At 71.1% G+C, this 56044-nt stretch carries 52 protein-coding genes and 2 pseudogenes (2 of these 54 only partly in view); 22 read left to right on the top strand and 32 right to left on the bottom strand.

Going from position 1 to position 56044, the window contains the following annotated elements; genetic code table 11:
• A protein-coding gene (locus ACGFJ7_RS31300; protein WP_392645318.1) for an FAD-dependent oxidoreductase crosses the window boundary here: on the top strand, positions 1 to 1112 show its 3' portion. The gene continues 16 nt to the left of window position 1, outside the view; 1112 of the gene's 1128 nt are visible here — the last part of the coding sequence; its start codon lies beyond the left edge, outside the window; its stop codon occupies positions 1110 to 1112.
• Positions 1113 to 1154: 42 nt separating this feature from the next.
• Positions 1155 to 1757 carry a DUF402 domain-containing protein gene (locus ACGFJ7_RS31295; protein WP_392645316.1) on the top strand — a complete coding sequence of 201 codons (603 nt, stop codon included), beginning with the start codon at positions 1155 to 1157 and terminating at the stop codon, positions 1755 to 1757.
• Positions 1758 to 1785: 28 nt separating this feature from the next.
• Here the strand turns inward: ACGFJ7_RS31295 and ACGFJ7_RS31290 are convergent, their stop codons facing one another.
• The 4 genes from ACGFJ7_RS31290 to ACGFJ7_RS31275 all read right to left on the bottom strand — a co-directional run bounded on the left by ACGFJ7_RS31290 (position 1786) and on the right by ACGFJ7_RS31275 (position 6219).
• Entirely contained in the window at positions 1786 to 2010 is a 225-nt protein-coding gene (locus ACGFJ7_RS31290; RefSeq protein WP_392645314.1) for a hypothetical protein, read from the bottom strand.
• A gap of 18 nt (positions 2011 to 2028) precedes the next feature.
• The gene (locus tag ACGFJ7_RS31285; protein ID WP_392645312.1) at positions 2029 to 4089 is read right to left on the bottom strand and encodes a M1 family aminopeptidase; all 2061 of its coding nucleotides are present in this window, start codon (positions 4087 to 4089) and stop codon (positions 2029 to 2031) included.
• Positions 4090 to 4329: 240 nt separating this feature from the next.
• Positions 4330 to 4983, bottom strand: coding sequence for a PhoU domain-containing protein (locus tag ACGFJ7_RS31280; protein ID WP_360261072.1), 654 nt, complete (start codon positions 4981 to 4983; stop codon positions 4330 to 4332).
• Positions 4984 to 5037: 54 nt separating this feature from the next.
• Entirely contained in the window at positions 5038 to 6219 is a 1182-nt protein-coding gene (locus tag ACGFJ7_RS31275) for a helix-turn-helix domain-containing protein (RefSeq protein ID WP_392645310.1), read from the bottom strand.
• 110 nt (positions 6220 to 6329) lie between these two features.
• On the opposite strand from ACGFJ7_RS31275, the gene ACGFJ7_RS31270 reads away from it, so the two are divergent.
• A complete protein-coding gene (locus tag ACGFJ7_RS31270; RefSeq protein WP_392645308.1) occupies positions 6330 to 7640 on the top strand; it encodes an SGNH/GDSL hydrolase family protein in 1311 nt (436 codons plus the stop codon).
• On the opposite strand, the gene ACGFJ7_RS31265 is transcribed toward ACGFJ7_RS31270, so the two are convergent.
• From ACGFJ7_RS31265 to ACGFJ7_RS31255, 3 genes are all read right to left on the bottom strand, one after another.
• On the bottom strand, positions 7633 to 8184 hold the full coding sequence (locus tag ACGFJ7_RS31265; protein ID WP_360261066.1) for a GNAT family N-acetyltransferase: 552 nt from the start codon (positions 8182 to 8184) through the stop codon (positions 7633 to 7635). The two genes, ACGFJ7_RS31270 and ACGFJ7_RS31265, sit on opposite strands and share 8 nt — an antisense overlap.
• Before the next feature lie 16 nt (positions 8185 to 8200).
• Positions 8201 to 9307: a hypothetical protein gene (locus ACGFJ7_RS31260; RefSeq protein ID WP_392645306.1), complete on the bottom strand. Its 1107-nt coding sequence runs from the start codon at positions 9305 to 9307 to the stop codon at positions 8201 to 8203.
• Positions 9308 to 9865: 558 nt separating this feature from the next.
• The gene (locus ACGFJ7_RS31255) at positions 9866 to 12661 is read right to left on the bottom strand and encodes a glycosyl hydrolase (RefSeq protein ID WP_392645304.1); all 2796 of its coding nucleotides are present in this window, start codon (positions 12659 to 12661) and stop codon (positions 9866 to 9868) included.
• Between the two features lie 149 nt (positions 12662 to 12810).
• Between ACGFJ7_RS31255 and ACGFJ7_RS31250 the strand changes: the two genes are divergently transcribed.
• A complete protein-coding gene (locus ACGFJ7_RS31250) occupies positions 12811 to 14001 on the top strand; it encodes a PP2C family protein-serine/threonine phosphatase (protein WP_392645302.1) in 1191 nt (396 codons plus the stop codon).
• Positions 14002 to 14225: 224 nt separating this feature from the next.
• Here the strand turns inward: ACGFJ7_RS31250 and ACGFJ7_RS31245 are convergent, their stop codons facing one another.
• Complete coding sequence (locus tag ACGFJ7_RS31245) at positions 14226 to 15521, bottom strand: hemolysin family protein (protein WP_392645300.1); 1296 nt, start codon at positions 15519 to 15521, stop codon at positions 14226 to 14228.
• 114 nt (positions 15522 to 15635) lie between these two features.
• On the opposite strand from ACGFJ7_RS31245, the gene ACGFJ7_RS31240 reads away from it, so the two are divergent.
• Complete coding sequence (locus ACGFJ7_RS31240; RefSeq protein ID WP_360261049.1) at positions 15636 to 15899, top strand: GlsB/YeaQ/YmgE family stress response membrane protein; 264 nt, start codon at positions 15636 to 15638, stop codon at positions 15897 to 15899.
• Here the strand turns inward: ACGFJ7_RS31240 and ACGFJ7_RS31235 are convergent.
• Both ACGFJ7_RS31235 and ACGFJ7_RS31230 read right to left on the bottom strand, forming a co-directional pair.
• Complete coding sequence (locus tag ACGFJ7_RS31235; RefSeq protein WP_360261047.1) at positions 15865 to 17199, bottom strand: HAMP domain-containing sensor histidine kinase; 1335 nt, start codon at positions 17197 to 17199, stop codon at positions 15865 to 15867. The genes ACGFJ7_RS31240 and ACGFJ7_RS31235 overlap by 35 nt on opposite strands.
• Positions 17196 to 17858, bottom strand: a complete 663-nt coding sequence (locus ACGFJ7_RS31230) for a response regulator transcription factor (RefSeq protein ID WP_360261044.1) — start codon at positions 17856 to 17858, stop codon at positions 17196 to 17198. Before ACGFJ7_RS31230 ends, ACGFJ7_RS31235 begins: the two co-directional genes overlap by 4 nt.
• A gap of 99 nt (positions 17859 to 17957) precedes the next feature.
• Here ACGFJ7_RS31230 and ACGFJ7_RS31225 point away from each other — a divergent pair, with 99 nt between their 5' ends.
• From ACGFJ7_RS31225 to ACGFJ7_RS31215, 3 genes are read left to right on the top strand one after another with little or no spacing between them, the layout of a single operon-like run.
• A complete protein-coding gene (locus ACGFJ7_RS31225) occupies positions 17958 to 19061 on the top strand; it encodes an LCP family protein (protein WP_392645297.1) in 1104 nt (367 codons plus the stop codon).
• Positions 19062 to 19085: 24 nt separating this feature from the next.
• Entirely contained in the window at positions 19086 to 20423 is a 1338-nt protein-coding gene (locus ACGFJ7_RS31220) for a potassium transporter TrkG (RefSeq protein ID WP_360261039.1), read from the top strand.
• Positions 20416 to 21078, top strand: coding sequence for a TrkA family potassium uptake protein (locus tag ACGFJ7_RS31215; protein ID WP_360261037.1), 663 nt, complete (start codon positions 20416 to 20418; stop codon positions 21076 to 21078). The genes ACGFJ7_RS31220 and ACGFJ7_RS31215 overlap by 8 nt, the downstream gene beginning before the upstream one ends.
• On the opposite strand, the gene ACGFJ7_RS31210 is transcribed toward ACGFJ7_RS31215, so the two are convergent.
• Positions 21075 to 21389, bottom strand: a complete 315-nt coding sequence (locus tag ACGFJ7_RS31210) for a hypothetical protein (RefSeq protein WP_392645295.1) — start codon at positions 21387 to 21389, stop codon at positions 21075 to 21077. The two genes, ACGFJ7_RS31215 and ACGFJ7_RS31210, sit on opposite strands and share 4 nt — an antisense overlap.
• Before the next feature lie 37 nt (positions 21390 to 21426).
• Between ACGFJ7_RS31210 and ACGFJ7_RS31205 the strand changes: the two are divergent.
• Both ACGFJ7_RS31205 and ACGFJ7_RS31200 read left to right on the top strand, forming a co-directional pair.
• Positions 21427 to 21543: pseudogene (locus tag ACGFJ7_RS31205) on the top strand (transcriptional regulator); the annotation flags it as partial.
• Positions 21544 to 21630: 87 nt separating this feature from the next.
• Positions 21631 to 21741: pseudogene (locus ACGFJ7_RS31200) on the top strand (IS630 family transposase); the annotation flags it as partial.
• Positions 21742 to 21840: 99 nt separating this feature from the next.
• Here the strand turns inward: ACGFJ7_RS31200 and menC are convergent.
• The 14 genes from menC to ACGFJ7_RS31130 form a co-directional block, all read right to left on the bottom strand.
• On the bottom strand, positions 21841 to 22947 hold the full coding sequence (gene menC, locus ACGFJ7_RS31195; protein ID WP_392645293.1) for an o-succinylbenzoate synthase: 1107 nt from the start codon (positions 22945 to 22947) through the stop codon (positions 21841 to 21843).
• A complete protein-coding gene (locus ACGFJ7_RS31190) occupies positions 22944 to 23801 on the bottom strand; it encodes a GNAT family N-acetyltransferase (RefSeq protein ID WP_392645291.1) in 858 nt (285 codons plus the stop codon). The genes menC and ACGFJ7_RS31190 overlap by 4 nt, the downstream gene beginning before the upstream one ends.
• Positions 23794 to 24879, bottom strand: a complete 1086-nt coding sequence (locus ACGFJ7_RS31185) for a M20 family metallopeptidase (protein ID WP_392645290.1) — start codon at positions 24877 to 24879, stop codon at positions 23794 to 23796. The genes ACGFJ7_RS31190 and ACGFJ7_RS31185 overlap by 8 nt, the downstream gene beginning before the upstream one ends.
• Positions 24879 to 28109 carry a serine hydrolase gene (locus tag ACGFJ7_RS31180; RefSeq protein WP_392645288.1) on the bottom strand — a complete coding sequence of 1077 codons (3231 nt, stop codon included), beginning with the start codon at positions 28107 to 28109 and terminating at the stop codon, positions 24879 to 24881. Before ACGFJ7_RS31180 ends, ACGFJ7_RS31185 begins: the two co-directional genes overlap by 1 nt.
• Before the next feature lie 144 nt (positions 28110 to 28253).
• Positions 28254 to 29141 (bottom strand): radical SAM protein, encoded by an 888-nt coding sequence (locus ACGFJ7_RS31175; protein WP_392645286.1) that lies wholly within the window; start codon positions 29139 to 29141, stop codon positions 28254 to 28256.
• A gap of 8 nt (positions 29142 to 29149) precedes the next feature.
• Positions 29150 to 29800 (bottom strand): nucleotidyltransferase domain-containing protein, encoded by a 651-nt coding sequence (locus ACGFJ7_RS31170; protein WP_392645284.1) that lies wholly within the window; start codon positions 29798 to 29800, stop codon positions 29150 to 29152.
• Between the two features lie 221 nt (positions 29801 to 30021).
• Positions 30022 to 30498 carry a nucleoside deaminase gene (locus tag ACGFJ7_RS31165; RefSeq protein WP_392645282.1) on the bottom strand — a complete coding sequence of 159 codons (477 nt, stop codon included), beginning with the start codon at positions 30496 to 30498 and terminating at the stop codon, positions 30022 to 30024.
• Between the two features lie 7 nt (positions 30499 to 30505).
• Complete coding sequence (locus ACGFJ7_RS31160) at positions 30506 to 31300, bottom strand: hypothetical protein (RefSeq protein ID WP_392645280.1); 795 nt, start codon at positions 31298 to 31300, stop codon at positions 30506 to 30508.
• Between the two features lie 197 nt (positions 31301 to 31497).
• Positions 31498 to 33090, bottom strand: a complete 1593-nt coding sequence (locus ACGFJ7_RS31155; protein ID WP_360261022.1) for a helix-turn-helix domain-containing protein — start codon at positions 33088 to 33090, stop codon at positions 31498 to 31500.
• 10 nt (positions 33091 to 33100) lie between these two features.
• Positions 33101 to 33796: an ABC transporter ATP-binding protein gene (locus ACGFJ7_RS31150; protein ID WP_392645278.1), complete on the bottom strand. Its 696-nt coding sequence runs from the start codon at positions 33794 to 33796 to the stop codon at positions 33101 to 33103.
• Positions 33784 to 35070 (bottom strand): serine hydrolase domain-containing protein, encoded by a 1287-nt coding sequence (locus tag ACGFJ7_RS31145; RefSeq protein ID WP_360261015.1) that lies wholly within the window; start codon positions 35068 to 35070, stop codon positions 33784 to 33786. The genes ACGFJ7_RS31150 and ACGFJ7_RS31145 overlap by 13 nt, the downstream gene beginning before the upstream one ends.
• A complete protein-coding gene (locus ACGFJ7_RS31140) occupies positions 35067 to 36890 on the bottom strand; it encodes a dipeptide/oligopeptide/nickel ABC transporter permease/ATP-binding protein (protein ID WP_392645276.1) in 1824 nt (607 codons plus the stop codon). The genes ACGFJ7_RS31145 and ACGFJ7_RS31140 overlap by 4 nt, the downstream gene beginning before the upstream one ends.
• The gene (locus ACGFJ7_RS31135; protein ID WP_360261009.1) at positions 36890 to 37834 is read right to left on the bottom strand and encodes an ABC transporter permease; all 945 of its coding nucleotides are present in this window, start codon (positions 37832 to 37834) and stop codon (positions 36890 to 36892) included. The genes ACGFJ7_RS31140 and ACGFJ7_RS31135 overlap by 1 nt, the downstream gene beginning before the upstream one ends.
• Positions 37835 to 37838: 4 nt before the next feature.
• On the bottom strand, positions 37839 to 39350 hold the full coding sequence (locus ACGFJ7_RS31130) for an ABC transporter substrate-binding protein (RefSeq protein WP_360261006.1): 1512 nt from the start codon (positions 39348 to 39350) through the stop codon (positions 37839 to 37841).
• Between the two features lie 153 nt (positions 39351 to 39503).
• Here ACGFJ7_RS31130 and ACGFJ7_RS31125 point away from each other — a divergent pair, with 153 nt between their 5' ends.
• The 5 genes from ACGFJ7_RS31125 (at position 39504) to ACGFJ7_RS31105 (ending at position 44293) form a co-directional block, all read left to right on the top strand.
• The gene (locus ACGFJ7_RS31125; RefSeq protein WP_392645273.1) at positions 39504 to 40694 is read left to right on the top strand and encodes an EAL domain-containing protein; all 1191 of its coding nucleotides are present in this window, start codon (positions 39504 to 39506) and stop codon (positions 40692 to 40694) included.
• Between the two features lie 73 nt (positions 40695 to 40767).
• On the top strand, positions 40768 to 41382 hold the full coding sequence (gene sigK, locus ACGFJ7_RS31120; RefSeq protein WP_360261000.1) for an ECF RNA polymerase sigma factor SigK: 615 nt from the start codon (positions 40768 to 40770) through the stop codon (positions 41380 to 41382).
• The gene (locus tag ACGFJ7_RS31115) at positions 41379 to 42107 is read left to right on the top strand and encodes an anti-sigma factor (RefSeq protein ID WP_360260997.1); all 729 of its coding nucleotides are present in this window, start codon (positions 41379 to 41381) and stop codon (positions 42105 to 42107) included. Before sigK ends, ACGFJ7_RS31115 begins: the two co-directional genes overlap by 4 nt.
• Before the next feature lie 72 nt (positions 42108 to 42179).
• On the top strand, positions 42180 to 42821 hold the full coding sequence (locus ACGFJ7_RS31110; protein ID WP_360260995.1) for a fasciclin domain-containing protein: 642 nt from the start codon (positions 42180 to 42182) through the stop codon (positions 42819 to 42821).
• On the top strand, positions 42821 to 44293 hold the full coding sequence (locus tag ACGFJ7_RS31105; RefSeq protein WP_392645270.1) for a molybdopterin-dependent oxidoreductase: 1473 nt from the start codon (positions 42821 to 42823) through the stop codon (positions 44291 to 44293). Before ACGFJ7_RS31110 ends, ACGFJ7_RS31105 begins: the two co-directional genes overlap by 1 nt.
• Here the strand turns inward: ACGFJ7_RS31105 and ACGFJ7_RS31100 are convergent.
• The 5 genes from ACGFJ7_RS31100 to ACGFJ7_RS31080 form a co-directional block, all read right to left on the bottom strand.
• Positions 44290 to 44748: a hypothetical protein gene (locus ACGFJ7_RS31100; protein ID WP_392645268.1), complete on the bottom strand. Its 459-nt coding sequence runs from the start codon at positions 44746 to 44748 to the stop codon at positions 44290 to 44292. The two genes, ACGFJ7_RS31105 and ACGFJ7_RS31100, sit on opposite strands and share 4 nt — an antisense overlap.
• Positions 44749 to 44798: 50 nt before the next feature.
• Positions 44799 to 45575 carry an amino acid ABC transporter ATP-binding protein gene (locus ACGFJ7_RS31095; protein ID WP_360260989.1) on the bottom strand — a complete coding sequence of 259 codons (777 nt, stop codon included), beginning with the start codon at positions 45573 to 45575 and terminating at the stop codon, positions 44799 to 44801.
• 7 nt (positions 45576 to 45582) lie between these two features.
• The gene (locus ACGFJ7_RS31090) at positions 45583 to 46377 is read right to left on the bottom strand and encodes an amino acid ABC transporter permease (protein ID WP_392645266.1); all 795 of its coding nucleotides are present in this window, start codon (positions 46375 to 46377) and stop codon (positions 45583 to 45585) included.
• Positions 46377 to 47195, bottom strand: a complete 819-nt coding sequence (locus ACGFJ7_RS31085) for a basic amino acid ABC transporter substrate-binding protein (RefSeq protein ID WP_360260984.1) — start codon at positions 47193 to 47195, stop codon at positions 46377 to 46379. Before ACGFJ7_RS31085 ends, ACGFJ7_RS31090 begins: the two co-directional genes overlap by 1 nt.
• Before the next feature lie 566 nt (positions 47196 to 47761).
• Positions 47762 to 48832, bottom strand: coding sequence for a winged helix-turn-helix domain-containing protein (locus ACGFJ7_RS31080; RefSeq protein WP_392645264.1), 1071 nt, complete (start codon positions 48830 to 48832; stop codon positions 47762 to 47764).
• Between the two features lie 134 nt (positions 48833 to 48966).
• On the opposite strand from ACGFJ7_RS31080, the gene ACGFJ7_RS31075 reads away from it, so the two are divergent.
• Genes ACGFJ7_RS31075 through dhaK form a run of 5 tightly spaced genes read left to right on the top strand, consistent with a single transcriptional unit; the run spans position 48967 to position 52955 of the window.
• Positions 48967 to 49692 (top strand): LuxR C-terminal-related transcriptional regulator, encoded by a 726-nt coding sequence (locus tag ACGFJ7_RS31075; RefSeq protein WP_360260979.1) that lies wholly within the window; start codon positions 48967 to 48969, stop codon positions 49690 to 49692.
• Between the two features lie 20 nt (positions 49693 to 49712).
• Positions 49713 to 50573: a class II fructose-bisphosphate aldolase gene (locus ACGFJ7_RS31070; protein WP_360260976.1), complete on the top strand. Its 861-nt coding sequence runs from the start codon at positions 49713 to 49715 to the stop codon at positions 50571 to 50573.
• A complete protein-coding gene (locus ACGFJ7_RS31065; protein ID WP_360260974.1) occupies positions 50570 to 51331 on the top strand; it encodes an HAD-IA family hydrolase in 762 nt (253 codons plus the stop codon). The genes ACGFJ7_RS31070 and ACGFJ7_RS31065 overlap by 4 nt, the downstream gene beginning before the upstream one ends.
• Positions 51328 to 51963, top strand: a complete 636-nt coding sequence (gene dhaL, locus ACGFJ7_RS31060) for a dihydroxyacetone kinase subunit DhaL (protein ID WP_360260972.1) — start codon at positions 51328 to 51330, stop codon at positions 51961 to 51963. The genes ACGFJ7_RS31065 and dhaL overlap by 4 nt, the downstream gene beginning before the upstream one ends.
• Positions 51960 to 52955, top strand: coding sequence for a dihydroxyacetone kinase subunit DhaK (dhaK, locus tag ACGFJ7_RS31055; protein ID WP_360260970.1), 996 nt, complete (start codon positions 51960 to 51962; stop codon positions 52953 to 52955). Before dhaL ends, dhaK begins: the two co-directional genes overlap by 4 nt.
• Before the next feature lie 12 nt (positions 52956 to 52967).
• On the opposite strand, the gene ACGFJ7_RS31050 is transcribed toward dhaK, so the two are convergent.
• Both ACGFJ7_RS31050 and ACGFJ7_RS31045 read right to left on the bottom strand, forming a co-directional pair.
• Complete coding sequence (locus tag ACGFJ7_RS31050; RefSeq protein WP_360261095.1) at positions 52968 to 53570, bottom strand: response regulator transcription factor; 603 nt, start codon at positions 53568 to 53570, stop codon at positions 52968 to 52970.
• A gap of 47 nt (positions 53571 to 53617) precedes the next feature.
• Positions 53618 to 54952, bottom strand: coding sequence for a sensor domain-containing protein (locus ACGFJ7_RS31045; protein WP_392645261.1), 1335 nt, complete (start codon positions 54950 to 54952; stop codon positions 53618 to 53620).
• Positions 54953 to 55061: 109 nt separating this feature from the next.
• On the opposite strand from ACGFJ7_RS31045, the gene ACGFJ7_RS31040 reads away from it, so the two are divergent.
• On the top strand, positions 55062 to 55784 hold the full coding sequence (locus ACGFJ7_RS31040) for a hypothetical protein (RefSeq protein ID WP_360260965.1): 723 nt from the start codon (positions 55062 to 55064) through the stop codon (positions 55782 to 55784).
• Positions 55784 to 56044: the beginning of an ATP-binding cassette domain-containing protein gene (locus ACGFJ7_RS31035; RefSeq protein ID WP_360260962.1), read on the top strand. The gene runs 618 nt beyond the window's last position; 261 of the gene's 879 nt are visible here — the first part of the coding sequence; it begins with the start codon at positions 55784 to 55786; its stop codon lies beyond the right edge, outside the window. The genes ACGFJ7_RS31040 and ACGFJ7_RS31035 overlap by 1 nt, the downstream gene beginning before the upstream one ends.

Raw genomic sequence — 56044 nt, 5'->3', positions numbered from 1 at the left:
CTGATGTCCTGGTCGTCGGCGCCGGCCCGGTCGGGCTGGCCACCGCGACGGCCCTGGCCCTCAACGGAATCGACGTCACCGTCGTCGACCGGGCGTCGAGCGCCGCCCACACCAGCCGAGCCGCCGTCGTGCACGCCCGCACCCTCGAAGCCCTCGACCGCGTCGGCGCCGCGGCCCCACTGGTCGCGGCCGGTGTCCCGGCCCCGCGCTTCACCATCCGCGACCGCGACCGGGTACTGGTGCCGGTCGACTTCGACGGGCTCGCCACCCCGTTCCCGTACGCGTTGATGGTCCCCCAGTCAACGACGGAAGCCGTCCTGAACGACCGCCTGACCACCGCCGGCGGCACCGTCCTCCGCGGCCGGGAGGTGGTCGGCCTCGACGGCGCCACCGCCACGTTCGCCGGCGGCGCCCGGATCAGAGCGCGCCGGGTGGTGGCCGCCGACGGCATGAACAGCACCATCCGCCGCCTGGCCGGCATCGGCTTCGGCGGCCCGGCGCCCGCGGGCGAGTCCTTCACGCTGGCCGACATCAAGGTCGACGGCGGGCCCCCGCGCGACGAGGTCGTCCTCTACTTCTCGCGCGCCGGCATGCTGGTCTGGGCCCCGCTGCCCGACGGCACGGTCCGCATCGTGGCGGCCGTCGACGACGCACCCGAAGAACCGGGCGCCGAGTTCACCCAGGCGCTCCTCTCCGCCCGCGGCCCGGCCCGCGAGCCGGCGCGGGTGGCCGGGGTCGTGTGGGGCTCCCGCTTCCGGGTTCACCACCGGGTCGCCGACGCCTTCCGCGCCGGCCCGATCCTGCTGGCGGGCGACGCCGGGCACGTGCACAGCCCCGCCGGAGGCCAAGGCATGAACCTGGGCCTGCGCGACGCCCTGGCCCTGTCGGACGCCCTCGTCGACGGCTCGGACGCCGCCCTCGACCGCTACGCCGCCGGCCGCCGCCGCGAGGCCCGGCAGGTGGTCCGCTTCGCCGGCGGCCTGACCCGGCTGGCCACCGTCCCGGCCCCCGCCCGGCCGCTCCGCAACGCCGTCCTGTCGGCCCTCGCCGGCGTGCCGGCTTTCCGCTCCAGCCTGGCCCACCGCCTGGCCGGGCTGTCCGACCGCCCCTGACCACCCGTCACCCGCCACCCGGCCGGGTCAGAGAATGCTCCCATGCGTTCGGTGCTGCTCCGCTACCTGTATCACGACGGCGCTCCACAGGCGGCGTTCCCCATGCGGGTCGTCGAGGACGACGGCGACCGCGTGGTGGCCTGGCTCGCGCCGGACACCGAGATCATGTACTGGGCACTGCCCGGCGGCGCCGACCCGCGGAGCCTCCCGCTCGACGCGCGATTCTCGGCTCCGCTGACCACCGCGCGGCGCCGCTGGCGGGGAGGCGGAGTACTGCGCGCCGTCCCCCTCGACGAGCCGTTCCAGGTGGTGCATTTCTGGAACGAGAAGGGCGAATTCGCGGGCTGGTACATCAACCTGGAGGCCCCCAAGCGCCGCGCCGGCGACCGGATCGATTCCGTCGACTGGCACCTGGACCTCTGGATCAGCCCCGACCGCGAGCCCACCTGGAAGGACATCGACGAGGCGGAGGCCGCCCTGGCCGCCGGCCACATCACCCGCGACGAGCTGGCCACGGCCTGGCGCCAGGGCAACGACATCATCCACAACCTCGCCGACTGGCCCGCCCCGATCGGCGACTGGCGTTCCTTCACCCCACCGCCGCGGTGGAAACCGTTGCCGTTGCCATCGGACTGGGCGTCGTAGTAGCCGTCGCCGCGCCGCCCGACCGGCCCTATTGGCGCCGCCGGCTCCCATACTCGTCGAAGATCTTCGCCACGCCGTTGTGCTTGGCGCGCCGCTGAAGGAACTCGTCCAGCAGCCCGAACAGCGTGCCCACGGCGACCTCGTTGAGGGTGGGGTCCCGCGCCAGCTCCTCGCGGGCCGGTCCGGGCGACTGTTCCGGGAAGGCCAGGCGCATCACCAGCGCCTCCCAGACCAGGTTGTCACCGCCGTCCAAGCGAGTGATCAGCCACTCTCAGGAACGCCGGGCGATCGAGGTCTTGGCGGCGAACGACGCGGTGGGCGCAACGGCGGCGGCGGGCTTGGACGGGGTGTAGAGCCAGGCGGTGAACAGGTCGTCCAATTGCTGGCCGGAGACGCGTTCGGCCAAGGCGATGAACTGGGCGGTCGTGACGTTGCCGCCGGCGTGGGTGGTGGCCCACTGTTTGATCAGGCGGAAGAACGCCGGGTCGCCGATACGCTGGCGCAGGGCGTGCAGGGTCATGGCCCCCCGGTCGTACACGGCGCCGTCGAAAAGGTTGTCGGGGCCGGGGTCGCCGATGCGCAGGGTCCAGAACGGGTCGTCGGCCGGTGTGCCGGCGTACGTGGCGTCGAAGATCTGCTGGACGGTGTCGCGGCCTTCGTGTTCGCTCCACAGCCACTCGGCGTAGGTGGCGAAGCCCTCGTTGAGCCAGATGTCGCTCCAGTTCGTGAGGGCCAGGCTGTCGCCGTACCACTGGTGGGCCAGCTCGTGCACGACAACGCTGTCGCCGCGGACCGGATCGGTGAAGAACTCGCGGGCATACACGGGACGGGTCTGGTTCTCCAGGGCGAAGCCCAGACCGGCCACGTCGTCGACGATGCCTCCGGCGGATTTGAAGGGGTACGGGCCGAAGAGGCCGGACTCGAACTGGATGATCTCCGGCTCGCGGGCCAGGGAGCGGGCGGCCAGGTCGCCGGTGGTGGTGGGCTCGTCGGCGACGGTGCCGGCCGTCCACGGGCCGGCGCCGGGCGCGGTGCCGGGCGGCGGGCCGGTCGGGGTCCAGCCGTCGAACTGGTTGCCGTCGGGCTCGAAGGATGTGGTGCCCGGGCCGGTCGAGACCACGATGTCGTCGACGAAGACGCCGGGCGGGGAGTACGACGGGTCGTTCTCGTACGACAGGGAAAGCTCGACGCTCCTGCCGGCATACCGCGACAGGTCGATCGACCACTGCTCGTAGCCGTCGCTGACGCCCGTGGCGCCGTTCCAGGACGCGGTGCCGCTCCCCGAGCAGTTCAGATAGCGCACGAGGAACGGGTGGACGTCGGGCGCGTAGTCGCACAGGTTGCCGGTGCCGGTGCTGGTGTGCCCGTTGGCGTCGGGCAGCGTGGTCCAGTCGTCCCCGCCGGCGGTGCGCGCCTCGACGAAGAAGTAGTCCCAGTCGGTCTCGGTTTCGCGGCTGACCCAGAAGGTCACTTTGCCGCCGCCCGCGGGCACATCGACGGTGCGGGTGAGGCGTTTGTACGCGGGTTCGCCCACCCCGCTGATGGCCAGGTGCGAGCCGGTGCGGGCGGGCGGGCGGACGAACAGGTCCGGGTCGATCGCGTCGAAGAACGTCAGGCCGTTCTTGACGTACGAGGTGGTGCGGAACTCGCCGACATCAGCCGTGGCCAGATAGGACGCCATGGGCGCGCGCTCATCCCACAGCCAGGTGGTCCAGGCGCCATGGGTGGTGTGGCTGATCAGCTTGCCGTTGGACACCGCCTCGAGCCCTTTCGGGACGGTCACCCGCACGGTGTAGGCGGCCTTGTCGCGGGGGTGGTCGTTGACCGGGAACCAGGTGGAGGCCACGAACGGCTGACCGACGATGACCATGCCGTCGTCGGTGTGGAAGACGCCCCCGTCGCCCAGGCTCTCGTTGGTGATGAGGCCGGGCACACCGTCGTACCGGACGACCGCGGTGAAGGCGCGGCCCGCGCGCAGCCCGCGCGCCGGGGTGACGGTGAGTTCGTCGCCGCCGCGGGTCCACCGCGCCGTGCGGCCGTCGACGGTCACCGACCGTACGGAAAGACCGTGGAAGTCGAGGTTGAACCGCGACAGGTCCTGCGTGGCCCGCGCCGTGATGACGGCGGTCCCGGCCAGGCGATCGTCGCCCGGCGTGTAGCGCAGGTCGAGCCCGTAGTGCCGCACGTCGTAGCCACCGTTACCGGCGAGCGGGAAATACGGATCGCCGATGCCCGGCGCGCCGGGCCGGAACGTGGGCTGCGCCTGGGCAGGCGCACCGTAGAGCAGAAGAGCAAGCACGGCAGCAACGACAAGCGCGAATCTACGGGCCATTTCGTCACGCTAGGCCGCCACCGTGCGGCACCCATCCGCCGAACAGTCATCGACTTCAGCCGATCTTACGAGAGGGGCGCGTCGCATGACGCGACAGGCGGCCCGGGACCGGGTGCCGGTTCCGGCGATCACCAAGTTGCCGACCGCGGCCGCCCTGGTACTCGTTCACCTTCGATCAGATCGACGAGGCGTACGGGGTCTTCGGCAACGCCGCCGCCCACGCGGCCCTGAAGGTCGTCATCACGCCCGCGTGACACCGGCCGGATCGGCGGCCAGGTCCACGACGTGACGGCCGACGTTGACGGCGCGATCCGCGAACCGCTCGTAGTAGCGGCCGAGCAGCGCGCCGTCGATGGCGGCCTCCACGCCCAGCGGCCACTCGGGGCTGAGCATGACGCTGAACAGGCGGGTGTGCAGCCGGTCCATCTCGTCGTCGTCGCCGTCGAGCTGGGCCGCCAGCACGGCGTCGCGCCCGGCCAGCGCGGCCACGATCTTGCCGGCCAGTTCGTCGGCCACCCCGTTCATCGCCTGGAACAGACCGGCCAGTTCGGGCGTGACCGCCGGCGCCGGGTTGCGGCGCAGGGTCGCGCGGGCGACGTGCACGGCCAGCTCGCCCATCCGCTTCAGGTCGGCCGCCACGTTCACCGCGGTGATCACCATGCGCAGGCCGGCCGGGGCCGGACGGCGCCCGGCGACCAGGTCGTACGCCCGGTCCTCGGCCACGCGGTGCAGCACACCGATCTCGACGCCGCGGTCGACCGCCTGCTGGGCCAGGGTGGGGTCGGCGGCCAGCAGCGCGGCCCCGGCCTGCCGCATCGTCTCGCGGACGGCCCGGGCCATGATGACGAGGGTGCCGCTCACCCGGGCGAACTCGTCGTGAAGATCCTCGCGCACAGCCCGCTCCCGCCGGTTTCCGTTTCGCAGAGACTCTACGGTGGCGGTGGGGTCTCAGGCGACCTGCATGCGGGCGCTGAGGCCGCGCAGCTCCCCGCCGCCGGCCTGGCGGCGGGAGCGTTCCAGCAGCTCCTGCACGGTCTGGAACACCTCGGCCGAGCGGTGCACGTGCTGCGGGGCGACGCGCTCGGCGGTGAGCAGCAGCCGGATGGCCTCGCGATCCTTGCGCAGGGCGGCCAGCGCGCGGGCCGTGTCGGCGTAGTAGTAGACCTGGCGCAGGCCGATCGGCAGGGCGGCCGGCCTGACCTGGCGGGCGATCTCCAGGGCGTGGCCGGGGTCGCCGTCCTCACCCTCGATGCTGATCCGCCACAGCCCGACGTTCGTCGGCCCGAAGTAGAGGCCGAGCGTGGTGGTCTCGCCGGTGCGCCGGGCCAGCTCGGCCGCCTCGGCCGACCAGGCGCGGCTCTCGTCCAGCCGTTTGCCGCCCTGACTGGCCAGCGCGCACACCAGGTGCAGGCAGCCGAGCACCGCGGCCGCGCCGGGCCGGGCCAGATGGCCCCGCAATTCGCCGGCCGCGCGCTCGGCCAGGGTGAGGCCCCGCTGCCAGGAGCCGGCCACCGTGGCCGCGCTGGCCCGCGTGTAGGCCGCGTACCCCCGGAGAACCGGATCGCCGCAGGCGTCCGCGGCCTCCCGGCAGCGTTCGGCGGCCAGCCACGCGTCGGCCGGCAACTCGAGTACGCGCAGCACCGAGGACGCGGTGGAGGCGACGGTGCAGAGCAGCGCCAGGGCCCGGTTCGCGTCCGGCCCGGCCGTCTCCACGTGCAGGTCACGCAGCAGGCCGGGCAGGACCCGGGTGACACCGGCGTAGTCGCACGCCTGCAACAGCGACTCGGCCAGGTCGGCCGTCCGGGCCAGCAGCCCGATCGGCGGCGCCACCCCGTCGCTCGGCTCGGTCAGATCAACATCAATGAGGGCTTGCCGTACGGCCTGAGCCCCGGCCACCGCGGCCAGCACTTCCCGGTCGGCGGCCGGGACCGGCGCCCCCACCAGATCGCCCGGCGAGCATTCGAGGGCGGCCGCGATGCCGCCGAGGGTGATCCGGTTGTCGGCCGTCTGCAGCCCCCGCTCGATCCGGCTCCACGTGGCGTGCGAGACGCCGGCCCGGCTCGCCGCGTACCGGACGCTCCACCCGCGCCCGAGCCGCCGCGCCCGGATCCGCTCACCGACCTCGTCCATGCGCCGACCGTAGCCCGGCCCGCCGCGGGTGCGGTACATCCCCGTACCACCTTGTCCCGGCGCACAGGGCCGCGCATGATAGCGATGACTATCGATGAACGGAGAGTGGCATGCTCCGGAGAACCGCAATCGCCTCGATCGCCCTCGTCCTGCTGACGCCGGTGGCGGCCAGCGCTCATCAGCCCCGGAGCTGGGCCGGCGCGTGGACCGCCTCGGCGCAGGGCTCCTACCCCGACGGTTACGCGGTCGGCCAGCCCGACCTGACCACCGTCCTGCCCGGCAACCAGGCCGAGAACCAGACCCTGCGCCTGATCGTGGCGCCGAACTCGGCCGGCACGAGCTGGCGGGTACGGCTGACCAACGAGTACGGCACCAAGCCGGTCACCTTCCGCAACGCGTACGCCGGCCTGCAGTCCAGCGGCGCCAACCTCGCCCCCGGCACCAACCGGCCGCTGTCCTTCGACGGCCGGCGATCGGTCACCGTCCCGGCCGGACGGACGGTGCTGAGCGACCCGGTCGCGGTACGGGTGACCGACGCGCGGGCGCAGCGCCTCGCGGTGAGCGTGCACGTGGCCGGCGCGAGCGGACCCATGACGTGGCACGCGGCCTCGTTCACCACGTCGTACCTGACCGGCCCGAACGCCGGCGACCACACGGCCGACGTCGCCGACCTGGCTTTCCCGTACACGACGACGTCGTGGTTCTTCCTCTCCGAGGTGCTGGTCCAGAGCCGGGACACGGCCACGGTGGTGGCCTTCGGCGACTCCATCACCGACGGGTTCTTCTCCACCATCAACGGCAGCGACCGGTGGCCCGACGTCCTGCAACGCCGCCTCGAGCTGACACACAGCGACCTGCGCGTGGTGACCGAGGCGATCGGCGGCAACATGGTCACCCGCATCGGCCGTACGCCGGGAGGCTGCACCCCCTGCGACGGACCGCCCGCCCTGGACCGGCTCGACCGCGACGTGATCAACCGCCCCGGCGCCCGCGTCATGATCCTGCTCGAGGGCATCAACGACCTCGGCGGCGGAGGCGCCACGGCGGACCAGGTGATCGCCGGCTACAAAGAGATCATCCAGCGGGTGCACGCCCGCGGCATCAAGATCGTAGGCGCCACGCTGACCCCGTCCGCGGGCACCGAGTTCGGCCTCTACGGCACCCCGGAGACCGACGCCGAACGCCGAGCCGTCAACAACTTCATCCGAACGAGCGGCCAGTTCGACGGCGTGGCCGACTTCGCCGCGGTCACCGAGGACCCGGCCCGCCCCGGCCACCTGCTCCCCGCGTACGACACCAACAGCAGCGTCGGCGGCCCCGGCGACCACCTGCACCCCAACCGCGCCGGCTTCCTGGCCATGGCCGGCGCCATCGACGTGGCCCAGCTCGAACGCCTGGCCCGGGTCCCCGCCCTCAGGTGAGCGCCTTGACGTAGTACACCAGCGTCCACGTCCACTCCGGCCGGTGTTCGCGGCCGGTCTCGCGGTAGCCGAGGCCTTGGTAGAACGCCATGGCCTCGGGCTGGTTGGTCGCCGTGTCCAGGCGCGCCGACCGCAACCCGTCGCCGGCCGCACACCGTTCCAGCGCGCCCATCAGGGCCCGCCCGATCCCCCGCCGCCGCAGAGCCGGATGCACCCGCACCCGCAGGATCTCGGCGCCGCCCTCACCGTCCGGCCGGTAGCCGCCCATGCCGACGAGGTTCCCGTCCAGCTCCACGACCAGAAACTCGCCGCCCACCGTCAGGAAGCCCGCTTCGATGTCGGCCAGGTCGGAAAACGCGGCCGGCGGCCCGGCCGCCGGCGGCAACGGAACCGGCACGGCCGGATCCGCCGTCCGGCCGATGTTCGGCAGAGCGTTCAACGCCCACAGCACCCGGGCGTCCCCACCCCGAAACCTTCGCACCGTCACCACGTCGCCGACCTTGCCCTGGTCGAGGACACCGAGGCCACCGAATATGCCAACCACCGGCCGGCGTATCGGATCAATCGGTGTCGCTGAGAACGCGCAGTGCTCCTTCGGCGAGGACGTGTCCCGTCCTGACCGCGACGGTCAGATCGGGCGCGTTCAGCCAGTCGGGGTCGTGGCTCTCGTCCCACGCGACGATGTCCGCCGCCGCGTCGAGGGCCTGGCCGTCGCGGGTCCGCACCAGCGCATCGGCGAGCCGCAGGTAGGCGCCCGGTCGGGTGCCGTCGAGCTCGTACGCCATGCTGGTGATCTGATCGCCGATCCGGCGCCCGTGGTGGGGAAACAGGGCGGCCAGGCAGGCCAGCGCGAACCTCACCGCCGGCGGCTCGGTCTCCCAACGGGTGAGCAACGCCGGCACCAGCTCGTCAACGGCGAAGTGAACGTCCAGGCTCCAGGTCGCCGGCCGGGGCGGACGCCCCTCGGCGGCAGCGCGGTCGGCGTCGGCGAGCAGGCCGTCGGCCCACCGGTCAGCGGCGACCAGCAACCACACGCAGAGATCGAGCCGTTGCTTGGCGGGCAGCGCCCCAGAAGTGATCATGCGCGCGAGGAAAGGCAGCGCGGGCGGGGTGGCCGAGTAGCAGGTGCCCTGGTGCAGAAGGTCGTCTCCGAGCAGCTCGTCCAAGGTCTGGTCCCAGTCGCCGAAAGGGTCGGACAAAGCCCGCAGCAAGTCGGGGATGTCCTCGGCGCTGCCGTGGGCGTGGGAGAGCTCCGCCCAGGGGATCCCGTCGAGGCCGGACACGTCGATGGGCGTGTCCTCAGCGTGGTCGGGGATCAGGGAGAGAGGTGCGGCCGGCGGCGGCTCGACGACAACGATGGTGGGCGCCGGGGGCCGTGCGCCGGGGTTGGTGAGTACGATCGGCGCGGCGGGACCGTGGAGGATCCGCACCAGGCTCACGTCGCAGCGGCTGCCGCCCTCCGGATAGCCGCCGTACCGGCGGGCGATGTCGGCGGCGGCCCGCCCGACCGCGTCGATCATCCGATGTCCGGTCACGTCGACCGGATACGGCCCTTCGTCGACGGCGCTCACCCTCCATCCCCCGGTCGACGGCCGAGCGGCGACGTAGGCGAAACCGTGCAGCGACAGCGCTTGAGCCAACTCGCGGGCGCGCGTGTCGTCAGGCACGACGAAATCGTGGGTACCCGCCATCGCCGACCAGCCGGTCATGTCGTCGCCTCCGATTGCCGGAATCGCCTCGGCAAGGCTGCCATGACGACCGCGATCCCGGCCGGGCCACCCTAGCGGCCCCTCCCGCCCTCAGCCGCGACAGCCGCGACAGCCGCGACAGCCGCGACGACCATCACGACCAGATTCCAGCCGCCCACGCCGCCCACGCCGCCCACGCCGCCCACGCCGCCCACGCCGGATGATCCAATATTGTCCACAAAAGAGGCGAAAACTTCGCACTCCTCATAGCGGCGCGCGCTCGGGCTGGGAAGGCGTCGACGAGCTCTCGGGCTGCATCGAGCCCACCACCAGCCGGTTCGACTGGACCTGCGGGACGACATGGTCCTGGGAGAGGCGGCGTTCCAAAGACGCACATCCCAGCGAAGGCAGAGTTCTAGCGAAGGGCGGAGTCTCAGGGAAGGCGGAGTCCCAGCGAAGGCGGAGGCCCAGGGACGGCGGAAGCCCAGGGAAAACACGGCCCCGCCGCCGTGGAGGTGGGGGCGGGGCCGGTGGGGGTCAGCAGGTGTAGACGCGGAACTCCCAGAGGGAGTAGCCGTATGGAGTGGCTCGTTCGGTGCCGAACATGCGGATGTAGCGGGCGGTGCCGCTGAGGGCGTGTGTCGTCTGGCCGCCCGCTCCGGTGCCGGTCACCGTGACGGCCGGGGTCCACGTGGTGCCGTTTGCGGAGGTTTCGATGCGGTAGGAGCGGGCGTGGGCCGCCTCCCAGGTGAGTTCCGCGCGAGTCAGGGTGCGTGCGGTGCCCAGGTCGATCTGGACCCACTGCGGGTCGGTGAAGGCGGACGACCAGCGGGTTCCCGTGTCGCCGTCGACCACGTCGGTGGCGGGGAAGGCGGCCGACTCCGTCGAGGACGCGGTGGCCGGGCGGCCCTGGGAGGCCAGGGTGCCGGTGCCGCAGCCGGTCGGGGGCGGGTCGGTCGGGGGCGGGTCGGTGGGGGTGCCGCCGGCGTTGCCGCCCGACCAGTTCGCCGCGCCGCCGGCCACCGTGCGGCCGGGTGGCAGCGACAAGGTTCGGCCGTCGGAGAACGTGACGGTTTGTGCGGCGTTGGTGATGTTCGAGGCCACGTACGTCCTGGCCCCGTTTTTGACGAAGACCTTGGCCAAGGGGTGGTTGGCCGTGACCGTGGTGTCGACCTGGCCGAGCGCCGCCAGGTTGCGGATCCAGTGGAAGGTGTGCGCCTTGCTCTCGCCCTCCTCCGGGGTGTACGACGGGTCGGCCCGGAACCGTGACAGCGCGTCGTCGGGGTCGCCCAGGGCCAGGTACTGCCAGAGCATGTCGCGCCACAGGGTGGGTTCGCCGCCGTTGTTGCGGACCAGTTCGGCGTACGTGCCCCGGACCGCCGCCGGATGGTCGCCCAGGTAGAACTGGCCGCCGGTGATCGGGAGCATGTTGATGCCGACGATCATCTCGTGTTCGCCGGAGAACCAGGTCGCGTACGCGCCGCCCGAGCCCCACACGATGGCCGAGTAGTTGTGGCCCCAGTTCGCCGGGAAGTTCTCACCGCGTACGTCGAACCAGTATTCGTTTATCGCCGCGGCCTGGGTCGTGTAGATCCAGACGCCGGCGTCGCGGACCGCCGTGTTGCCTGTGGCCTGGCCCCACTGGATCAGCGCGTTGGCGAAGTTCTGCCCCTCCGACGAGGACTCCTGGTTGTTGCCGGCGCCGAACGAGCCATGCCCGGACGCCCAGTCGTGTCCCTCGTAGATGTCGAAGTCGCGCAGGTACGGGAAGCGGCTGTCGGCGCGGTCGTAGTTGTTGGCGTCACGGATCAGCAGGTCGACCATGCCGCCGTACCGGGCGTTGGAAGCCCAGGCCGGATCGAACTTGGCGAGGGTGGCCGCCGCCGCCACGAAGTAGCCGTAGTGGAAGTGATGGTCGTTGAGTTCCTGGTCGGAGCCGTACGAGGCCGGGTAGCCGATCAGCGTGCCCCAGTTGCGGTCGTAATAGAACACCCGTGACGTCTTGCCGGCCGTCGCGGTGAACCAGTCGGTGAGCCGCGTCCGGATGACGTTCAGCGCCGAGTCGCGCACGGCCGTCAGGTTCAGCTGGTCGGCGATCTCGGCGATTCTCGCGGCCCGGCCGAGACCCTTTCCCGTCCAGTACGTGTCGTCGCCGCGGAAGTCAGCCGGGTTGGTCAGCTCGTTCGTGAGATAGGTCGTGATCGTGGTGAGGTCGGCCCCCGCGGAGTCGCCGGCCGCGGGGATCTCCGGGAGCACCCCGGTATACGTCATCGACGTGCTGAACTGGCCGCCGGTGACGATGCGCATGGCACCCCGGGGTGAGACGTAGGTCGGTGCGAGCGGTGTCGAGCCGGTCAGGTACCGCCACTGATGGGGGTAGAGCGCGATCACCGTGCCGGTGCCGCCGCCCTCGCGGGCGGTGGTCGTCACGGCGTACGTCGAAGTGACCGCGCCGTTGTTCTGGTTGTAGGAGTACGAGAGGCGGCTGCCGGTGACGTGGTTGTGCGCGTACGGGGTGAAGCGGTCGGCCAGCGCGATCTTGTCGGCCGTGCTGGTCCCGCTCGTGGTGGGCAGGACGGCCACCGAGAGGTAGCCGCGACCGGCCAGGCTGGAGCGGATGGTGGTGCCGCTCAGCGACCAGGTGGCCCCGGTGGGCGCCCAGGCGACGTAGTCGTGGCCGCCGATCGAGAAGCCGATCCGGTTGCCGCTGTTCGACCAGGCGGTGGGCGGGCCGGTGATGGTCAGGACGGCGTCGCCGCCGGTCACCTGGTAGTACGACAGGGGCAGGCCGCGGCCGATGGTGGCCCGCAAGGTGCGGCCGCCGCCGCTGAGCAGGGTGCTGACCGTCCAGTCGCTCCAGCCGTCGACCAGGGCCTGGCCGGCGGTGAGGCCGTCGACGCCGACGCGCACGTGCTCCGCGTACGGGTAGTGGTATTCGCCGGTTCCGGTGGCGGAGCCACTGATCGCGGCGTCGGTCTGGTAGGACAGGCCCATCCCGCCGGCGCCGGGCTGGTAGGCGGCGGGGCCGGCGAACAGCGGCGCCGAGAACTGGCAGTCGAACCGTTTGAACAGCAGCGAGGACCACCAGTCGTTGGTGGGTACGGGGCCGGCGGGGGCGTTGCCGGTCACGTGCTGCCGGGGGTTGGTGGAGATCGAGCCGCAGCCGGTGGGCAGGCTGCGCCCGGCCGGGAGGGTTTCGGTGTAGCTGCCGGCGCCGACCGGGGCGGCCGACGCGCTTTCGGTGTGCGCGGCTTCAGTGAGCACGGCGACGCCGCCGGCCGTGACCAGAGCGAGCAGGGCGGCGAGCCCTCTGGGGGGACGAGGTCGTGTCATGGACGGGCCTCCTTGGGGATTCCCGGAGGCGCGAACGGGGGGAGAGAGCGCTCTCCGAGTTCCGGAAGGCTAACCGGGGCAGGGAAGTTCGTCAATGTCATGCATCCCGAGGGTGAACAATCGGGAGCCGCGATGGAAGATGGTGGACGATGCTCTCGTCGATGGAGGCCGTACGCCGGCTCATGGATCTGCGGCACCGCGGGCGGGCCGAGGACCTTCCGGCGGTGCTGGCCGAGGCCGCGCCCCTGCTCGGCGCCGAGGCGGCCGGCGTGCTGCTGGTCGACTACGGGCAGGTGGCGCTGCATCCGCTGCGCGGGACGGCGCCCGGCACGGCCACCACCGAGCCGGTGGAGGACACGGCCGCCGGGCGGGCCTTCACGACCGCCGAGCCGCAGTGGCTCGAAACCGACGACGGCGGCAAGCTGTGGCTGCCGCTGCTGCACGGCGCCGAACGGCTCGGCGTACTCGAATTCCAGGTCAAGGCCTATCCTCCGGCGTCCACCCGGCACGACCTCGAGGTGATCGCGGCGCTGGTGGCCGAGCTGATCGCCAGCCGGCGCTTCTACGGCGACGCGGTCGAGCACACCCGCCGCCGGCTGCCCATGCAACTGCCGGCCGAGATCATCTGGAACCAGCTGCCGCCGTTGACGTTCGCGGTCGACGGCACGATGGTCACGGCCGTGCTCGAACCCTGCTACGAGGTGGGCGGCGACGCGTTCGACTACGCGGCCAACGGCGACCTGCTGCACGTGGCGCTCTTCGACACGGTCGGGCACGGGATCAGCGCGAGCGCGCTCACGACGCTGACCTTGAACACGTACCGCAACGCCCGCCGGTCCGGGCTCTCCCTGATCGACACCTGCCGCTCGATCGACAAGTGGGTGCACGCGCAGTACCCGGGCGCGTTCGTCACGGCCCTGCTGTCCGAGCTGGACATACCGACCGGCACCTACCGCCGGATCAGCGCCGGTCACCCCGCGGAGATCTTCCTGCGCGACGGCCGTACGCTGCCGCAGCTACCCACCCCGAACACGCTGCCGCTGGGCCTCGGCCACATGCTGGGCCGCCCGCCCGAGGTCGTCGAGGAGCAGCTGCGCCCGGGCGACGCGCTGGTCTTCTACACCGACGGGATCACCGAGGCGCGGGACGCGTCGGGCGCCCTGTTCGGCGTCGAACGCCTCGGCGAGTTCATGCTGGAGGCGCTGGGCGAGGGCCGACCGGCGCCCGAGACGATGCGCCGCTTGATTCAGACCATCGTGTCGTACGAGGACGGCGAGCTCCGCGACGACGCCACGGCGGCCATGCTGCAATGGCGCCGCCACGACAAAGACCCTGGGTAAGGTGGACGCCCGGATGCCGGCGCCGTGGTCAAACCCTCGTCCAAAAGGATTCGGCGCCGGCATCCGTGCGCTGTGATCAGTATTCCGGCGCCCCCACCCCCAGCGGCAGAGCCACATGTCCCGATCCACCCCAACCAAGATCCGCCCCCACGGGCGAATCGGCCATTCCGCCCGGCCATCAGATCAGAAATTTCCGATTTGTCCGTGCGAAGCGGGAGCGGCACTTAGGATGCCGGTTCGGGCTCGGGTTCGGGGGCGTGGATCGGGCGCAGGCGGATCTGGGTGATGGCTCGCCCGGCGATCTGGGTCACCTCGGCGGTGTGGCCGTCGACGGTGACGATCTCGCCGGGGGCCGTGGGGATGTGGCCCAGCTGGGCCAGGACCAGGCCGGCGACTGTCGTGTAGTCGTTGTCGGTCAGCTTCTCGGTGTCCACGCCGATGTCGGGCAGGTCGTGGATCGGGAACGTGCCGGGCAGCAGCATGGCGCCGTCCGGCTCGCGGACCACCGACTGCACGTCACGGTCGGTCTCGTCGTAGATCTCACCCACGACCTCCTCGACCAAGTCCTCCATCGTCACGATGCCGTCGATGGCTCCGCGCTCGTCCACCACCAGGGCCAACTGCTGGCGGCGGCCGCGCATCTGCATCATCGCGTCCGAGACCTTCAGGCTCTCGGGCAGGAACTGGGCGTCGAACATGTGGTCGCGCACCGGGCCGGTCGCGTCGATCAGGTCACGCAGATGCACCACGCCCAGGACGTCGTCGAGGCCCATCGGGCCGGTCACCGGGGCCCGCGAGTGGCCGCCGGCCGCCAGCCGGGCCAGAGCCTCGCGGGCGGGCGTCTCGGCCGGGACCACCAGCACGTCGCGGCGGGGCACCAGGATCTCGCGCAGCACCCGGTCGGCGATCTCGAAGGCGCCGCTGATGATGGTCCGCTGCTCGGGGGTGAACTCCTGCTGCTGGGTCACCAGGTCGCGGATCTCCTCGGTGGTGACCTCCTCCCGGGCGGCGTTCGGGTCGTTGCCGGTCGCCCGTACCAGCAGATCGGTTGACTTGCCCAGCAGCCACACCACGGGGCGGGAGAGGGCCGAGAGCGTGTCGAGCGGGCGGGCCACCATCAGCGCCCAGCCCTCGGCCCGCTGCATCGCGATCCGCTTCGGGGCGAGTTCGCCCACCACCAGCGTGAAGAAGGTCAGCACGATGGTGACCAGCACGATCGAGACCGGCTCGGCGGCGCCGCCCAGGAAACTCAGCGGGCCGGTCAGCGGCTTGGCCAGCGACACCGCGGCCGAGGCCGAGGCCAGGAAGCCGGCCAGCGTGATGCCGATCTGAATGGTGGCCAGGAACCGGTTGGGGTCGCGGGCCAGCTTGGCCAGCGTCGCCCCGGTGCGCGACTGCCGTTCGAGGCGCTGCAACTGGCTGTCGCGCAAGGAGATGAGGGCCATCTCACTGCCCGAGAACGCCGCGTTCAGCAGAACCAGAATCACCACGAGGATGATTTGCCACCCGTAGCCGCCCATCCAGGGCTCACTCCTTTGCCATTTCGAATTAACAGGGGTTCCGACTGTAGCCGATGTTTCGGTAATGGTCGCCGATGGTAATTGGCGATCGACACCCCCGAGCAAGGAGCGACCGTGGAGATCTCCGGAATCATCACCGCCGTCATCATCGGCCTCATCGTCGGCGCGCTGGGACGGCTGGTGGTGCCCGGCAAGCAGAACATTCCGATCTGGCTGACGATCGTGATCGGCATCATCGCCGCCATCATCGGCACGTTCATCGCCGCCGCCATCGGCGTGGACGACACCCGCGGCATCGACTGGATCGAGCTGATCATCCAGGTCGTGCTGGCCGCGGTCGGCGTCAGCCTGGTGGCCGGCCTGCGCGGGCGGCGCTGAACCACACGACGGCATCCATCCCCGTGGGAGTGGCGGCGTCCAGCCGGACGCCGCCGCCACCGGCCCGGGCCAGCTTCGACACCAGCGCGAGGCCGAGGCCGGTGCCCCCGCGAGGCGCGCCGGGCGCGCGCCAGAACGGCTCCAGGGCCTTCTCCCGCTGGTCGGCGGGGAGCCCGGGGCCGGCGTCGATGACGTGCACCTCGACCCGATCGGGCGCCGTTCCGGCCGCGGCCAGCGTGATGACGCTGCCGTCCGGGGCGGCGTTCAGCGCGTTCGAGACCAGGTTGTCCAGGATCTGCTCGATCGCCCCCGGCATCGCCGTCGCCGGCAGCGGCCCCTCGACGTCGGCGCGCAGGGTGATTCCGCGTTCGGCCGCGAGGGGCTGCCAGATCCCGGCCCGTTCGGTCACCTCGGCGGCCACGTCGACCGCCTCCGGCGCCTCGTCCCGCCGATCGATCAGGGTGAGGTCGAGCAGCGTGTTCACCAGCTTGTCCAGGCGCTCGGTCTCGTTGAGCGCGGCCTCCAGGCTCTCCGTCCCGGCCGGCCCGACATCCGGTTCCAGGTTCTCCAGGCGCAGCCGCAGGGCGGCCAGGGGACCCTTGAGCTGGTGTGAGGCGTGGTCGGCGAACGCGCCCCGGGCCGACAGCACGCTGTGCAGGCGCTGCGCGGTCCGGTTGAACGTGGCGGCGAGCCGTCGCAGCTCCGGCGGTCCCCCGGTGATCCGTACCGGCGTGGGCCCGGTGTCGTCGGCCAGCTGGCGCGTGGCCTCCTCGAGGGCCTTCACCGGGCGGACGATCCAGCGGGCCAGGGCCAGGGCGATCGCGGCGCCGACGGCCAGCACGAGCAGGCAGGCGGCCGCGAGCAGGGCCCAGACCCGACGCACCTGCTCGTCGGCGGCGGCCGTGGGGACGGTCAGGCGCACCGAGCTCGAGGCGGGCAGGGACACCGAGACGGCCATCACCCGTACGCCGTCGACCTGGGCGAAACCGTGGTGGATCCCCTCGGGCACGGCGCCGGCTCCGGGCACCGTGCTGTACGTCAGCCGGCCGGCGGCGTCGAAGACCGCGATCCGCCCGTTCCAGCGGCGGGCCACGGCCGAGGCGATGTCCTCGACCTGGTCGCCGTCGTCCTCGCCGAGCTCGGCGTCGACGTAGGCGGCGACGATCTCGGCCTCGCGCTCCAGCTGCCGGAACGTCTGGTCCCGCTCGCTGCGCTGGTAGAGGTAGCCGAGCGGCACGGCCAGGCCGGTCAGGACGGCCAGGACCAGCGACAGGTACGTGACGACCAGGCGCCGGGTCACGGGACGACGAGCCGGAAGCCGACGCCGCGCCGGGTCTCGATCCAGGACGGGTCGCCGAGCTTGCGGCGCAGGGCCGCGATGTGGAAGTCGAGGGTCTTGCTGCGCGCGTCGGCCGTGGCCCAGATCCCTTCGAGCAGCTTCTGCCGCAGGATCATCGTGCCGGGCTTGGCCGCCAGCATCTCCAGCAGGTCGAACTCCTTGGGGGCGAGGGCCACCGGCTTGCCGTCCACGGTCACCTCCCGGGTCGTACGGTCGATGACCAGCGACCCGAGCACGCGCGTGTCGGGCTCGGCCGGCTGGGCCCGGGTGGCCCGGGACCGCCGGTCGACGGCCCGGATCCGGGCCACCAGCTCGCGCAGGCTGAACGGCTTGGACAGGTAGTCGTCGGCGCCGCCCTCCAGGCCCCGGACCAGGTCGGCCTCGGCGCGGCGGGCGGTCAGCATGATGATCGGCACGCCCTGGGACCGGCTCAGCGCCCAGCACACGTCGACGCCGTCGATGTCGGGCAGGCCCAGGTCGAGCAGCACCAGGTCGGCCGGCGGCGCGGCCAGCGCGGCCGAGCCGGTGGCCACGTGCTCGGCCTCGATGCCGAAGCGGGCCAGACCCTGCACCAGGGGAATCGCGATCGAGTCGTCGTCCTCGACCAGTAGCACCCGCATGCACCAATGATTATCACGCCGCGGTCCCTGGCGGAAAACTTACTGTTCCCTTTAAATGTCCTTCACTTATTCCCAGAATTGCCGCCGATCATGAACGCCGTGCGCAGGAAATCACCTTTATGGGCCAAACTGACGACCGCTTTCGGCATCGTGCTGGCGTTGACCGGGGGCGGCGGTCTCGTCGCGGTGAAATACTTCCTGAACCAGCTCACGTCGAACATTCAGACCACGTCCAGCGTGCTCGATTCCGCCGGCCTGGGAAACACCGCGGCCACGTCCGGCGAGTTGCCGGCCGGCGCGATGAACCTGCTCCTGCTCGGGCTCGACTCCCGGGCCGGCTGGGAGGAGGAGGGCAAGGCCTCGCGCTCGGACACGATCCTGATCCTGCACATCACCGCGTCGCACGACCGGGCGTACATGATCTCGGTCCCGCGTGACATGGTCGCGAAGATCCCGGCCGACGAGTCGCGGGGCTTCGGCGGCGCCACCACCAAGATCAACGCCGCTTACGCGTACGGGTCGGCGAACGGCGGTGGCTGGCAGGGCGGCGCCAAGCTGGCTACGAGCGCGGTGCACGAGCTGACCGGCATCGAGTTCGACGGCGTCACGGTGATCGACTTCGACGGCTTCCGCGGCATCATCGAGGCCATGGGCGGCGTGCACCTCTGCGTCGACAAGGACATGTGGTCCAGCCACTACCTGGTGAACAACGGCAAGGTCGAGTACGCGCACGGTGCCGACCCCAAGACCCCGCCGAGGAACGCCCTGTGGTTCCGCAAGGGGTGCCGCGACATGAAGCCGTGGGAGGCGCTGGAGTTCTCCCGGCTGCGCCACTCGGCCAACGGCGACTACGACCGGCAGCGCCACCAGCAGCAACTGCTGCGCGCCATGGCGCGCAAGGCCGGCAGCGCCGGCATCATGGGCAACCCGGCCAAGGTCTCCAAGGTCCTGGCCGCGGCGGGCAGGTCGCTGCGGATGGACACCCACGGCGTACCCGTGGAGACCTTCATCTTCGGCCTCAAAGGGCTGGCCGCCGGTGACCTGATCCCGATCAAGACCAACGGCGGCACGTTCGCCACCGGCGCCGGCGGTGGCGAGGGTGTCACCGAGGACACCCGCGGCCTGTTCGCGGCCACGTCGGCCGACCGGCTGCCCGAGTTCCTGCTCCGCCACCCCGAGATGCTGATCTCCGACGGGGCCTGACCGGCCGTACGGTATAAATCTCTGATGCGCCCGGCCCGCCCCCACCCGGCGCGGACCGTGTCGCTGGCCTTCGTGGCCGCGATCGCGGCCGGAGCCGTGCTGCTGATGCTTCCCGTCTCGCGGGCCGGCGACGGCTCGGCGCCGTTGCTGACCGCGCTGTTCACCTCGACCTCGGCCATCACCACGTCGGGCATGTCGACGGTCGACACCGCCACGTACTGGTCCGGCTTCGGCCACGTGCTGATCGCCCTGCTGACCCAGACCGGCGGCTTCGGCATCACCACCGGCGCGACCCTGCTCGGCCTGCTCGTGTCGCAGCGGCTGGGGCTGCGCGGCCGGATGATGGCCGGCGTCGAGACCAGCACCGGGCTGGCCCACGGCGACTTCCGGCGGGTGCTGATCCTGGCCGCGGCGGTGATGTTCGCCTGCGAGACCGTGATCGCCGGCATCGTCACGGCCCGGCTCTGGCTCACCTACGACGTGGCGTTCGGGCCGGCCCTGGCCGAGGGCGCCTTCAACGCCGTGCAGGCCTTCAACAACTGCGGCTTCTCGCTGCGCAGCGACGGGCTGACCGGTTTCGCCGGCGACTGGTGGATGTGCGTCCCGCTGACGCTGGGCGTCATCGCCGGTGGCATCGGCGTGCCGGTGCTGTACGAGATCGGCCGCCAGCGGCGCGGCCCGGCCGCCTGGTCGACGCACACCCGGCTGACCGTGTGGGGCTCGCTGGTGCTGCTGGCGGTGGGTTTCGCCGCGATCCTGGCCCTCGAGTGGCGCAACCCGGGCACGCTGGGACCGCTCGGGGTGCCCGGCAAGATCCTGGCCGCCTTCGTCCAGGGCACCATCCCCCGCTCCGGCGGCTTCAACACGGTCGACTACGGGGCCATGAACGAGGACACCTCGGCCATCGTGGTCGGCCTGATGTTCATCGGCGGTGGCAGCGCCAGCACCGCCGGCGGCATCAAGGTGACGACGTTCTTCCTGCTCGGGTACGTCATCTGGACCGAGGTCCGCGGCGAACGCGACGTGGTGATCGGCCGCCGCCGCATCGCCGAGGCGACCCAGCGCCAGGCCACCGCGGTCGCCCTGCTCGGGGTGGCCACGGTGGCCGTCGGCACGCTGACCCTGCTCGCGGTGACCGGCGGGGTGTCCTTCGACCGGGCGCTGTTCGAGGTCATGTCGGCCTTCAGCACGGCCGGGCTGACGAACGGCCTGACCGCCGAGCTGTCACCGGCACGCCAGCTGATCCTCAGTGTGATGATGTTCGTCGGCCGTGTCGGCACGATCGCCGTCGCCTCGGCGCTGGCCCTCAACACCCGCCACCGCAAGTACCGATACCCGGAGGAGCGACCGATCGTTGGCTGACAACCAGGTGGAGAACGTCGTCGTGATCGGCCTGGGCCGGTTCGGCGGCCAGGTGGCCGAGTCCCTGCTCAAGCTCGGCCACGAGGTGCTCGGCGTCGACGAGGACGCCGAGCTCGTCCAGCAGTGGTCCGACCAGCTCACCCACGTCGTGCAGGCCGACTCGACCGACGGCGACGCGATGGAGCAGGTCGGCATCAAGGAGTTCACCCGCGCCGTGGTCGGCATCGGCAGCGACATCGAGGCCAGCGTGCTGACCGTGCTGACGCTCAGCGAGCTGGGCCTGGGCGACATCTGGGCCAAGGCGGTCTCGGTCAAACACGGCAAGATCCTCCGCTCGGTCGGCGCCCACCACGTCATCTACCCCGAGGCCACGATGGGCGACCGGGTGGCCCACCTGATCGCCGGCCGGATGCTCGACGTCATCGAGTTCGACGACGGCTTCGCGGTCGCCCGCACCCGGATCCCCCGTGACGCCGCCGGGCGCACCCTGGCCGAGCTGGGCCTGCGCTCGAAGTACGGGGTCACGGTGATCGGCTTCAAGACCCACGGCGCCGAGCTTCTGTACGCCGAACCCGGCGCCGTCGTCCCCGACGGCGCCGAGCTGATCGTGGCCGGCCCGCTCGAGGAGGTTCAGCGCTTCACGGCCGACACCTAGCGCCCGTTTCGCACCTGGAGGATCCAGGTCACCCCGAAGCGGTCGGTGAGCATGCCGAAGCCCGGGCTGAACGGGGACGGCCCGTACTTCTCGACGATGACGGCACCGTCGGCGAGCCGGCCCCACAGGCCGCCGACCTCGTCGGGGTCTCGCCGGCGGCTACCGGCTGCGCGCCGGCACCCGAACTGCCGCCGCTGCTGTTCGACGACGAGCAGGCGGTCGCCCTCACCGTCGCCCTCCAGGTCGCCGCCACCACCTCGGACGACGCCCTGGCCGACGCGGCGGGCCGGGCCCTGACGACGATCTGGCAAGTCCTGCCGGCTCGTCCTCGACCTGCCGGCCGCCACGGTGGCCCTTCACACCCGCGACGGCGTCGTCGAGGAGGCCGGCCCCGGCCGCTGCCGCCTCACCACGGGCTCCTGGTCGTGGCCGGCCCTGGCCGCCACGATCGCCCGCTTCGACGCCGACTTCGAGGTGATCGGCCCGCCCGACCTGGCCGAGGCCTTCGCCCACCTGGCCGCCCGGTTCACCCGTCGGCCGGCGCCTCCTGCGGACGGCTTGCTCGACGAGCCGCGGCCGGGCCGGCCGCGGACGGTCACCGATGACCAGGTCGAGCAGGTGATCGCTCGGACACTCGAGTCGTCGGACTGTATCTCGACCCACCCGAACGGGCGGTAGATCCAGGCCCTCGACCGCACCGCACCGACGCTGCCGATGCCGCCCGGCGGGCCGGCCCGCGCGGCACACGACCACCAGCTGGCCCTACAGCGGCAGCCACTCCGAGTTTGTGGTGATCTCGGTGAGGACGTCGGGCAGGGGCTCGACGCCGAGGCCGGGGCCGGTCGGTACCGGCAGGTGGCCGTTGTCCAGGATGAAGGGGGGCGTCACGTCCGTACGGAAATAGCGGTCCGAAGCCGAAGTGTCGCCCGGCAGGGTGAAGCCGGGCAGGGCGGCCAGCGCGACGTTCGCGGCCCGGCCCAGGCCGGTCTCGAGCATGCCGCCGCACCAGACCGGGACGCCGTTGGCCGCGCAGACGTCGTGGATGCGGCGGGCCTCCAAGTATCCGCCGACCCGGCCCGGCTTGACGTTGACGATGGCGCACGCGCCCAACCGGATGGCGTCGGCCGCCGCGCGGGCCGACACGATCGACTCGTCCAGGCAGATCGGTGTCCTCAGCCGCCGGGACAGCTCCGCGTGGCCGAGCACGTCCTCCTCGTCGAGCGGCTGCTCGATGAGCAGGAGGCCGAACGGGTCGAGGGCCGCCAGCAACGGGGCGTCCCCCACGGTGTACGCCGTGTTGGCGTCGACCTGGAGCAGCACGCCGTCGCCGAAGCGTTCGCGGACCGCGCGGACCGGCGCCACGTCCCAGCCGGGCTGGATCTTCAGCTTGATCCGGACGTAGCCCTGCGCGAGGTAGCCGCCGACCGCGTCCAGCAGCGCCGGGATCGAGTCCATGATGCCCACCGACACCCCGCACGGCACCCGGTCGCGGGTCGCGCCCAGCTCGCGGGCGAAGCTGCGGCCCGAGCCGCGCAGTTCGGCGTCGAGCACCGCCGTCTCCAGCGCCGCCTTGGCCATCCGATGGCCTTTGAACTTCCGCAGGGCCGGCGCGACCGCCGTGGCCGCTCCCGGCGGCTGGGCGGCCAGCGCCGGCACCAGGTAGCGGCGCAGCACGTCGGCCGCCGCCGCCACGTATTCGCTGGAGTAGAGCGGGTCGCTCATCGCCACGCACTCCCCCCATCCCTCGGCCTCGTCGGTGACCGCCCGCAGGAGCAGGACGTCGCGTTCGGTCTCGGTGCCGAACGACGTGCGGAACGGCGCCACCAGGGGCATCCGGATCCGGCGCATCTCGATGCCGGTGAGTTTCATCGGTTCTCCCTGTCCAGCACGTACCAGCCGGCGCGGTCGAAACCCCGTACCGTCGCCCCGTCGTCGATCAGCGGCCCCAGCGTCTCGCGCACCGCGACCCGCCAGCGGCGGGCACACGCCGGGTCGGTCCGGCGCAGCGTTTCGATGTCGGCGGGAACGGCGATCAGCACCGTACGGCCGTCGGCCGTCCCCTCGACCGGCTCGTTTCCCGGCGTACGGCCGAGGGCCGTGACCGCACCCGACCGGCGCAGCGCGCCCACCTCGCATCCGGGCCGCCGTTCGCCCCGGGCCGCCCGGTCGACGTGCGGCGCCGCGAGGTTCCAGTGGAGCAGCAGCCGGTCCGTGTCGTCGTCGCCGTTGATGGCGTCGCCCATCGGGCCGTAGAAGTCGGGCAGGTACTGGGCCGGATCGGCGCCCAGCTTGACCACGTTGAAGTACGCGTTGCGGCTGACCAGCGGGTCGAACGTCCAGCTGATCCGGGTCACGCCGTGCCCGAGCGCCCAGGCCCGCTGATGCAGTTTCAGGGCGCGCCCCACGTCCCGGCCGCGGGCGGCCGGCACCACTCCGGCGACGTGGCTGTGCACCTCACGGCGTTCCGGCGCGGCGAAGAAGCCCACGCACGCCCCGACCATGCCGGTGCGGTCGTAGGCGCCGGCCACGTAGTTGCCGGCTTTGCTCATGGCGCGCAGCATCTCCCGGCTGACCGGCGCGTGGGCCGCGCCGGAATGCCAGATGCCGTCGAAGAGCCGGTACACGGCGTCCAGGTCCGCCAGTTCGGTGAGCAGCCGGATGCGCACACCGGCGCCGCCGGCGGCCAGATCGGCGGCCGAGGCGGGAGTCAGCAGGTCACTCATGGCAGCGGAGCGCCGTCTGGCACAGGGCGGCGACCAGGGCGGCCCGGCGCGGCAGTTCGGCGATGACGACGTGCTCGTCGGCCGCGTGGGCGCCACCGCCGACCGCGCCCAGCCCGTCCAGGGTGGGTACCCCGACGCCGGCGGTGAAGTTGCCGTCCGAGGCGCCGCCGACCGCGGCCCGCGCCGGCGGCGTCAGGCCCAGTCGACCGGCCGCCGCCACCGCCCGTGCGTAAAGGTCGCCGGAAGCCTCGGCCGCCAACGGCGGACGGTTGGGGCCGCCCTCGATCGTGAGGCGCGCCCCCGGCAGAACCGGCGTGAGCGCCCGTAGCGCCGCGTCCACGCGCAGCTGCTCGGCCGTGGTCCGGCAGCGGACGTCGATCGCGAACTCCCCCGCCGCCGGGACGGTGTTGGTCGTGGTGCCCGCGGTCATCCGGGTCGGCACCACCGTCGTACCGAGCGCGGGATCGGCCAGGGCTTGCACAGCAAGCACCTGATGGGCCATTTCCACTGTGGAGTTCACACCGGCCTCGGGGGCGAGCCCGGCGTGGGCGGCCCGGCCGGTTATCCGTACCCGATAGAGGGAAACGCCTTTGCGCTCGGTCTTGAGCGCGCCTCCGTCGGCCGAGCCCTCCAGCACCAGGGCGGCCACGCATCCGGCCGCCTCCTGCTCGATGAGCTCGCGCGAGGTCGGCGAGCCCAGCTCCTCGTCGCCGGTGACGAGCAGGGTGACGCCCGACCGCTCGGGCAGCGCGGCGATCGCGTGCAGAGCCTGCACGACGCCCGCCTTCATGTCGAAACACCCGGGGCCACGCAGGATCTCACCGCTTGTCTCGTACGGATGACGCGCCAGCGTCCCGACCGGCCAGACCGTGTCGTGGTGTCCCAGCACCAGGACCCGGGCCGGGCCGTCACCGAAACGCCAGCGCAGGTGGGTGCGGCCGTCCAGGACGATCCGCTCGGGCCACACGCCGAGCCGCCGGTGACCGATGCCGGCGAGGACGCCGGCGCAGCGGGCCACGGCGGCCCGGTCGTCCGAGGGCGACTCGCAGTTCACGAGCTCTTCGATGTCGGCCAGCATCAGGCCACCTTCGGGGTGGCGCGCACGCCCAGGTGCAGATAGCGCTCGCCGGTCGGCAGCCGGTAGAAGAAGGCCGGGATCCAGTTGACGCTCCCGGGCAGGCGCACGAGATACAGGTCGTCGTCGACCGCGACCATCGGCAGCTCGTGCACCGGCTCGGGGCTGAGCTCGGCGAGCGGACCCGTCGTGGTCATCCTGAGAAGGGGTCCCTGGAGTACCTCGAGCCGCGCGCTGGCCCGCTCATAGGTGCCCAGGTGCGGTGTGATGTCGGCGTCGACCGGCGGCTCGGGCGGGGTGAGCGGTCGCGGCATCGTCAGGCCGGCCACCTCGGCGAAGATCTCGCGGAACAGGTCCTCATAGAGGTCGCGGGCGCCCTCGCCGTTGGTCAGCAGGGTGACGGCGAGATCCTGCTCGGGCAGCAGCCGCAGGAACGCCGACTGGCCGATGGTGTTGCCGTCGTGCCCGATGAGCCGGTGCCCGTCCCAGCCGAACCGGATCCAGCCCAGCCCCCACGAGTCGCCCAGCGTGTGCTTCTCGGGCAGCTCGACCTGCTCGGCGGCCATCGCGGCGGCCCCGGCCTCGCTGATCAGCCGGGTGCCGTCCGGGGCCAGCCCGCCGGCCAGATGCAGCCGGGCGAAGGCCAGCAGGTCGGCCGCGGTCGAGGTGATCAGTCCGGCCGGCCCGAGCGCCCGCGGAAGCGTCCACACCGGAGCGACCGTAGGCCCGGGCAGGTGACCGGTGGCGGCCCGGTGCAGCAGCGCCTCCTCCGGCAGCGTGCCGGTGCGGCGCAGGCCGAGCGGCGTGCCGATGCGGTCGCGGACGGCCTGGTCCCAGGTGCCGCCGGTGAGCTTTTCGACGACCCGGCCGGCCAGGACGAAACCGGAGTTGCAGTACGACCAGGTGGCGCCCAGCGGGTGGTTCCGGGCCACGTCGCGCAGCCCGTCGACGTACTTCTCCAGGCAGTCGTCGCCGCGCCCGGTGTCGGTGAAGACGTCGCCGTCGAGGCCGCTGGTGTGCGTCAGCAGGTGGCGCATGGTGAGCTTGGCGTCGGCCAGCGGCAGCTCGGGCAGCACATCGACGATCGGGGCGTCCAGTTCCAGCCTGCCCTCGTCGACGAGCTGCTGGACCAGGGTGGCCGTCCAGACCTTGCTGATCGACCCGATCTGGAACACCGAGTCGGTGGTGGTCCCTACCCCGGTGTCCACGTTGAGCACTCCGTACGCGGCCTCGATCTGCTCGTCCCCCCGGGAGATGCCGAGGACCGCTCCCGGCACGCCGTGCCGCTCGGCCAGCACGGCCAGCCGCCGCTGCCAGTGGTCGCCGTCGATTCGGCGGATCCCGCGTACCCAGGTGGCGATCCGGGTGTTGAAGTCGATGCGCTGACTCGGCGGCCCCTCGAGGATGAACAGGTGCGAACCGCCCGGATAGAGCACCAGCTCGGCCGGGACGCCCCGCTCGCGCAGCGCGGTGTGCCACTGCTGGGCCTGGCCGACCGGGCAGCGCAGGTCGGCGTCGCCCTGCAGGATCAGGGTCGGGGTGGTGACCTGGGCGACCCGGGTCAGCGGCGACATGGCGGCGTACCGCGCGGGCTCCTCCCAGGGCCGCCCGCCGAGTTCGAGGGCGGCCAGCAGATGCCCGTCGTCCGAACTGCCGGCCATGCTGGTCAGATCGCTGACCACCCCGCCGGCCACCGCGGCCGCGAACCGCCCGTCGATGGCGGTGAGATAGCAGGTCATGTAGCCGCCGTAGCTGTAGCCGGCCACGGCCAGCCGTTGCGGATCGGCGGTCCCGTCGGCGACGAGCTGGTCGAGCGGCTCGAGGAAGTCGCGGGCGTCGGCCTCGCCCCAGGCGCCGAGGGCGGCGGTGAAGAACCGCTCGCCGTAGCCGTCGCTGCCCCGGGGGTTGAGCAGCAGCACGTTCCAGCCCCGCCCGGCCAGTTCCTGGTGGTAGAGGTGGACGTCGTCGGCGGCCCCGTTCCAGGCGTTGTGCGGCCCACCGTGAATGTCGAGCAGCAGCGGCCGCGGCCCGGTGGCCGCCGGATCCCGGATCAGCCAGCCGTGCACCACGGTGCCGTCGGAGATCGTGAACTCCCGCTCGACCCGGGGGAACAGCTCGACGTCGGTCTCGTTGTGCGTGGTACGCACGGTCTCCGTGCCCGAGACCACGTCGACGGTGACGATTTCCCCGTACGAGGTGGGTGTGGCCAGAACGACGGCGGCGGTGTCACCCACGACCGACATCCCGGAGACGACCCGCCCGGCGCCGGCCACGATCGGCCGGGGTTCCCCGCCATCCAGGGAAACGGCGTAGAGATGGGAGCAACCCCGGTCCCGTACGCAGAAAAGCACCGTCCGCCCGTCGGCGGCGAACCGCGGAACCGCGCCCGGATAGCCCGGCCCGCCGGCCATGACGTTCCGGTCGAGGCCCGCGGCGAGATCACGCACCGCCCCACCGTCGAGCGGCACATGAAGCAGCCGCGCGTGCCCGACGGGTTTCCCGGTGGTGCCGACGACAATGAGCGCGTCCCCCCGCGGCGTCCACACGGCCGGCCCGGCGAACCCGTCGGCCAGTCCCGCCTGCTCCGGCCGGGCCTTGGGATCGGTGACGTCCAGAACATGCACCGGAGCACGAAGCGTCAGATCGGCGTCCTTGCCGGTGGCGGCGGAGAACGCCAGCCGAGTCGAGTCGGGCGACCATTCGGGCTCGCCGGCGTGCCAGTCCCCCTCGGTCACTTGCCGGCAGTCACGCGCCCCCACATCGAGCACGAACAGATGCTTACGCCGGTCCCGCAGCAGCCCGGCCCCATCGGCCCGGTAGTCGAGCCGCTCGGTGACAACAGGCGCGTTCGCGCCCGCCCCGCCGATGGCCACCGGCGCGGCAAAGGCGATCTTCGTACCGTCCGGGCTCCACCGGGGCGCCCCCGCCCCCAACGGCAGATCGGTGACCGGCTCGGCCTCCCCACCGTCGGCGGGAAGCAGCCACACTTGCGCCGCCCCGTCCCCACCACGGAGAAACGCCAGCCACCGCCCATCCGGCGACCACGCGGGCGCCGTGTCGGCCGGCCCCCGGGTCAGCCGCCGCCCGGAACACCAGATGCCACGGGTGACCCGGTCCGCTTTCCGGTCGGCGCCCCGCAGCACATAGGCCACCCGGCTCCCGTCCGGACTGAGGGCGGGCTGCTCCGGCGTCTCCACGGCCACCAGATCCTCGATCAGCGCCCGACGTGTCACGGTCTACCCCCTAGGCTCGCGGCTCCCTGCGCGAAGCCTGCCCTTCCGGGAGGTCCGTGTCATTGTGCGCGACGACGAGACAGAGGCGCCCGACTCGTCCGTTACACCGAGGCGCGCGTGCCCGCACCTTCCGTCGAGGCGACGTCAAGAAGCCGTGGCCGCATGGGGAAATACTCGGATCGCAGTACCATACCTCTGCTTCTCCCACACCTCTTCAAGGGCCGCCGGAGTGGCTTTCTCGTCGCCGGCAAGCGTCGTGACGACCGTATCGAAGAGATCACCCATGACGTGGTCGGGAGTCTGCTCATTGGACGGCAGCACCAGCCTTCGCCGATCGTCCAGCACGACGAGCCAGTCGTTCTGCGAGAAATCGTGGACGCGCACTCCTCCGCTGAAGAATGCGGAGTATTCAGTCGCCGATGACTCCACCGCCTTCAGAACGCCGGAGGTTTGCCCCAGGCGATGCATATCATCGATGCGTGCGCGCCTGTTCTCGATGTACGTCTGGATCACGACGCTGAAGAAACCGGCCGCCGTGGCGTCGTCCAGGAAACGTTTGAGACCGGCTGACGTAAGCCGGCTGAGCATGAAATTCGCCGTGCACGACAGGTCGGCTTCCGCGGCTAGCCGACGCGCGAGCGACAGTTGTTTCGAATAATGTCCCTGACCCATGAAACTGTCATGACGAACACTATCTCCGTAGAAGCTCAGCTTGACATGCTCGAGCCTGCCGAACCACGCCGGGATACTCCCTTCGAGGCTGTCCCCGTTCGTGGTGAGAGCTTGGGCCAAGCCCAACTCATCGCCGCGTTCAACCAGCTCAGGCAGACCTTCGAACGTCGTCGGCTCTCCACCGGAGAAGGAGATCTTCTTGACTCCTAGATCGGCGAGGCGGGCCGGAACCTCCATCGGATCGAACGATGGATGCGAGAATCGCGGCCCACTTCTTGAAAGGCAGAATACACACGCGCGATTGCAGTGCAGGGTCAGACGCCAACAGACCACTTCGGACACATCGATGCGAGCCCTCATGTGAACTCCTACAACAAGGTGATCTTAGAAAATCTGGATGCGAACCACAACTTCCCTTGCCGATCACGCCGCAGCGCTTGGAACGTGACTTTCTGTCCGATCCTTCTTCCGAGCCCCTGAAGAAACCAGGTCAGGAAGAATACCGAGACGATCTCACCGGAGCCGAGCGCCAATGAGAGTCGCCGCGGCATGGAGTAGGCATCTACGGCATCGCCGACTATGGTGCCGACGATATCGATGTCCTCCCTCTCCAGATCGGGAATCACCGGAACCTGGGCCGGCCCGGCCTTCATGAGGTCGACCGGAAAATCGCGGATGTAGAAGTAAGGAAGACCGTCGCGCAAAATGGAGACCAAATCGGTTGCGCTTATCGGTACGTTCTGGCGCGGCAGCGTGAAGAGCGAGGCCAGTTCACCATCGGTCCGATACCGGGCGGCGGGAATCTGCTGAACCACCTGCGCAACAAGCCTGAATGGATCTGACAGACCTTCGATCAGAACATCCCAATCAGATCCTGGACCCTCCTTCCCAAGAAGCCGGGACCCGTACGCATACAGCTTGGCGCCGCTCTCCTCCGCCAGCGCAACGAACTCCCGGAAGCCCTTGTCGAGGTCTGGCCCGTCCGACGACAGAGGGCTGGAGTTCCAGGGTTGTGCCACGCAAACAGTCTCGCGGCTCCGAATGACACAGCCGGCATCCACGAGCCAGTCCGCAGCAGAGGCCGCGGATCGATGCGCGCCTGTGTGCCAGATTCGCCTCAGCCCGGACGACGTACGTTGATAGGCGGGGTACAGTATTGCGGAGTCGTCGGACTCTACATAGGCGCGCAACACATAGACAGTCCCTCCGTTGTCTTCAACGTAGTCGTAGCTCCGCATGGCTAGGAGCCGCCGCCGGGCAAGAGCTCCACACACTTGTCACGCATGAAGCCCTCAAAAACTTCGATCTTCGGATCACCACGTTCGGCCACGAAGGCCGATTTGATTTTGATCTGCCGCCATGAGTAGAAAATGCCGTTCTTCCATTCTCCGCCTCGCGTCAGCGCGTCCTCGAGCGTGGCGCCGAAAACAAGGCCGCCCATCTTGGCCCAGATGGCAGCGGAGGTACACATAGGGCACGGCTCGAGGGTGCTGTACAGATAACAACCTTCCAGGAGCCGGGAATCCATCTTTTCAGAAGCTCGGCGGATCGCCAGAATCTCCGCATGCGCAGTGGGATCGATCGACGTCTTGAGAGAGGTATGAGCTTCACCGACCACGTCACCATTCGGGTCGACCACCACGGATCCCAGTTTGTAATCACCCGCCGCGGATCCGCTGTTCGCCAGGACGATCGCCTGGTTCATGAAGTCTTCCATCGGGTGATTAATAGCCACCTCTTGCCGCCCTCTCCGAAGCTCTTTCGGCCACCAAGAACATTTCACTGTACTTCCAGAGGATTTCCTGGAACACTCGTCGCGAATTCTCATTCGGAAAGAATCGCCTCGTACCGAAGGCGCACACCACGCCCAACGGCTTGCCGTGGTCCGAGTGGATCGGGAGGGCGAGGACCCAACCGATCTTCGGATCGACCTTTCTGCTGATCCGCTCGTTATATCGATTCAGGTGATCCTCCGGGAGGACTTCGTACTTTAATGCATCCTGATTGTAGGCCTCACATATGACGAGCTCGTCCACGTCGGGGAAAACATAGTCCAACGTGTAGTTTTCCGGCATTTCTTCCACATTACAAAGAATCTCGCGATCTTTCCTGAGGATCGTCCGGCCCTCAAGCTGGTCACGGAGGAACACGTGAATGTTGAGAGGACCTGATCTCCTGGGGAAGAGTGCGGATTTCACTAACACTTGGGTGCTAATCTGCAGCATCTCCTCGCAAGCCGACTGAACCTCGATGCGAGACCTTTCTTGCATCCTGGCCTCCGCTATAAGGTGGCTACGTTCACCGGAAACGTCCACGGCGACGTCGTAGAGCACAAGGATGAGGGCGAGCGGGAAGAGGATCATCCACCAGCCGAGCTGCTCGGGCAATTTAGCCAGCGTAATCCCGTCGGACACTGCCGTGGAGATCAAGTTGACCATGAATCCCACGAGTATCGTGAGCAGCACCTTGGCGGTGAGCTTGGTACTGACCGGCGGGTTCAGCCAGCTTCGAGTATTCATGCATGCGGCTCCCGATGGACGAGCTGACAGCATAAGTCCACCGACGACGCGGAATCCATCATCCGCGTGAACATATATCTTGGTACCGAGAAGGGCGAAGGCGAATAGACCGAACTCGTCATATGACCAGTGTTCTGGCGACTATAAGGTCCGGACCCGCGCAGCTAGATAACCGCATTGCTGACGATGAAGGTCTCCTAAGGGAAGAGGCGCAGCTGGAGCATGACGCCGAAGCGGGAGTCGGGGTCGGTGAGGTCCAGGTCGCCCACCTCGGCCAGGCGGCGCAGGCGGTAGCGGAACGTGTTGGGGTGTACATGCAGGGCGGCTGCGGCGGCCACCGCGTCGCCGAAGGCGTTCAGCCAGGCGGACAAGGTTTCGACCAGGTCGGCGTTGTGTTCGGCGTCGTAGGCTCGCAGCCGGGCCAGTGGGCCCGTGGGGGTGTCGCCTCTGGTGGCTACCAGGTCGCGCATTTCCAGGACCATCGCCTTGGTGTAGACGTCGCTCAGGCGGGCCACCCGTTGGCCGCAGCCGGAGCGCAGCACCCGCAGCGCACGGTCGGCGCTTGCCCGGGCGGCGGCCAGCACCGCCACCGTGGGGGCGGACGGGCTCACTCCCACCAGGGCCGGCACCCGGTCGCCCACGCGGTCCAGGAACTCGGTGGCCACCCGTACCGCCCGTTCCTCGGTCACCGCCGGCAGCAAGCCGTAGGCCACGTCGCCCAGCAGGGCCACGGCGCTTCCCGCGTGGACCGCGCTCAAGTGCATGGCCAGCGCGTCCGTCAAGCGCTGGCGGTCGGCGGCCAGGGCGGACCGGTCGGCGGCCGTCTCGGGGGCGGCGGGGGCCAGGGCCAGCACCACCAACGGCTGGTCGGCCAAACCCAGGCGGGCCAGCGACTCCCGGGCGCCGGGGCCACCCTCCAGCGCGGTTCCCACCAGCTCGGTGCGCAGGCGGCGTTCGACGTCGGCGCCGGCCCGCAAGCGCAGCATGTGCAGGGCCACCAGCTTGGCCGCATCGCTGAAGGCGCGGGAGCGGTCGGGGGTCAGCGGCTCGCGGACGGCGGCCCAGATCGAGCCCAGGAATTCGTCGCCGGCCCGGACGGCCACGGCGGCTCGCGGGACCGAGAAGTCCCCGGGGCCGCTGGAGGGTGGGGTCACGTACACCGGTTCGGTGCTGCGGTGCAGGTCCCGGTGTACGCCGGCGCGGGTCAGCAGGCGGGCGAAACGTTCCGGCACCTGGCGGCCCAGGATGGTCTCCACCCGGGACTCGTCGGCCTCCTCCTGGCGGCCCGAGAAGGCCAGCACCCGGCTGTCCGGGTCTTCGATCGTGACCGGCGCGTCGACCAGGGCGGCCACCGCGTTGGCCAGCGCGAACAGGTCGCCCGAGGGCAGGCCGCCGAGGGTTTCCGGGCCGCCCACGTCGCCCTGGCTGAGCATCGAGCGCAGCAACGCGGCCAGCTGGGCCCAGGACGCTCCCCGGGTCAGGGCCAGCAGCGCCACCCCGGACTCGTCGGCGGCGGCGCGGACCTCGTCGGTGGCGGCGACCGGGGCCCGTACGATCAAAGCCGCGTGACCGCCCAGCGTGCGCAGCAGCGCGGCGATGTCGGACGGCGCGTGCAGGCCCACCCCGAGCACCAGCGCCGGCGTGGGCAGGTGCGGTTCGTCGAACGGGTCGTGGATGGCGATGCCGGCGATCGGCTCGGGTGCGCCGGCGTCGCCGTGCACCAGGTCGAGCAGCGTGGCGCCCAGGTCGTCGAGGACCCGGCCGAGGCTGGCGCGCGGCAGCTGGCTCATGCTGGCCACCCTAAGCGCGGGGGACGGCATCCAGCAGCTCCCGCGTGTACTCGTGCTTCGGCGCCTCCAGGAGCGAGACCGGGCCGTACTCGACGATCCGGCCGTGGCGCATCACCGCCACGATGTCGCTCACGTAGCGGACCACGGCCAGATTGTGCGAGATGAACAGCATCGTGAGGCCCATCCGCCGTTGCAGGTCGCGGACCATGTTGAGGACCGCGCCCTGAAGGGAGACGTCGAGGGCTGAGGTGATCTCGTCGGCCACGATGACCTCGGGGCGGCCGGCCAGGGCGCGGGCCAGCGCCACCCGCTGCCGTTGGCCGCCGGAGAGCTCGCCGGGGCGGACCCCGGCCCGCTCCGGCGGGATGCCGACCAGTTCGAGGAAGTGGGCCACGTCCGTACGGCCGTGGGCGACCTCGGCGATGGAGGCCCCGATGGTCATGCGCGGGTCCAGGGCCGAGTACGGGTCCTGGAAGACCATCTGCACCGGCCCGCCCCCGCGCGGGTGGGGGAGGATCCGGCCGGCGGTGAGCGGAACGAGCCCGACGGCGGCCCGGGCCAGCGTGGACTTGCCCGAGCCGGACTCGCCGACCAGGCCGACCACCTGGCCGGCCGGCACCATCAGGTCGACGCCGTCGACCGCGACCGTGCCGTGCCGGCGGGAGCCGAACCGGACGGTCACGTTCTCGAAGGTCAGCTCGCGCATCGCGGGGTGGCCCGGGCGCCGAAGTGCAGGTACTGCTCGCCGGTGGGCAGCCGGTAGAAGGCCGCCGGCAGCCAGTTGCCGGTCTCCGGGTCCTGACAGACGAACAGGTCGGGCTCCACCGCCACCATCGGGTAGTCGACCGGCTTCTCCTGCAGCACCTCGGCCATCGGCCCGGTCACGCTGATCCGCAGCACCCCTTCGGGCAGCACCTCCTGGCGGATGCTGGCCCGCTCGTAGACGCCGGCATGCGGGCTCACGGGCACGTCGACGGGCGTCTCCGGCGGGCCGAGCGGATGCGGCACGGGCACACCGGCGTACGACTCGAAGATCTCCCGGAACAGCTCCTCGTACAGCTTGGCCGCGTTGCCGCCGTTGGTCAGCAGCGTCACCGCGAGCCCGTGCGAGGGCAGGACGCGCAGGAACGCGGACTGCCCGATGGTGTTGCCGTCGTGGCCGATCAGCCGGTGCCCGCCCCAGTTCAGGCGTTCCCAGCCCAGGCCCCAGGAGTCGCCCAGCAGGTGCGTCTGCGGCAGGTCGACCTGATGCTCGGCCATCTCGGGAAGCGTGCCCGACACCGCGAACCGCAGCACGTCGCCCACTGTGGACACGATGGCACCGGCCGGTCCGGCCGAGCGCGGAATGCCCCAGACCGGGGCCAGCACCTGTTTGCCGTCGTCGGTCACGTGGCCGGCGGCGGCGCGGTGCATCAGCGCCTCCTCGGGCAGGGTCACGGTGTGCTCGAGCCCGAGCGGGGTGATGATCCGCTCGCGCAGGGCGGCGTCCCAGGTGCCGCCGGTGAGCTTTTCGACGACGCGGCCGGCCAGGGAGAAGCCCGAGTTGCAGTACGACCAGGTGGCCTCGAGCGGGTGGATCTGGGCCGCGCCGGCCAGCTCCGCCGCGTACTTCTCCAGGCAGTCGTCGCCGCGGCCGGTGTCGGTGAAGACGTCGCCGTCGATGCCGCTGGTGTGGGTCAGCAGGTGGCGCATGGTCACCTTGGGGTCGTGCAGCCGCAGCTCGGGCATCACCTCGACGAGCGGCGCGTCCAGCTGGATCTTGCCCTCCTGGACCAGCTGCATGACCAGGGTGGCGGTCCAGACCTTGGTGATCGAGCCGATCTGGAACAGCGAGTCGGTGGTCACCGGCACGCCGGTACGGAGGTTCAGGACCCCGTACGCGGCCTCGATCCGCTGTTCGCCGTGGGAGATGCCGAGGGTCGCGCCGGGCACGTGATGGCGCTCGGCGAGCTCGGCCAGGCGTTCGGTCCACTGTGTCACGATGCTGCTCCTTCCAGATGGGCTTCGGCGTGCCAGCAGGCTACGCGGCGGCCGTCCTCGTGAACGGTCAGCGCCGGGTCCTCGGTGCGGCACCGGCCGGTGGCGCGCGGGCAGCGCGGGGCGTAGGCGCACCCGGCCGGCAGCGCGTGCGGGTCCGGCGGGCGTCCCGGGATCACCGCGAGCGGACGGTCCCGGTCGGTGGTCATCGAGGGCACGGCCGCGACCAGAGCCCGGGTGTACGGATGACGGGCGTCCCGGGCCAGCGACGCGGTGGGCAGGTCCTCGACGATCCGGCCGGCGTACATGACCAGCACCCGGTCGCAGACCTGGCCCACCACGGTGACGTCGTGGCTGATGAACAGCAGGGCGGCGCCCTCGGCGGCCCGCACGTCGGCCAGCAGCTCGAGCACCCGCCGCTGCACGGTCACGTCGAGCGCGGTGGTCGGCTCGTCGGCGATGATGAGCCGCGGGCTGGCCATCACGCCCATCCCGATCATGGCCCGCTGCCGCATGCCGCCGGAGAGTTCGTGCGGCAGTTGCCGGGCGCGGCGCGCGGCGTCGGGGATCCGCACGGCGCCGAGCCGGTCGACGGCGCGGCGCCAGGCCGTACGCCGGTCGGCGCCCTGATGTTCGCGGACCACCTCGGCCAGTTGACGGCCCACCTTGTGGGTCGGATTGAGGGAGGTCATCGGATCCTGGAAGACCATGGCGAGCGAGGTGCCGAGCAGTTCGCGGTGGTCGCCGTGGCGCAGATCCGCGCCGAGGAATTCGAGCCGGTCGGCGTCCACCCGGCCCGGCGACTCGATCAGCCGGGCGATGGCCAACGCGGTCAGGCTCTTCCCCGAGCCCGACTCCCCCACGATGCCCACGGCCTCGCCGGGGCGCAGCGCGAGGCTCACCCCGCGGACCGGAGTCACATCGCCATAGCTGACCCGAAGGTTCTCGACGTGGAGCAGGGAGCCTTCCCCGACCGGCGCCGGCGTACCGGCGACCACACCGCGCGGTTTGTCCGGGTCCATGGCGGCGAAGCCGCGCGCCACCGCCTCGCCGGTCAGGTTGAACGCCATGGCGGCCACCACCACGGCCACCCCGGCGGCCAGGGCTCCCGCCGGATGAATGTAGATCTGAGCCAGCCCCTCCCCCAGCAGCCGCCCCCAGTCGTAGCCGGGCGCCTGAACGCCGAGCCCGAGGAACGACAGACTCGCGAAGGCCAGCAGCGCGCTCCCGGCCGCCATCGTCGCCGACACCACAAGCGGCTCGGCGATGTTCGGCAGCACGTGCCGCACCAGCACCCGGACGCGGCCCACCCCGGCGATCCGGGCCGCCGCGATGAAGTCGCGCCCCGAGACGGCCGCGGCCATCGTCTGTGTCAGCCGGGCGAACGCGGGCGCGGTCGCGAAGCCGATCGCCAGCACCGCCCCCTTCGCACCCACTCCGAAGATCACCGCGAAGAAGAGCGCCAGCAGCAGCGTCGGGAACGCCACCGCGATGTTGACGACCGCCGTGATCCACCGCCCGGCCCGGCGCCCGAGCAGCGTCGGCGCGGTGCCGAGCAGCAGACCCACGCCCACCCCGATCCCGGTCGCCAGCAGCGCCAGCCCCACCGACAGCCGGGTCGCGACCAGCACGCGGGCCAGGATGTCGCGGCCGAGCAGGTCGGTGCCGACCGGATGGGCGGCCGAGGGACCTTGCAGGATCTCAGTGGGGTGTACGGCGTCGGCCCGCTCCTGCCACAGCAGCGGCGCCATCAGGGCCAGTCCCAGGACCAGGACCAGCAGCACGGCGGCGGTGACACCGAGGGGCTTCTTGAGCAACGCCATCAGCTCTCCCGGATCGCCGAGCGGGGATCGAGCACGGCCAGCGCCACGTCCACCACCAGATTGATTCCGAGCACGCCGATCCCGTACACCAGCACCACGCCCTGGACCGTCGGGTAGTCCTTGGCCAGGATCGACTGGACGATCGTGCCGCCCAGCCCGGGCCAGGCGAAGATGTTCTCGATCAGCACCGTGCCGGCGACCAGCGTCCCGAGCAGGAGGCCGCCGACGGTCAGGGTGGCCGTGATCGCGTTCGGCAGCGCGTGCCGCAGGTAGATGGCCGCCGGTCGCAGGCGCTTGGCTCTCGCCGTACGGATGTAATCGGCCCGCAGCACGGAAAGCAGCTCCACCCGGATGATCCGGGCCAGCATGAAGGCCGGGCCGATGGCCAGGGCCAGGACCGGCAGCACGTACGAGGACGGCCCCGACCGCCCGGCCACCGGCGTCCATCCGAGCTGGACGCTGAACACGAACACCAGACCGACCGCCATCAGGAACTCGGGGATGGTCGCGACCACGACGCCGGCCGAGGTGAGGAACCAGTCGCGGTTCCGGTTGCCCCGGGCCAGGACGGCCATCAGCGTGCCGAGCGGCACCGAGATCACCACCGCCACCGCGAAGGCCAGCAACGCCATCTCGACGGTGGAGCCGAGCCGCGACGAGATCACCTCGTCCACCGGCAGCCCGGACGTCATGGACACGCCCAGGTCGCCGGTGACCAGGTGGCCCAGGTAGTGCGCGTACTGCAGCCACAGCGGGTCGTCGAGCCCCATCGCCGCACGCCGCTGCTCGATCAGCGAGAGCGGGGCGGTGGGGCCGAGCGACGCGCGGACCGGGTCGCCCGGCAGCACGTGGATCATCAGGAAGGCGGCGGTCACCAGCACCCACACCGACAGCACCAGCCGTCCCGCCCGGCGGGCCCCGAATCGCACCCAGGTGGCGTCCACGGGGTCAGCCCAGCATGCGGATCGACGCCGGATCGATGTCGCCCTCGGTCAGTTCGAGCGCGGCCCCGCGGGCGACGACCGGCACGTTGGAGTTGGCGTACGGCACCAGATCCAGGTTTTTGATCACCGCCTTCTCGGCCGCGTCCCACTGCGGGCAGCCGCTGTCGCCGGTCAGCTTCTGGGCGGCGGAGACGGCCTGGGCGTACGCCTGGTTGTCGAAGGCCGCGAAGTTGGCGCCCTCGGGCGGGGTCGGGCCGGACAGGAACGGCACCAGCTGGCTCGGCAGGGTCACGCCGATCGGGAACATCGCCACGTCCCAGGCGAGCTGCCCGGCCGCGATCTGGCCGACCTGGGTGGTGGTGACCGACTTCAGCTCGGCCTGGACGCCCGCGGCCCGCCACTGCTGCTGCAGCAGCTCGGCGGCGGCCTGCGCGCCCGGGCCGCCGGTGTTGCCCCAGGCGACGGTGAGCTTCAGGGCTCTGCCGGACAGCGCCGCCTTGCCCGCCGCCGCGTCGAAGCCGGGCACGTTGCCGGTCACGTTGTCGCCCTTGCACGGGGTGTTGGCCGGCACGACCAGGCCGGTCGGGGCGGCGCCGCGGCCGCTGGTGAAGACCTGCTGCATCTGCTTCAGGTCGAGCGACTGGACCAGCGCCGTGCGGACGGCCGGGTCGGCCGTGGACAGGCCCTTCTTCTGGTTGAACCAGATCTCGCCGGTGGGCGCCAGCACGTCGCGCTTGAGGAAGCCGTCGCCCTGCAGCCGCTGGCTGTCGGGCCCGGTGAAGCGGGACGCGTTGACCTCCCCCGACAGCACCAGGTTGGCCGTGGTGGTCTCGTTGGTGATGACCCGGACGACCACCTTCGCCGGCAGGCCGACCGGGCCGGTCACGTCCTTGCGGCGGGTCAGCGTGTAGTGGTCGTCCGGCACGGCCTCGGCGACCGTGTACAGGCCGGTGCCGTCGGACGACTGCTTCAGCCGGGTGCGGTCGGCCATCCCCTTGGCGCAGACGATGGGCAGCGCGCCCAGGTTGCGCTCGAGGAAGGCGTCCGGGGTCGGCGAGGTCACGCTGACCGTGCCGGCCGTGTCGTCGGCGGTGGCCTTGGCGCCCGCCGGCACGTACAGGCCGATCCGGGTCGAGGAGTTCTTGGCGTCGCCCACGAAGGTGATGTTCGCGGCGACCGTGGCCGCCGTCAGCGGTGTCCCGTCGGCGCAGGTCACACCCTTGCGCAGGGTGAACGTGGCGGTCGTGCTGGTCGATTCCCACTTCTCGGCCAGCCCGGCCCGGGTCTTGCCGTCCGGCTCGAAGCCGAGCAGCGAGTCGTAGAGGAACCGGTCGACCTGCCCGGTGACCGACAGGGAGGTGAAATGCGGATCGAGGTTGCCGGGGTCACCCGCCACCGCCATCGTGAACGTCTTGCCGTCGACCGGCCGGCCCCCGCCCGCCCCGCCGCCGTCGTCACCGCAGGCGGCCAGGAGCACCACAGCTCCCGCCGCGGCCGCGCATCGCAAAGCCTTCATAGTGCCTCCACGTGCTGCGTGTGCCGAAAGACTGCCGATCACCCGCCCCGCTTGTCTTTGGCCCGGCCGACAACATGAAGACGATCGATTCGTCGCGCGGCACGACTCGTACTCCTCAAGTCGCCCGTCTCCCGGCCGATCAAGCAGCCCGTGATGAAACAGCGTGACCTGGCGGCGGAGCAGGTGGCCGGCCTGTTGCGGACCGCCCGGCGGTCGCTGGGCCTCAACTTCGCCTTCCTGAGCCGGATGGACGGGACCACCCAGCACCTCGAGGTGGTCGACACCCCGCTTCCCAAGTTCGTCCTCGACGGCCTCGAGCGGGCCCAGGACACGTCGTTCTGCCAGGCGATCCGGGACGGGCGGCTGCCCTCGGTCATGCCGAACGTCAAGGACTTCCCCGAGGCGATGAAACTGCCGGCGGCGCGGATGCCACGCATCCGCAGCTTCATCTCGGTGCCGGTGGTCCTCAGCGACGGCAGCGTGTACGGCACGTTCTGCGCCGGCGGTTTCACCGCCGACGACAAGCTCTCCGAGCGGGACGAGGCCCTGATGACGGTGCTGGCTCACGCCGCCGCGGTCATCATCGAGCCGGACATCACCAAGCGGCGCCGCAACGCCGAGCTGGAACAGCGCTTCCTGCCCCTGATCGACGCCGGCGGCCCGGCCGTCCTGTTGCAGCCGATCATCGATCTCGCCACCGGCCGCCGGGTGGGCGCCGAGGCGCTGAGCCGCTTCCCCCGCCAGTGGAACGCGGCTCCGGACACCTGCTTCGCCGACGCGGACCTGATCGGCGAGCGGGACCGGCTCGAGATCCAGGCGCTGCGCTCGGCCGCGGCCCACCTGGAGCGGGTCTCCGGTTACGTCGCGATGAACGTCTCCCCGGCCACCCTGCTGACCGGGCCGTGCCAGGAGACCCTGGCCGCGATGCCGCTGGCCCGCGTCGTGCTGGAGCTCTCCGAGCACGACCCGGTCGAGGACTACGACGCGCTGCACGCCGTACTGGCACCGCTGCGCGCGCTGGGCATGCGCCTGGCCATCGACGACGTCGGCGCCGGTTTCTCGTCGCTGCGCCACATCGTGGCGACCAGCCCCGACGTCATCAAGCTGGACCGCAGCATCGTCACCGGCCTGGGCGACGACCGAGTGCTGCCGGTGGTCGTCCGGTCGCTGACCGACCTGGCCGGCGCGGTGAACGCGGTCGTGGTCGCCGAGGGCGTGGAGACCGCCGCCGACGCCGCCACCCTGGCCACGCTCGGCGTCAGCCTGGGCCAGGGCTGGCACTTCGACAAGGCCGTCACCCCGGAGGAGCTCCGGGAGTTGTACGGCGTGATGGCCCCGGTCTGAATCCGGACCCATCCGCGAGAGCCACGGCACCGAATCGCTTTCTGGAAGATTCGATCCGCGGAGAGGCGACACCATGGCAGAGCGCGGCATCGGCCGCCGCCCGGAGCACCTGGCAGCGGTGCCCGGGCCGGAACCGCAACCGGACGCGGGCACCCTGCTGGCCGCGGTGGCCCGGGGCGACGAAAAGGCGTTCGACCGGCTGTACGAGCTGGTGGCGCCCCGCGTCTACGGGCTGATCCGGCGGGTGCTGCGAGACCCGGCGCAGGCCGAGGAGGTCGCGCAGGAAGTGCTCGTGGAGGTGTGGCGCTCGGCGGCCCGTTTCGACCCGGCCCAGGGGTCGGCGACCGCGTGGGTCTTCACGATCGCCCACCGCCGGGCGGTCGACCGGGTGCGGTCGGAGCAGGCGGCGGCGGACCGGACCCTCAAGGCCGGCGCGGCGGCGATCGACACGCCGTTCGACGAGGTGGCCGACGAGGTGGCGGTGCGGCTGGAACGGCGTCAGGTGCGTCACTGCCTGGACGGCCTGACCGAGCTGCAACGGCAGGTGGTCACCCTGGCCTACTACCACGGGCACAGCTATCCGCAGGTGGCGGAGCTGTTGGGGGCGCCTCTACCGACGGTCAAGACACGGATGCGGGATGGGCTGATCCGCCTGCGGGACTGCCTCACGACGGGAGCCGTGGCATGAGCGACCAGGTGCACACCCTCGTCGGGCCGTACGTGCTGGACGCGGTCGACGACCTCGAACGGGCCGCCTTCGAGCGGCACCTGCGCGACTGCGAGGCGTGCCGGGCCGAGGTCGGCGAACTGCGGGAGGCCGGCGCGCGGCTGGCCGACGGCGCCTGGTCGGTGCCGCCGCCCCGGCTGCGGGAGAGCGTGCGGGCCGAGATCCGCAACACCCGTCAGCTCGGCCCGCCGGCCCGGGTGCGTGCCGCCCGCCGCCGGTGGCCGGTCGTGGCCGCGGCGGCCGCGGTGCTCTTGGCGGCCGGTACCGGAACGGCGGTCTATCAGGTGCAGGACCAGCGGGTACGCGACGAGCGGGCGGCCGCCGTGGCCGCGCGGGCGAGCGAGGCGCGGGTCCGGGCCATCCTCACGGCGCCCGACCTGGTGGTCCGCGAGGAACCGCTGAACAGCGGGGGCCGGGTCACCGTGGCCACCTCGCGGCTCAACGACGCGGGCGTGATCATGCTGGCGGCCGGGGCGGCGCCGGCGGGCGGACGGGTCTACCAGCTCTGGACGATCCGCTCGGGACAGGACCCGGCCTCGGCCGGCGCGCTCGGCGTGGGCCAGTCGGCGACCGTACGCATCGTCGAGGGCCTGCCCGGCTCGTCCGCGGTGGGCGTGAGCGTCGAGCGGGCACCGAGTTCCGTCACCCCGACCACCCCGCTGGAGGCGCTCGTGAAATTAACCTGAGTTCCGACCAATCCGGCGCATGACCTGTTCCGAATCAAAGGTGTACGAACCCGATCCGGAGGAGTAAAACTCATGCGTGCACCGAAGCTCGTGGCCCTCACCGCGGCGACCCTGTTCACCATCTCGCTCGCGGCCTGCGGCAACGACGACTCCACCGACGGCGCCTCGGCCGCCGCGCCGACCATGACCAGCGCCGCGCCGGACATGACCAGCGCGGCGCCGAGCATGGCGGCCGACGTCAACTTCGGCAGCGGCTGCGCCGCCGTGCCGGCCGACCCGGCCAACAAGGGCAGCTTCCAGGCGATGGCGCAGGTGCCGGTCGCGACCGCGGCGTCCGGCAACCCGCTGCTGTCGACGCTGGTCTCGGCGGTCAAGCAGGCCGGGTTGGTCGACTCCCTCAACTCGGCCGACGGGGTCACCGTCTTCGCGCCCACCAACGACGCCTTCGGCAAGATCCCGTCGGCCGACCTGAAGAAGGTGCTGGCCGACAAGAAGACGCTGACCGACATCCTCACCTACCACGTGGTGCCCGGAAAGCTCACCCCGGCCGACCTGGCCGGCGACCACAAGACCCTCGAGGGCAAGGACCTGATGGTCGCCGGCTCCGGCACCGACTTCAAGGTGAACGGCGCGGCCTCGGTGATCTGCGGCAACGTGCAGACGGCCAACGCCAACGTCTACATCATCGACTCCGTCCTGATGCCGAAGAGCTGATGCGCGGCCACCTGCGCGGCGCCGCCGCCGGGGTGCTCGCCGCCGGGCTCGGGATCGCGGTCGCGGAACTGTTCGCGGCCGCGGCCCGGCCCGGGGCCGGGCCGCTCGTGGCGGTCGGCGGCGCGGTCATCGACGCGACACCCACGGCGGTGAAGGAATTCGCCGTACGCGAGCTCGGCACGAACGACAAGCCGGTGCTCCTCGGCGCGGTCGGGCTGGTCCTGGCCGGGCTGGCCGCCCTGACCGGCGTCCTCGGACTGCACCGCCGCGCCCTGGTGGCGGCCGGCGCGGCGGTGCTCGGGCTGGCCGGCGCGGCCGCGGCTCTGTCGCGGCCCGCCGGCACGCTCCCCGACGCCATACCGTCCCTGCTGGCGGCCACCATCGCCGGCGCCACCCTGTGGTGGCTGCTGCACTCGCGCCCCACCACAACGCCCGCACCCAGCGGCGACCGGCGCGCCTTTCTCCGGGGCGCGGCGCTCGTGGCGGGCGCGGCGGTGCTCGCCGAGGGCGGCGCTCTGGTCGTCCGGCGGACGACCGGCCGGGCCCGCACCGACCTTCGGCTCCCCGCCCCGGCGTCGGCGGCCAAGCCGTCGAACCCCGGCCTGGCCACCCCCACCGGCGACTTCTACCGCGTCGACACCGCGCTGACCGTGCCGCGGATCGACCCCGGCACCTGGTCGCTGCGCGTGCACGGCCTGGTCGACCGTGAGCTGCGGCTCTCCCTGGACGACCTGCTGCGCCGGCCGCTGATCGAGCGGGACATCACCCTCAACTGCGTCTCCAACGAGGTCGGAGGCCCCTACATCGGCACCGCGCGCTGGCTCGGCGTACCCCTGGGCCCTCTGCTGCGGGAAGCGGGCCTGCGGGATGGCGCCGACCAGATCGTGGCCCGCTCGGCCGAGGGCATGACCATCGGCACGCCGGTCGCCACCGCGCTCGACGGCCGCGACACCATGCTGGCGGTCGCCATGAACGGCTCGCCGCTGCCGCCCGAGCACGGCTTCCCGGTGCGCATGCTGACCCCCGGGTTGTACGGGTACGCCGGCGCCTGCAAGTGGGTGAGCGAGCTGGAGCTGACCACGTTCGCCGCGTTCGACGCCTACTGGGTCAAGCGCGGCTGGGCCCGGGCCGGCACGGTCCGCACCGCCTCCCGCATCGACAAGCCGCGCCCGTTCGCCCGCCTCGCCGCGGGCCCGGTCACCGTCGCCGGCGTGGCCTGGGCCCAGCGCCGGGGCATCTCGAAGGTCGAGGTCAGCGTCGACGGCGGCCCGTGGCGGCGGGCCGAGCTGCTACCGGTGCCCTCGGTCGACACGTGGGTGCAGTGGCGCTACAGCTGGCCGGCCACGGCCGGGCCGCACTCCCTGGCGGTCCGCGCCACCGACGGCGAGGGCGCGGTACAGACCGAGGACCGCGCCACCCCGTTCCCGAGCGGCGCCACCGGATGGCACACCATCACGGTCACCGTTTCCTAAGCGCGCTTGACGGCCACTGTCACGCGGTGGGTGGTGGCGAAGACCGTACCGGCCCAGCCCTGGTCCTGGCGGAAGGCCAGGCTGGTCGTCTCGGCGGCGGCGCGGTCGGCGAGCAGGGTGAAGGCGCCGCGGGAGAGCTCCCGGCGGTAGAAGGAGAGCACCGCCTGCGGGTCCGGCGCGCTCAGCACGAACGAGGCGCCGGACTCGGGGTCGGACAGGCTGGTCACCCGGCTGCCGGGCGGCAGCGGGAAGGCGGCCGGCACGTTCCTCGGCGCGACGGCCGCCGGGGCGCCGGCCTGCAGGTCGCGGCCGACGGTGCGGACGCCGGAGGCGGGGACCGGGGCGATCGCGGCCGGCTCGTCGCGGCGGGTGTCGGTGGCCGTGCCGCCGCAGGCGCCCAGGCCGGGAACGGCGAGCAGCGTGGCCAGAACAGTGACGATCCGCTTCGCGAACATAGCCCAGATTATCGCCTACCCGGTCCAGGCGCCGACCGGAACGCCTCGCTCTAGTCGGTCAGGTGGGCGCCGATCTCCGTTTCGCTGACTCGGGTGGGCTCGAGAACCCGGTGGAGGAATTCCCGCGTACGGGCCTCTCGGGGTTTGTTGAAGACCTCCGCCGGCGGGCCCTGTTCGACGATGACGCCGGCGTCCATGAAGACCACGCGGGAGGCCACCTCGCGGGCGAAGGCCATCTCGTGGGTGACCACCAGCATGGTCATGCCCTCGGCGGCCAGGCCGCGCATGACGGCCAGGACCTCGCCCACCAGTTCGGGGTCGAGGGCGCTGGTCGGCTCGTCGAACAGCATCAGCTTCGGGTCCATGGCCAGCGCCCGGGCGATCGCCACGCGCTGCTGCTGGCCGCCCGAGAGCTGGGCCGGGTAGGAACCGGCCTTGTCGGTCAGGCCGACCCGGTCGAGGTTGGCGGTGGCCACGCGGTTCGCTTCCGTACGCCCCCTCTTCAGCACCCGGCGCTGCGCGATCGTGACGTTCTCGCGGACGGTCAAGTGGCCGAACAGGTTGAACTGCTGGAAGACCATGCCGATGCCCCGGCGTACCTCGTCGATGTCGGTGTCGGGGTCGGTGACCTCGACACCGGCCACCCGGATGGAGCCGGCGGTCGGCTCCTCCAGCAGGTTGACGCAGCGCAGCAGCGTGGACTTGCCCGAACCGGACGGGCCGATCACGCAGACGACCTCGCCCGGCTCCACCTTCAGGTCGATGCCGCGGAGGACTTCCAGCTTGCCGAACGACTTGTGCAGGTCACTGATCTCGATGGTCGACATCGTCGCCTCACCTCTCCCTCGCGGCCCGGCGCTCCAGCGCGCGGACCACCTGTGACAGCGGCAGGGTGATCACCAGGTAGAGCAGCCCGGCCACGACCAGCGGCGTCGGGTTGACCTTGGTGTTGAGGGTGTCGCCCGCGAACTTGGTGAGCTCGATCGTCGCCGGGGTGACACCCAGGACGTACACCAGGGAAGTGTCCTTGGTCAGCAGGATGATCTCGTTGGTGAGCGGCGGGATGACGATCCGGAACGCCTGCGGCAGCACGATGGAGATCATCGCCCGGGTGTGCGACATGCCCAAGGTCCGTGCGGCTTCGAGCTGACCCTTCGGTACGGCCTGGATGCCGGCGCGGATGGTCTCGGCCATGTACGCGGCGGCGGTCAGGCCGAGGCCGACGGTCACCGACCCGTACACCCCGCCCGGAATCTCCCGATCGGGAAAGGCCAGAGGTACGCCGTAGCCGACCATGAAGAGCACGAGCAGAGCCGGCAGACCACGGAAAAGTTCGATGTACGCCGTGGCGGCCCACCGGTACGGCAGGATCGACGAGAGCCGCATCAGCGCCAGAACGAGCCCCATCGTCAGGCCGAAGACGAAGGCCAGCAACGTGTAGATGATCGTGTTGCGCAGCGCGACAGTGATCGCCTCGGGGAACATGCCGCGGGCGACGTCGCCCCGGAAGAACGCGTCGGACAGCCGACCCCAGTCGGCGGCGGTGATCACGACCAGAACGGCCGCGAGGAAGACGGCGTAGCCGGCGACGCGGACGAGCCGCTGTCGCCGGCGGCGGCTGAGTTTCATCAACTGGCCGGCTTCTCGCCGATCCATTCCTTGTAGATCTTGTCGTACGTCCCGTCCGACCGAGCCGCCGCAAGAGCGTCGTTCACGGCCTTCAGCAACTCGGCGTTGCCCTTCTTGACCGCGAAGCCGTACTGCTCACCGGTGTCGAAGCCGGCCGCGACGACCACCTTGCCCGGGTTGGCCTTGATGTACTCGTTCCAGACGGGAAGGTCGTTGACGGCGGCCGCGACCTGGTTGGTGGCCAGCGCCTGCTGCAAGGCGGCCAGGTCCTTGTAGGAGACCACCTCGATCTTGAGGTTCTTCTCCTTGACCTGCTTGTTGATGTACTCCTCACCGGTGGTGCCGCCCTGCACGCCGAGCCGCTTGCCGACAAGCTCCTCGAGCGTCTTGACCTCCTTACCGGTCTGCACGGCGAGCGCCTGCGTGGCGTCGAAGTACGGGTCGGAGAAGTCGATGACCTTCTTCCGCTCATCGGTGATCGTCATACCGGCCGCGGCCACATCACACTTGCCGGAGTTGAGGTCGGCGCCGGACTTGATGCCCTCGAACGGCGTGTCCACGATCTCCTGCTTCACCGACAGCTTCGTAGCCACGAGATCGATGAGCGCGACATCGAAGCCGACAACCTTGCCACTGTCGTCCTTCGACTGGAACGGCGCGTACGGAAGGTGCGTGCACGTGGTCAGCGCACCCGACTTCACCAGCGCGACGCCACTCTCAGTGGTACTCCCGGTGTCCTTCTTGGCGCAGCCACCGACCGCGATCATGGCCACGGCCACCAGCGCGACCGCCGCACGGGCATGTCCCAGCTTCTTCATAGGAGCCAGAGTAATTCATCTCGATCAATCGCGTCCCGCCCGCCCTCCACCCTGCTCAGCCCCACCCTGACAACGATGTCGCCGGCGGTGCACACCCCGTTTGCCCCGCTCCACAGCAGAGCCCCGACAGCCCGCTGACGTTTTCATGCGCTCCAGGCCACAGCCCGTAGCGACAGGACCCAAGGCGGCCCGGCTGACAACGATGTCGCCGCCCGGCAGGCAGTCGCCCAGCCAGGCCGCATGACCGCAAGGACTCACAGCGGTCGAGCTGACAACCATGTCGCGATCCCGCACGCGATCCCCACGGCGGTCGAGCTGACGACCATTTCGCGATCCCGCACGCGATCCCCACGGCGGTCGAGCTGACAACGATGTCGCCGTCCGGCCGGCAATCGCCCAAGCCAGGCCAGGCCGCATGACCGCAAGGATCCACGGCGGTCGAGCTGACGACGATGTCGCCGCCGGGGCCGACCGCTCCCTACACTCCATGTCCGGACGCAAGACAACTCCGCCCCGTTACGGCCCGCCCCGCCACGGCCCGCTGACAACGATGTCGCGGAATGCGGCTACGGAATCGTAGGCGGGAAGAGGTCGTGCCCGTCCCACGGATCGACCGGCTCGGCGTAAGAGGGCTCCGCCCGAGATTCGCCATTCGACTGGGCTTGCGGGCGCTCAACGCGAGTGGCTTCGGATCGCGAGGGCTCAACAGGGGTGGATCCGAGACGCGCGGACTCCACCCGGATGGATTCGAGGCGCGCGGACTCGGCCCGGGTGGGATCGAGGCGCGCGGACTCGGCCCGGGTGGGATCGAGGCGCGCGGACTCGGCCCGGGTGGGATCGAGGCGCGCGGACTCGACACGGGTGGGATCGAGCGCGGGGCGCTCAACGCGCGCCGGGTCGAGAGGCGGCGGCTCGGCGCTTCCGGGATGGGAGGGCAGCGGCTCGAGGTGCGTGGGGTTGCCGCGGCCGGGTGCGTGCTCGGTGCGCCGTAAAGCGATGGGCGACGGCTGAGCGGCACCCGGGCCGACGGGCTCGGCGCGGGCATAGGCCGCAGGCTCGGCGCCCATGAAGGCCCCGGGGTCGGCGCGGGTGAAGGCCGACGGCTCGGCGCGAGTAGAGGCGGGCTCGGGGCGGGGGAAAGCGGCAGGCTCTTCGCGGGAGGAAGCGGCCGCGGAGCGGGCCGGGGCGGTGGGTGGCTGTGTGGTGAGGCGGGCTCGTTCCTCGTTGAGGTGGGTGCGGGCGGACTCGAAGACCGGGCCGGTGAGGCCGGACAACGGGTTGCCCTGCCAGAGGGCGGCCGCTCGGGTGGCGTCGCCGCTGGCGGCCGCGGCTTTGAAGGCTGTGGCGTCGAGGGCGTTCTCGGCGGGGTTCACCACGTAGCCGGTGTCGGTCAGGGTGATCACGGACGGGCCCAGGGCTCGGCGCAAGCCGCCTATGAAACGGTAGACCGCGTCGGTGGCGTTCGGGGGTGGGTCGCCGTTCCAGAGGGCCGCGATGATCTGGGGTAGGGGGACCGGGCGGCCGGCGTTCAGGAGCAGGAGGGCCAGCAGCGCCTGTTGTTTCGGCGGTCCCAGGTCCACCGGAGCGGCGTCGCGGTAGGCGCGGACCGGGCCGAGGATCTCGAACCGTACGCCCATGTGCCGAGCCTATCGGTCCTCGGCTGGGGCGCCGAGGGCGGCGGCGTGTCCTCCCCGTACGTGTGCTCGCCGCACAGGACGATCAGACGCCGTTCGATCAGGGGATACGGCGCTCGGTGCGCTATGTTCGGCGGGTGGCTCCCGGAGAGGAGTTCCGGCTTGCGGAGGCGGTGGCCGACGTCTACGGCGACCTGCGGCTCGAGGCTGTGCTGCGGCGGCTGCTGCGGCACACGGCGCGGCTCACCGGGTCGGCCGCGGGCAGCGTCTCGCTGATCGACGCGGCCGGCGGTTTCTACACCAAGGCCGCCGAGTACGGGGCGTTCTGCCGCCTCGGCGACACGTTTCCGCTGGACGAGGGGGCGACCGGGCGGGCGTTCGGCCGCCGCCGGCCGGTGGTGATCCCCGAGTACGGGCAGTTGCGCTCCGGGCATCTGGTCTCGGCCGACCGGGTGCGGCGCGGCTCGGCGGCGGCCGTGCCGATCTGGTGGCGGGGCGAGGTGGTCGCGGTGAGCGTGACGTTCGCGCCGGCCTTCTCGCCCCGGAACGTGGACGATCTGGAGACGCTGACCCAGGCGGCGGCCGCGGCCCTCGTCCGTACGGCCAAGCTCGCAAGCCCCGGTCTTCCGCCGGCCGCCCCGGCGCCCCTCACCTCCCGTGAGCTGGGAGTTGTCGAGCTGATGCGGCAGGGCCTGACCTACCGCGAGATCGCGTCGCGGCTCGGGCTCTCCCCCAAGACGGTGGAGAAACACGTGGGCGCGGTCCTGCGCAAAACGGGCACCCGCAACCGTACGGCCGCCGTCGTCACCGCTTTGGAAAGCGGCTGGCTCGTGGGGGATTCACCCCATACCGCGACCGGGTGATCGGTGGCTTGACTGGGCTCATGCCCGTCGTGCCGATGAAAGAGATCCTCGATCGCGCGCTGGCCGGCCGTTACGGGGTCGGCGCCTTCAACATCGTCAACGATCTGAGCGTCGAGGCGGTGGTCGCGACCGCCGTCGAGGAGCGCGCGCCGGTCATCCTGCAGACCTCGGTCAAGACCGTTTCGATGTACGGGCGGAGGCAGCTCCACGACATCGTCCACGCGCTCGCCCGCGACGCCGACGTGCCGGTGACCCTGCACCTGGATCACTGCCCCGACCGTACGGTCATCTCGGACTGCCTGGCCGGAGGCTGGAACTCGGTGCTGTTCGACGCGCATGAACTCGACGTCGCGGAGAACCTGCGGCAGACCACGGAGGTGGTCGCCGAGGCGAGGCGCGCGGGCGCGCATGTCGAGGGCGAGATCGAGGGCATCCAGGGTGTCGAGGACGACATCGGCTCGGACGAGGCGTCCCGCATCCAGTCGCTGGAGGTGGCGGTCGACTTCATCAAACGTACGGGTGTCGACTGTTTCGCGCCGGCCATCGGCAACGCGCACGGCCAGTACAAGAAGGCGCCCACGTTGGACGCGCGGCGGGTCAGCGATCTGGTGGCGGCGACCGGGGTGCCGATGGCCCTGCACGGCGGTACCGGCCTGTCCGACGAGCAGTTCAAGGACCTGATCGCGCGCGGCTGCGCGAAGGTGAACATCTCGACGGCGCTCAAGGAGAGCTACATGCAGTCGAGTCTGGCGTTCCTGAGGGAGGCCGCCGAGCGGAGCAAGTGGGATCCGCCGGCACTGTTCCGGCATCAGCGGGCCGCGGTGATGGAGATGGCCCGGCGGCACATCCGCCTCTTCGGCAGCGCGGGGCGGGCCTGGTGACCGCCCTGATCTTCGACTGCGACGGGGTTCTGGCCGACACGGAGCGCCACGGGCATCTGCCGGCGTTCAACGCGACGTTCGAACAATTCGGCCTGCCGGCCCATTGGAGCGAACAGGAGTACGCCGAGAAGTTACGGATCGGCGGCGGCAAGGAACGGATGGCGAGCCTGTTCGACGATCCGGCGTTCGCAGCGGCGGTGGGCGACTCCGACCGTACGGAAAAGCTGGTGACCTGGCATAAAGCCAAGACCGCGGCCTTCAGGAAATTGGTGGCGGAGGGCCGTATACCGCCCCGCCCAGGAATAGCGCGCGTCATCCGGGCGGCCCAGGCGGAGGGCTGGACGGTGGCGGTGGCGTCGACGTCGGCCGAGGAGTCGGTACGGGCGGTCCTGGAGAACGCGATCGGCCCCCACACGGTGCCGGTCTTCGCCGGCGACGTGGTGCCGGCGAAGAAGCCGGACCCGGCGATCTACCAGCTGACGATCGACCGGCTGAACCTGTCGCCGGCCGACACCTTGGTCGTCGAGGATTCCCGGAACGGTTTGCTGGCCGCGACGGGCGCCGGACTCGGCTGCCTGGTGACGGTGAACGGCTACACCCGCGACGAGGACTTCACGGAGGCCACGCTGGTGGTCTCGGAGCTGGGCGACCCCGGCCGCCCCCCGATCGAGGTGCTGGCCAACCGGTCCGCCGCCCACATCGGCGACTTCATCACCCTCGACGACCTGCGCGCCTGCCTTCCCGGAGGAACCCCATGACCATCGAACGCACCGAGTGGGTGGTCCGAACAATCGCCGAAACGGCCCTGGAGAACGAGAAATACTTCGGCGACTTGGATTCGGTGGTAGGCGACGGCGACTTCGGCTACTCCTTGGCCCGAGGCTTCGAAAAGCTCCAGGAAACCTGGACCGACCTGGACCGTTCCTCCTCGGGAGCTTTCCTCAAACGCACCGGAATGACATTGGCTTCTCGCATAGGCGGCACTTCGGGCCCGATCTGGGGTACCGCTTTCCTCCGAGCCGGCGCAGCCGCGGCCGACGCGGACGTGACCGCCGATCTGGTGGTCGCGATGCTGCGGGCGGCCATCGAGGGGATCAAGGCGCGCGGGCAGTCCGACGTCGGCGACAAGACGCTGTTGGACGCCTTGGTGCCGTTGACGGATCGTCTCGCTCTCTCCTTGAGCGAGGGCGCCGCGGCCGAGGAGGCGGTCCGCGCCGCGGCGGCCGCCGCCCGGGAGGCCGCGGACGCCACGAGCGGCATGGTCGCCAAGCGGGGACGCGCTGCGTACACCGGCGAACGCAGCAGAGGCTCGGTCGACGCCGGCGCCATGGCGGTGGCGGTCATCGCCGAACGGATCAGCGAGACCTGGAAGCAAGGAGCGGCGTCGTGAAGAAGTTCGTGAACGATCCGAAGAGCTACGTCCCGGAAATGCTCGAGGGTGTGGCCCTGGCCAACCCGAACACCCTCAAGTACATCCCCGCCTACAACCTGATCATGCGCGCCGACGCCCCGTCGGAGTCGAAGGTCTCGATCGTCCAGGGCTCCGGCTCCGGACACGAGCCGGCCCACGTGATGGCGGTGGGCAAGGGAATGCTCGACGCCGCCTGCCCCGGCGACGTCTTCGCCGCCCCGCCGATGGACTACGTCTACGAGACGGCGAAGCTACTGGCCTCCCCCAAGGGCGTCCTCCTCCTGGTGAACAACTACACCGGCGACCGCATGGCCTTCGACATGGGCAAGGAGATGGCCGAGGCCGACGGCGTACGCTGCGAAATCCTCACGATCAACGACGACGTAGCCGTCCAGGACTCCCTCTACACAGTCGGCCGCCGAGGCGTAGCCGGCAATTTCTTCGTCATCAAAGCGGTAGGCGCCGCCGCCGAACAGGGCGCCTCCATAGACGACCTCCTCCGCATAGGCCGCAAGGTCAACGACGTCACCCGCACCATGGGCGTGGCCCTGACCGCCTGCACCCCACCGGCCAAGGGTTCGCCCTTGTTCGAGCTCGGCCCCGACGAAATCGAGTTCGGCGTAGGCATCCACGGCGAACCGGGCCGCGAACGCCGCAAGCTGGCCACAGCCGACCAGATAGTCGACGACATGCTCAACGCCGTGGTACCCGACCTCCCCTACGAATCCGGCGACCGCGTAGCCCTCATGATCAATGGCCTGGGCGGCACCCCCATCAGCGAGCTCTACATCCTCTACCGCCGAGCCCACCAGCGCCTGGCCGACCAGGGCCTCACCATCGGCCGAAGCTACGTCAACGAATACTGCACCTCCTTGGACATGGCCGGCGCCTCCCTGACGCTGGTACGCCTGGACGACGAGATCGAACCCCTCCTGGCGGCCCCCGCCGAAGCCGCCGTCCGAGTCTTCTGACCCTCCGGTGATCTAGCTGTCGTGCGTCGAGTCGCTGCGCAGGTAGGCCAGGACGGCGAGGACCCGCCGGTTGGTGTCGTCGGTGGGCGGCAGGTCGAGTTTGGCGAGGATGTTGCCGACGTGCTTGCCGACCGCCGGATCGGAGAGAACCAGCGTGCGGGCGATGGCGGCGTTGGATTGCCCCTCGGCGATCAGCGCAAGCACCTCGCGTTCCCGTGATGAGAGTTGAACGATCGGATCGCGATGGCGGCGCAGCAGTTGCCGCACCACCTGGGGGTCGACGACCGTGCCGCCACCGACCACCCGCCGCACGGCGGCGACGAACTCCTCGACGTCGACGACCCGATCCTTGAGCAGGTAGCCCACGCCTCGCCCACCATGCGAGTCGAGCAGGTCGGCCGCATACCCCTGCTGCACGAACTGACTGAGCGCCACGACGGCCAGCCCCGGATACTCGCGCCGTAGCTGCACCGCCGCCCGCAGGCCCTCGTCGGTGAAGGACGGTGGCATCCGGATGTCGGTCAGCACGAGGTCGGGCCGGTGTTCCCGAACGGCGGCGCGGAGCGCAACCGCGTCGCCGACAGCCGCCACGACGTCAAAGCCGAACCGGCCCATCAGCCCGGTAAGCCCCTCCCGCAGGAGCACGCCGTCCTCGGCCAGGACTACTCGAATCGGTCGCTCGGTCGACAAGGGATCTCCACCCGAATCAGGGTCGGCCCGCCCGGCGGGCTCGACAACAGCATGCGTCCGTCCGCGACCGCCACCCGGTCGGCCAGGCCGGTCAACCCGGTGCCGAGAGCCGGATCGGCCCCACCCCGGCCGTCGTCAAGGATCTCGACGATCAGGTCGCCGTCCTCCTCGGCGGCCGTCACACCGGCGGTCGTGGCCCGGCTGTGCTTGAACACGTTGGTGAGCGCCTCCGCCGCCGCGAAATAGGCCACCGACTCGACGCCGGGCGGCGGTCGCGCCGGCAGATCGACGCGGACCCGTACCGGTAGAGGAGCCTGATCGGCCAGTTCCCGCAACGCTCCCGGCAGGCCGAGCTCGGTCAGGGTCTGTGGCCTGATGCCGTGGATGAGCTCGCGAAGCTCGGCCATGAGCAACTTGGCCTGCTCATGCGCGCCCGCGACGGCCTGAGCGGCGGGCGAGTCGCCCGGCAGATCGACGCGGGCCAGCCCGAGCTGCAAGGTCAGGCTGACCAGCCGCTGCTGGGCGCCGTCATGCAGATCGCGCTCGATGCGACGGCGCTCGGCCTCGAAAGCGTCGACGAGCCGCACTCGTGACCGCTCCACAGCGGTCAGCTCGGCCCGCAGATCGGTACCGGTGGTCGCGGACAACAAGAGCCTCGCCGCCGCGGCGTGCGCCCCGGCGGTGGCAGCGAGCAGATAGGGCACGGCGGGCAGCAACGTGATACCGAACAGTGCCCACGGCAGAGCGTCGCTGACCGTCGTCACGGTGCCGACGCCGAGCGAGACCGCGCTGTGGCCGTCGACGAGGAACGGGCCGGCCACCGCCACCGCGACGACCACCAGCAGGATCAGCACCGCGCCGTACCAGACCGGCACGGCGCCGACCAGCAGGATCGCGTAACAGAGGGCGCGCCAGGTGGCGGCCTCGGTGTAGCGGACGCGCAACCAGCCGACCGGGTCCGACCCCGGCGCCGGACGATGAGACGACCGCACGGGCCTGGTGTCGACCAAGCCCAGCCGTCGCCGTTCGAGAGCGGCAGTCGGCACCGCCACCAGCGGACCGAGCCCCACGACCAGCAGACCACCACCCAGTAGTAAAAAGGCCAACGAGGCGAGCGGCGGATCGTCCCACGTCACGACCCGCCGCAGCAGGATCGCCCACGGCAGGCCCAGCAGCACCATCGGAACCGCCACGAGGGCCGCCACCGGGCCGGTGGTCAGCATGTAGGCAACGGCTCGCCAGGGCCACCCGGACGCCAGGAATCGGCGGCGGGTGACCGCTTCCAGCGCGGTGTGTGGCGTCGACATCTGGCTCACGCTAGTTGTCGGCGCGCCGCCGCGCGGTATGGCTAGGCATACTCTTTTCCGGTGCCTAGCCGTAGTGCCCGGCATGCCCGCCCGATGATCCAGTGAGCACATGCGACTCACGCCTCTGATCCCACTGCTCCTGCTGGCATCGCTCACCGGATGCGCCGACCTGGGCGCGATCGACGAAACGAACGAGGACCGGCACGAGTTCGCCCTGGACGGCCAACGACTGATCATCGATAACGACGGCGGCGACCTGCGGCTCGTCGCCGGCACGGGCGACGCTGTCGTGGTGCAGCGGTCGCTGACCGGCAAAGCCACAGTCGACGGTAACGCCGCCTGGTCGCTCAGCGACGACACTCTCCAGCTGCGCGTCACGTGCAGCGGCTTCGTCCCCGACTGCGGCGGCCGGCACGTCGTGGCCGTGCCGCCCGGGGTCGCCGTCACCGTGACCAGCGACTCCCCCGTCCGGGCGGTCGGTCTCGACGCCGCCCTCACCGCGACGGTGTCCGACTCGTGGGTCCGCGTCGAGAGTCCGTCCGGTCCTCTCCGGCTTGACGCCGGGCTGAACGCCGAGGTCATCGGCGCCCGTTCGGCCGACGTCGTGGTGTCGTCCCGCGACGGCCGGGTGCGCCTGAGCTTCACCACCGCACCCCAGCACGTGTCAGCCAGGGCCGGCGGGTCGGTCGACGTCGTCCTGCCCGCCGGCCCGGAGACCTATCGGGTCGCCGGGCCCGGCCGTCCGGGTCTGCGCAGCGACCCCGCCAGCAAGCGCGCCGTCGAGGTGGCTGCCGGCAGCGACGGCACGGCTCAGGTTCGGAAGGCACACTGATGTTCGAGCTGATCGATGTCACGAAGGTGTACCGGGGCGGCAAGCGCGCCGTCGACGGGGTGACCATGAGCCTCGGTCCTGGTGTGCTCGGCCTGCTGGGCCCGAACGGCGCCGGCAAGTCGTCGCTGATGCGGGTGGCCGCCACCGTCACGAGGCCGACCAGCGGGCGGGTCCTGTTCGAGGGCACTGACGTGGTCGCCAGGCCCGATGTGCTCCGCCGCCGCCTCGGCTACCTTCCGCAGGACTTCGGCGTCTACCCG

Source organism: Actinoplanes sp. NPDC048988 (genome assembly GCF_043197815.1).
In the GTDB taxonomy this organism is placed as follows: domain Bacteria; phylum Actinomycetota; class Actinomycetes; order Mycobacteriales; family Micromonosporaceae; genus Actinoplanes.
Note: the sequence above shows the minus strand (reverse complement) of the source record. Positions and strands in the feature narration are given on the sequence as shown.

Bases quoted from the DNA above. Each gene is read 5' to 3' on its own strand.
- ACGFJ7_RS31295 (WP_392645316.1), top strand. From the start codon at position 1,155: ATGCGTTCGGTGCTGCTCCGCTACCTGTATCACGACGGCGCTCCACAG.
- ACGFJ7_RS31285 (WP_392645312.1), bottom strand. From the start codon at position 4,089: ATGGCCCGTAGATTCGCGCTTGTCGTTGCTGCCGTGCTTGCTCTTCTG.
- ACGFJ7_RS31275 (WP_392645310.1), bottom strand. From the start codon at position 6,219: ATGGACGAGGTCGGTGAGCGGATCCGGGCGCGGCGGCTCGGGCGCGGG.
- ACGFJ7_RS31270 (WP_392645308.1), top strand. From the start codon at position 6,330: ATGCTCCGGAGAACCGCAATCGCCTCGATCGCCCTCGTCCTGCTGACG.
- ACGFJ7_RS31255 (WP_392645304.1), bottom strand. From the start codon at position 12,661: ATGACACGACCTCGTCCCCCCAGAGGGCTCGCCGCCCTGCTCGCTCTG.
- ACGFJ7_RS31250 (WP_392645302.1), top strand. From the start codon at position 12,811: ATGCTCTCGTCGATGGAGGCCGTACGCCGGCTCATGGATCTGCGGCAC.
- ACGFJ7_RS31245 (WP_392645300.1), bottom strand. From the start codon at position 15,521: ATGGGCGGCTACGGGTGGCAAATCATCCTCGTGGTGATTCTGGTTCTG.
- ACGFJ7_RS31230 (WP_360261044.1), bottom strand. From the start codon at position 17,858: ATGCGGGTGCTACTGGTCGAGGACGACGACTCGATCGCGATTCCCCTG.
- ACGFJ7_RS31220 (WP_360261039.1), top strand. From the start codon at position 19,086: ATGCGCCCGGCCCGCCCCCACCCGGCGCGGACCGTGTCGCTGGCCTTC.
- menC (WP_392645293.1), bottom strand. From the start codon at position 22,947: ATGAAACTCACCGGCATCGAGATGCGCCGGATCCGGATGCCCCTGGTG.
- ACGFJ7_RS31190 (WP_392645291.1), bottom strand. From the start codon at position 23,801: ATGAGTGACCTGCTGACTCCCGCCTCGGCCGCCGATCTGGCCGCCGGC.
- ACGFJ7_RS31185 (WP_392645290.1), bottom strand. From the start codon at position 24,879: ATGCTGGCCGACATCGAAGAGCTCGTGAACTGCGAGTCGCCCTCGGAC.
- ACGFJ7_RS31175 (WP_392645286.1), bottom strand. From the start codon at position 29,141: ATGAGGGCTCGCATCGATGTGTCCGAAGTGGTCTGTTGGCGTCTGACC.
- ACGFJ7_RS31165 (WP_392645282.1), bottom strand. From the start codon at position 30,498: ATGGAAGACTTCATGAACCAGGCGATCGTCCTGGCGAACAGCGGATCC.
- ACGFJ7_RS31160 (WP_392645280.1), bottom strand. From the start codon at position 31,300: ATGAATACTCGAAGCTGGCTGAACCCGCCGGTCAGTACCAAGCTCACC.
- ACGFJ7_RS31155 (WP_360261022.1), bottom strand. From the start codon at position 33,090: ATGAGCCAGCTGCCGCGCGCCAGCCTCGGCCGGGTCCTCGACGACCTG.
- ACGFJ7_RS31150 (WP_392645278.1), bottom strand. From the start codon at position 33,796: ATGCGCGAGCTGACCTTCGAGAACGTGACCGTCCGGTTCGGCTCCCGC.
- ACGFJ7_RS31140 (WP_392645276.1), bottom strand. From the start codon at position 36,890: ATGGCGTTGCTCAAGAAGCCCCTCGGTGTCACCGCCGCCGTGCTGCTG.
- ACGFJ7_RS31130 (WP_360261006.1), bottom strand. From the start codon at position 39,350: ATGAAGGCTTTGCGATGCGCGGCCGCGGCGGGAGCTGTGGTGCTCCTG.
- ACGFJ7_RS31125 (WP_392645273.1), top strand. From the start codon at position 39,504: ATGAAACAGCGTGACCTGGCGGCGGAGCAGGTGGCCGGCCTGTTGCGG.
- sigK (WP_360261000.1), top strand. From the start codon at position 40,768: ATGGCAGAGCGCGGCATCGGCCGCCGCCCGGAGCACCTGGCAGCGGTG.
- ACGFJ7_RS31115 (WP_360260997.1), top strand. From the start codon at position 41,379: ATGAGCGACCAGGTGCACACCCTCGTCGGGCCGTACGTGCTGGACGCG.
- ACGFJ7_RS31110 (WP_360260995.1), top strand. From the start codon at position 42,180: ATGCGTGCACCGAAGCTCGTGGCCCTCACCGCGGCGACCCTGTTCACC.
- ACGFJ7_RS31105 (WP_392645270.1), top strand. From the start codon at position 42,821: ATGCGCGGCCACCTGCGCGGCGCCGCCGCCGGGGTGCTCGCCGCCGGG.
- ACGFJ7_RS31100 (WP_392645268.1), bottom strand. From the start codon at position 44,748: ATGTTCGCGAAGCGGATCGTCACTGTTCTGGCCACGCTGCTCGCCGTT.
- ACGFJ7_RS31095 (WP_360260989.1), bottom strand. From the start codon at position 45,575: ATGTCGACCATCGAGATCAGTGACCTGCACAAGTCGTTCGGCAAGCTG.
- ACGFJ7_RS31090 (WP_392645266.1), bottom strand. From the start codon at position 46,377: ATGAAACTCAGCCGCCGCCGGCGACAGCGGCTCGTCCGCGTCGCCGGC.
- ACGFJ7_RS31085 (WP_360260984.1), bottom strand. From the start codon at position 47,195: ATGAAGAAGCTGGGACATGCCCGTGCGGCGGTCGCGCTGGTGGCCGTG.
- ACGFJ7_RS31080 (WP_392645264.1), bottom strand. From the start codon at position 48,832: ATGGGCGTACGGTTCGAGATCCTCGGCCCGGTCCGCGCCTACCGCGAC.
- ACGFJ7_RS31070 (WP_360260976.1), top strand. From the start codon at position 49,713: ATGCCCGTCGTGCCGATGAAAGAGATCCTCGATCGCGCGCTGGCCGGC.
- dhaL (WP_360260972.1), top strand. From the start codon at position 51,328: ATGACCATCGAACGCACCGAGTGGGTGGTCCGAACAATCGCCGAAACG.
- ACGFJ7_RS31050 (WP_360261095.1), bottom strand. From the start codon at position 53,570: ATGGGCCGGTTCGGCTTTGACGTCGTGGCGGCTGTCGGCGACGCGGTT.
- ACGFJ7_RS31045 (WP_392645261.1), bottom strand. From the start codon at position 54,952: ATGTCGACGCCACACACCGCGCTGGAAGCGGTCACCCGCCGCCGATTC.
- ACGFJ7_RS31040 (WP_360260965.1), top strand. From the start codon at position 55,062: ATGCGACTCACGCCTCTGATCCCACTGCTCCTGCTGGCATCGCTCACC.